The sequence below is a fragment of the Kocuria dechangensis genome, from assembly GCF_014636775.1.
Classification (GTDB): Bacteria; Actinomycetota; Actinomycetes; order Actinomycetales; family Micrococcaceae; genus Kocuria; species Kocuria dechangensis.
The window spans coordinates 1-55,076 of record NZ_BMEQ01000021.1; the positions used below are offsets into that span (position 1 = coordinate 1).

58 protein-coding genes (1 of these 58 running past the window's edge) are annotated in these 55,076 nt (G+C 73.8%); 38 read left to right on the top strand and 20 right to left on the bottom strand.

The features are described 5' to 3' along the window. A partial coding sequence (locus IEW07_RS15560) for an FAD-dependent monooxygenase (protein ID WP_188538883.1) occupies positions 1-99 on the bottom strand: 99 nt, incomplete at its 3' end. Positions 100-286: 187 nt separating this feature from the next. Between IEW07_RS15560 and IEW07_RS15565 the strand changes: the two genes are divergently transcribed. The 4 genes from IEW07_RS15565 to IEW07_RS15580 all read left to right on the top strand — a co-directional run bounded on the left by IEW07_RS15565 (position 287) and on the right by IEW07_RS15580 (position 4,185). Next, positions 287-1,066: an IclR family transcriptional regulator gene (locus IEW07_RS15565; protein WP_188538885.1), complete on the top strand. Its 780-nt coding sequence runs from the start codon at positions 287-289 to the stop codon at positions 1,064-1,066. A 225-nt stretch (positions 1,067-1,291) separates the two neighbouring features. After that, complete coding sequence (locus IEW07_RS15570; RefSeq protein ID WP_188538887.1) at positions 1,292-2,557, top strand: cytochrome P450; 1,266 nt, start codon at positions 1,292-1,294, stop codon at positions 2,555-2,557. Next, positions 2,550-3,827, top strand: a complete 1,278-nt coding sequence (locus IEW07_RS15575) for an NAD(P)/FAD-dependent oxidoreductase (protein WP_188538889.1) — start codon at positions 2,550-2,552, stop codon at positions 3,825-3,827. The genes IEW07_RS15570 and IEW07_RS15575 overlap by 8 nt, the downstream gene beginning before the upstream one ends. Before the next feature lie 31 nt (positions 3,828-3,858). Beyond that, a complete protein-coding gene (locus IEW07_RS15580) occupies positions 3,859-4,185 on the top strand; it encodes a 2Fe-2S iron-sulfur cluster-binding protein (protein WP_188538891.1) in 327 nt (108 codons plus the stop codon). A gap of 202 nt (positions 4,186-4,387) precedes the next feature. Here the strand turns inward: IEW07_RS15580 and chcC2 are convergent, their stop codons facing one another. Beyond that, the gene (gene chcC2, locus IEW07_RS15585) at positions 4,388-6,136 is read right to left on the bottom strand and encodes a 4-oxocyclohex-2-ene-1-carboxylate 5-dehydrogenase (protein ID WP_188538893.1); all 1,749 of its coding nucleotides are present in this window, start codon (positions 6,134-6,136) and stop codon (positions 4,388-4,390) included. Positions 6,137-6,358: 222 nt separating this feature from the next. On the opposite strand from chcC2, the gene IEW07_RS15590 reads away from it, so the two are divergent. The 4 genes from IEW07_RS15590 (at position 6,359) to IEW07_RS15605 (ending at position 9,854) form a co-directional block, all read left to right on the top strand. Continuing rightward, complete coding sequence (locus IEW07_RS15590; RefSeq protein ID WP_188538895.1) at positions 6,359-7,135, top strand: IclR family transcriptional regulator; 777 nt, start codon at positions 6,359-6,361, stop codon at positions 7,133-7,135. Between the two features lie 124 nt (positions 7,136-7,259). Further along, positions 7,260-8,021 (top strand): SDR family NAD(P)-dependent oxidoreductase, encoded by a 762-nt coding sequence (locus IEW07_RS15595; RefSeq protein WP_188538897.1) that lies wholly within the window; start codon positions 7,260-7,262, stop codon positions 8,019-8,021. 65 nt (positions 8,022-8,086) lie between these two features. Next, the gene (locus IEW07_RS15600) at positions 8,087-8,377 is read left to right on the top strand and encodes a Dabb family protein (protein WP_188538899.1); all 291 of its coding nucleotides are present in this window, start codon (positions 8,087-8,089) and stop codon (positions 8,375-8,377) included. A gap of 76 nt (positions 8,378-8,453) precedes the next feature. Then, the gene (locus IEW07_RS15605; protein ID WP_188538901.1) at positions 8,454-9,854 is read left to right on the top strand and encodes an MFS transporter; all 1,401 of its coding nucleotides are present in this window, start codon (positions 8,454-8,456) and stop codon (positions 9,852-9,854) included. A gap of 74 nt (positions 9,855-9,928) precedes the next feature. Here IEW07_RS15605 and IEW07_RS15610 read toward each other — a convergent pair whose 3' ends face one another. Continuing rightward, a complete protein-coding gene (locus IEW07_RS15610; protein ID WP_188538903.1) occupies positions 9,929-10,777 on the bottom strand; it encodes an alpha/beta fold hydrolase in 849 nt (282 codons plus the stop codon). Further along, positions 10,774-11,241: a pyridoxamine 5'-phosphate oxidase family protein gene (locus IEW07_RS15615; RefSeq protein ID WP_188538905.1), complete on the bottom strand. Its 468-nt coding sequence runs from the start codon at positions 11,239-11,241 to the stop codon at positions 10,774-10,776. Before IEW07_RS15615 ends, IEW07_RS15610 begins: the two co-directional genes overlap by 4 nt. A 181-nt stretch (positions 11,242-11,422) precedes the next feature. Here IEW07_RS15615 and moaC point away from each other — a divergent pair, with 181 nt between their 5' ends. The 5 genes from moaC to IEW07_RS15640 all read left to right on the top strand — a co-directional run bounded on the left by moaC (position 11,423) and on the right by IEW07_RS15640 (position 14,669). After that, positions 11,423-11,920, top strand: coding sequence for a cyclic pyranopterin monophosphate synthase MoaC (gene moaC, locus IEW07_RS15620; RefSeq protein WP_188538907.1), 498 nt, complete (start codon positions 11,423-11,425; stop codon positions 11,918-11,920). Then, positions 11,917-12,453, top strand: a complete 537-nt coding sequence (locus IEW07_RS15625) for a MogA/MoaB family molybdenum cofactor biosynthesis protein (RefSeq protein WP_188538909.1) — start codon at positions 11,917-11,919, stop codon at positions 12,451-12,453. Before moaC ends, IEW07_RS15625 begins: the two co-directional genes overlap by 4 nt. After that, positions 12,450-12,902, top strand: coding sequence for a molybdenum cofactor biosynthesis protein MoaE (locus tag IEW07_RS15630; protein ID WP_188538911.1), 453 nt, complete (start codon positions 12,450-12,452; stop codon positions 12,900-12,902). The genes IEW07_RS15625 and IEW07_RS15630 overlap by 4 nt, the downstream gene beginning before the upstream one ends. 5 nt (positions 12,903-12,907) lie before the next feature. Next, on the top strand, positions 12,908-14,092 hold the full coding sequence (gene moeB / locus IEW07_RS15635; RefSeq protein WP_188538913.1) for a molybdopterin-synthase adenylyltransferase MoeB: 1,185 nt from the start codon (positions 12,908-12,910) through the stop codon (positions 14,090-14,092). A gap of 118 nt (positions 14,093-14,210) precedes the next feature. Beyond that, on the top strand, positions 14,211-14,669 hold the full coding sequence (locus IEW07_RS15640) for an SRPBCC family protein (protein WP_188538915.1): 459 nt from the start codon (positions 14,211-14,213) through the stop codon (positions 14,667-14,669). Between the two features lie 89 nt (positions 14,670-14,758). Here the strand turns inward: IEW07_RS15640 and IEW07_RS15645 are convergent, their stop codons facing one another. Beyond that, positions 14,759-15,166 carry a VOC family protein gene (locus IEW07_RS15645; RefSeq protein WP_188538917.1) on the bottom strand — a complete coding sequence of 136 codons (408 nt, stop codon included), beginning with the start codon at positions 15,164-15,166 and terminating at the stop codon, positions 14,759-14,761. 266 nt (positions 15,167-15,432) lie between these two features. Between IEW07_RS15645 and IEW07_RS15650 the strand changes: the two genes are divergently transcribed. Beyond that, positions 15,433-16,362: an NADP-dependent oxidoreductase gene (locus tag IEW07_RS15650; protein WP_188538919.1), complete on the top strand. Its 930-nt coding sequence runs from the start codon at positions 15,433-15,435 to the stop codon at positions 16,360-16,362. Here the strand turns inward: IEW07_RS15650 and IEW07_RS15655 are convergent. Further along, positions 16,359-17,030, bottom strand: coding sequence for a hypothetical protein (locus tag IEW07_RS15655; RefSeq protein WP_188538921.1), 672 nt, complete (start codon positions 17,028-17,030; stop codon positions 16,359-16,361). The two genes, IEW07_RS15650 and IEW07_RS15655, sit on opposite strands and share 4 nt — an antisense overlap. Before the next feature lie 176 nt (positions 17,031-17,206). Here IEW07_RS15655 and IEW07_RS15660 point away from each other — a divergent pair, with 176 nt between their 5' ends. Both IEW07_RS15660 and nrdH read left to right on the top strand, forming a co-directional pair. Next, positions 17,207-18,004, top strand: coding sequence for an SDR family oxidoreductase (locus IEW07_RS15660; RefSeq protein ID WP_188538923.1), 798 nt, complete (start codon positions 17,207-17,209; stop codon positions 18,002-18,004). Beyond that, a complete protein-coding gene (nrdH, locus tag IEW07_RS15665) occupies positions 17,989-18,264 on the top strand; it encodes a glutaredoxin-like protein NrdH (protein ID WP_229741898.1) in 276 nt (91 codons plus the stop codon). Before IEW07_RS15660 ends, nrdH begins: the two co-directional genes overlap by 16 nt. A gap of 64 nt (positions 18,265-18,328) precedes the next feature. Here nrdH and IEW07_RS15670 read toward each other — a convergent pair whose 3' ends face one another. Next, complete coding sequence (locus IEW07_RS15670; RefSeq protein WP_229741899.1) at positions 18,329-18,892, bottom strand: ABC transporter substrate-binding protein; 564 nt, start codon at positions 18,890-18,892, stop codon at positions 18,329-18,331. A gap of 301 nt (positions 18,893-19,193) precedes the next feature. Between IEW07_RS15670 and IEW07_RS15675 the strand changes: the two genes are divergently transcribed. Both IEW07_RS15675 and IEW07_RS15680 read left to right on the top strand, forming a co-directional pair. Next, positions 19,194-20,453, top strand: a complete 1,260-nt coding sequence (locus IEW07_RS15675) for an MFS transporter (RefSeq protein WP_188538925.1) — start codon at positions 19,194-19,196, stop codon at positions 20,451-20,453. Beyond that, on the top strand, positions 20,428-20,790 hold the full coding sequence (locus IEW07_RS15680; RefSeq protein WP_188538927.1) for an ArsR/SmtB family transcription factor: 363 nt from the start codon (positions 20,428-20,430) through the stop codon (positions 20,788-20,790). Before IEW07_RS15675 ends, IEW07_RS15680 begins: the two co-directional genes overlap by 26 nt. 21 nt (positions 20,791-20,811) lie before the next feature. Here the strand turns inward: IEW07_RS15680 and IEW07_RS15685 are convergent, their stop codons facing one another. The 3 genes from IEW07_RS15685 to nirB form a co-directional block, all read right to left on the bottom strand. Beyond that, positions 20,812-22,296: a S8 family serine peptidase gene (locus IEW07_RS15685; protein ID WP_188538929.1), complete on the bottom strand. Its 1,485-nt coding sequence runs from the start codon at positions 22,294-22,296 to the stop codon at positions 20,812-20,814. Between the two features lie 257 nt (positions 22,297-22,553). Beyond that, entirely contained in the window at positions 22,554-23,582 is a 1,029-nt protein-coding gene (cobA, locus tag IEW07_RS15690; protein WP_188538932.1) for a uroporphyrinogen-III C-methyltransferase, read from the bottom strand. Positions 23,583-23,584: 2 nt separating this feature from the next. Beyond that, positions 23,585-26,311 (bottom strand): nitrite reductase large subunit NirB, encoded by a 2,727-nt coding sequence (gene nirB, locus IEW07_RS15695; RefSeq protein ID WP_188538933.1) that lies wholly within the window; start codon positions 26,309-26,311, stop codon positions 23,585-23,587. A gap of 306 nt (positions 26,312-26,617) precedes the next feature. On the opposite strand from nirB, the gene IEW07_RS15700 reads away from it, so the two are divergent. From IEW07_RS15700 to IEW07_RS15720, 5 genes are all read left to right on the top strand, one after another. Beyond that, entirely contained in the window at positions 26,618-26,779 is a 162-nt protein-coding gene (locus IEW07_RS15700; protein WP_188538935.1) for a hypothetical protein, read from the top strand. 189 nt (positions 26,780-26,968) lie between these two features. After that, positions 26,969-27,238, top strand: a complete 270-nt coding sequence (locus IEW07_RS15705; RefSeq protein ID WP_188538937.1) for an ACT domain-containing protein — start codon at positions 26,969-26,971, stop codon at positions 27,236-27,238. Positions 27,239-27,278: 40 nt separating this feature from the next. After that, complete coding sequence (locus IEW07_RS15710) at positions 27,279-28,637, top strand: PFL family protein (protein WP_229741900.1); 1,359 nt, start codon at positions 27,279-27,281, stop codon at positions 28,635-28,637. A gap of 124 nt (positions 28,638-28,761) precedes the next feature. After that, positions 28,762-30,066: a glycosyltransferase 87 family protein gene (locus tag IEW07_RS15715; RefSeq protein ID WP_188538939.1), complete on the top strand. Its 1,305-nt coding sequence runs from the start codon at positions 28,762-28,764 to the stop codon at positions 30,064-30,066. Beyond that, complete coding sequence (locus IEW07_RS15720) at positions 30,059-31,273, top strand: MFS transporter (RefSeq protein WP_188538941.1); 1,215 nt, start codon at positions 30,059-30,061, stop codon at positions 31,271-31,273. The genes IEW07_RS15715 and IEW07_RS15720 overlap by 8 nt, the downstream gene beginning before the upstream one ends. Positions 31,274-31,285: 12 nt before the next feature. Here IEW07_RS15720 and IEW07_RS15725 read toward each other — a convergent pair whose 3' ends face one another. The 5 genes from IEW07_RS15725 to IEW07_RS15745 all read right to left on the bottom strand — a co-directional run bounded on the left by IEW07_RS15725 (position 31,286) and on the right by IEW07_RS15745 (position 35,009). Then, positions 31,286-32,038: a PIG-L deacetylase family protein gene (locus tag IEW07_RS15725; protein ID WP_188538943.1), complete on the bottom strand. Its 753-nt coding sequence runs from the start codon at positions 32,036-32,038 to the stop codon at positions 31,286-31,288. 1 nt (position 32,039) lies between these two features. After that, positions 32,040-32,693: a signal peptidase I gene (locus IEW07_RS15730; protein WP_188538945.1), complete on the bottom strand. Its 654-nt coding sequence runs from the start codon at positions 32,691-32,693 to the stop codon at positions 32,040-32,042. Beyond that, on the bottom strand, positions 32,672-33,673 hold the full coding sequence (locus IEW07_RS15735; protein WP_188538947.1) for a hypothetical protein: 1,002 nt from the start codon (positions 33,671-33,673) through the stop codon (positions 32,672-32,674). The genes IEW07_RS15730 and IEW07_RS15735 overlap by 22 nt, the downstream gene beginning before the upstream one ends. 17 nt (positions 33,674-33,690) lie before the next feature. After that, positions 33,691-34,281: a hypothetical protein gene (locus tag IEW07_RS15740; protein ID WP_188538949.1), complete on the bottom strand. Its 591-nt coding sequence runs from the start codon at positions 34,279-34,281 to the stop codon at positions 33,691-33,693. Between the two features lie 116 nt (positions 34,282-34,397). Next, entirely contained in the window at positions 34,398-35,009 is a 612-nt protein-coding gene (locus IEW07_RS15745; RefSeq protein WP_188538950.1) for an alternate-type signal peptide domain-containing protein, read from the bottom strand. Positions 35,010-35,435: 426 nt separating this feature from the next. On the opposite strand from IEW07_RS15745, the gene fdhD reads away from it, so the two are divergent. The 4 genes from fdhD (at position 35,436) to IEW07_RS15765 (ending at position 39,870) form a co-directional block, all read left to right on the top strand. Then, the gene (gene fdhD / locus IEW07_RS15750) at positions 35,436-36,299 is read left to right on the top strand and encodes a formate dehydrogenase accessory sulfurtransferase FdhD (RefSeq protein WP_188538952.1); all 864 of its coding nucleotides are present in this window, start codon (positions 35,436-35,438) and stop codon (positions 36,297-36,299) included. Between the two features lie 244 nt (positions 36,300-36,543). Further along, positions 36,544-37,278 (top strand): glutamine amidotransferase, encoded by a 735-nt coding sequence (locus tag IEW07_RS15755; RefSeq protein WP_188538954.1) that lies wholly within the window; start codon positions 36,544-36,546, stop codon positions 37,276-37,278. 57 nt (positions 37,279-37,335) lie between these two features. Continuing rightward, positions 37,336-38,532 (top strand): CPBP family intramembrane glutamic endopeptidase, encoded by a 1,197-nt coding sequence (locus IEW07_RS15760; RefSeq protein WP_188538956.1) that lies wholly within the window; start codon positions 37,336-37,338, stop codon positions 38,530-38,532. A 9-nt stretch (positions 38,533-38,541) separates the two neighbouring features. Further along, the gene (locus IEW07_RS15765) at positions 38,542-39,870 is read left to right on the top strand and encodes a M18 family aminopeptidase (RefSeq protein ID WP_188538958.1); all 1,329 of its coding nucleotides are present in this window, start codon (positions 38,542-38,544) and stop codon (positions 39,868-39,870) included. 119 nt (positions 39,871-39,989) lie between these two features. On the opposite strand, the gene IEW07_RS15770 is transcribed toward IEW07_RS15765, so the two are convergent. Beyond that, positions 39,990-41,441 carry a glyceraldehyde-3-phosphate dehydrogenase gene (locus tag IEW07_RS15770; protein WP_188538960.1) on the bottom strand — a complete coding sequence of 484 codons (1,452 nt, stop codon included), beginning with the start codon at positions 41,439-41,441 and terminating at the stop codon, positions 39,990-39,992. Between the two features lie 210 nt (positions 41,442-41,651). Between IEW07_RS15770 and IEW07_RS15775 the strand changes: the two genes are divergently transcribed. The 5 genes from IEW07_RS15775 to IEW07_RS15795 all read left to right on the top strand — a co-directional run bounded on the left by IEW07_RS15775 (position 41,652) and on the right by IEW07_RS15795 (position 46,064). After that, positions 41,652-42,581, top strand: coding sequence for a carbohydrate kinase family protein (locus IEW07_RS15775; RefSeq protein WP_188538962.1), 930 nt, complete (start codon positions 41,652-41,654; stop codon positions 42,579-42,581). Positions 42,582-42,628: 47 nt separating this feature from the next. Then, positions 42,629-43,147, top strand: coding sequence for a YbhB/YbcL family Raf kinase inhibitor-like protein (locus tag IEW07_RS15780; RefSeq protein WP_188538963.1), 519 nt, complete (start codon positions 42,629-42,631; stop codon positions 43,145-43,147). A 10-nt stretch (positions 43,148-43,157) separates the two neighbouring features. Continuing rightward, on the top strand, positions 43,158-43,997 hold the full coding sequence (locus IEW07_RS15785) for an HAD family hydrolase (protein ID WP_229741901.1): 840 nt from the start codon (positions 43,158-43,160) through the stop codon (positions 43,995-43,997). Between the two features lie 62 nt (positions 43,998-44,059). After that, positions 44,060-44,971, top strand: coding sequence for a glycerophosphodiester phosphodiesterase family protein (locus IEW07_RS15790; RefSeq protein ID WP_229741902.1), 912 nt, complete (start codon positions 44,060-44,062; stop codon positions 44,969-44,971). Between the two features lie 40 nt (positions 44,972-45,011). Next, positions 45,012-46,064 (top strand): enoyl-CoA hydratase/isomerase family protein, encoded by a 1,053-nt coding sequence (locus tag IEW07_RS15795; protein WP_188538965.1) that lies wholly within the window; start codon positions 45,012-45,014, stop codon positions 46,062-46,064. On the opposite strand, the gene IEW07_RS15800 is transcribed toward IEW07_RS15795, so the two are convergent. Continuing rightward, a complete protein-coding gene (locus IEW07_RS15800) occupies positions 45,975-46,583 on the bottom strand; it encodes a hypothetical protein (protein WP_188538967.1) in 609 nt (202 codons plus the stop codon). The genes IEW07_RS15795 and IEW07_RS15800 overlap by 90 nt on opposite strands. A 287-nt stretch (positions 46,584-46,870) precedes the next feature. Here IEW07_RS15800 and IEW07_RS15805 point away from each other — a divergent pair, with 287 nt between their 5' ends. The 3 genes from IEW07_RS15805 to IEW07_RS15815 all read left to right on the top strand — a co-directional run bounded on the left by IEW07_RS15805 (position 46,871) and on the right by IEW07_RS15815 (position 50,078). Beyond that, positions 46,871-48,229 carry a phosphoribosyltransferase gene (locus IEW07_RS15805; RefSeq protein WP_188538969.1) on the top strand — a complete coding sequence of 453 codons (1,359 nt, stop codon included), beginning with the start codon at positions 46,871-46,873 and terminating at the stop codon, positions 48,227-48,229. Further along, positions 48,226-49,551, top strand: coding sequence for an erythromycin esterase family protein (locus IEW07_RS15810; RefSeq protein WP_188538971.1), 1,326 nt, complete (start codon positions 48,226-48,228; stop codon positions 49,549-49,551). Before IEW07_RS15805 ends, IEW07_RS15810 begins: the two co-directional genes overlap by 4 nt. A gap of 83 nt (positions 49,552-49,634) precedes the next feature. Next, positions 49,635-50,078: a universal stress protein gene (locus tag IEW07_RS15815; protein ID WP_188538973.1), complete on the top strand. Its 444-nt coding sequence runs from the start codon at positions 49,635-49,637 to the stop codon at positions 50,076-50,078. Between the two features lie 63 nt (positions 50,079-50,141). On the opposite strand, the gene IEW07_RS15820 is transcribed toward IEW07_RS15815, so the two are convergent. Continuing rightward, entirely contained in the window at positions 50,142-50,696 is a 555-nt protein-coding gene (locus IEW07_RS15820; protein WP_188538975.1) for a hypothetical protein, read from the bottom strand. A 278-nt stretch (positions 50,697-50,974) separates the two neighbouring features. Between IEW07_RS15820 and IEW07_RS15825 the strand changes: the two genes are divergently transcribed. The 3 genes from IEW07_RS15825 to IEW07_RS15835 all read left to right on the top strand — a co-directional run bounded on the left by IEW07_RS15825 (position 50,975) and on the right by IEW07_RS15835 (position 52,581). Next, complete coding sequence (locus tag IEW07_RS15825) at positions 50,975-51,391, top strand: Hsp20/alpha crystallin family protein (protein ID WP_229741903.1); 417 nt, start codon at positions 50,975-50,977, stop codon at positions 51,389-51,391. A 199-nt stretch (positions 51,392-51,590) separates the two neighbouring features. Continuing rightward, positions 51,591-52,034 (top strand): universal stress protein, encoded by a 444-nt coding sequence (locus tag IEW07_RS15830; RefSeq protein ID WP_188538977.1) that lies wholly within the window; start codon positions 51,591-51,593, stop codon positions 52,032-52,034. Between the two features lie 121 nt (positions 52,035-52,155). Next, positions 52,156-52,581 carry a universal stress protein gene (locus IEW07_RS15835; protein ID WP_188538979.1) on the top strand — a complete coding sequence of 142 codons (426 nt, stop codon included), beginning with the start codon at positions 52,156-52,158 and terminating at the stop codon, positions 52,579-52,581. A gap of 66 nt (positions 52,582-52,647) precedes the next feature. Here IEW07_RS15835 and IEW07_RS15840 read toward each other — a convergent pair whose 3' ends face one another. Next, positions 52,648-54,540, bottom strand: a complete 1,893-nt coding sequence (locus IEW07_RS15840) for a heavy metal translocating P-type ATPase (RefSeq protein ID WP_188538980.1) — start codon at positions 54,538-54,540, stop codon at positions 52,648-52,650. Next, positions 54,537-55,076 carry the 3' end of a phosphoenolpyruvate synthase gene (gene ppsA / locus IEW07_RS15845; protein WP_188538982.1) on the bottom strand. Its footprint extends 1,914 nt past the window's final position, so 540 of the gene's 2,454 nt are visible here — the last part of the coding sequence; its start codon lies beyond the right edge, outside the window — the gene reads right to left on this strand; it ends in the stop codon at positions 54,537-54,539. The genes IEW07_RS15840 and ppsA overlap by 4 nt, the downstream gene beginning before the upstream one ends.

Consider the following 55,076-nt stretch of genomic DNA (forward strand, 5'->3'; position numbering starts at 1 on the left):
GATGCCGGCCCGGTGCAGCAGGTGGGACAGCATCAGCCCGGCGGGACCACCTCCGACGATGCCGACCGGGGTGGTGAGAACGGTGCGCTCTGCGCTCATGAGTACTCCTGATGGTGGGGACGGGGTCGTGTCCAGTGTCGGGACACATCTGTGACCCCTGCCACGCATCTACCGTTCAATGGGTATAGTCGCGGGTGTTCCCTGCTCCCGGTGCGCCGGTGCGACCCCTGTCGCGGGCGGCCGGGCAGCCGAAGCCGAACCGGTCCGACGGGGAAGGAGGAGTGGCGTGGCGAACTCCCGCAGCGGGGACTCCGTGATCAGCCGGGTGATCCGTGTCCTGGAGGCCTTCGACCGCGACCGGCCCACCATGACGCTGTCGCGCCTGGCCGCGCGGGCGGAGCTGCCCCTGTCCACGACGCACCGCCTGGTCGAGGAGCTGATGGGCTACGGCCTGATCCAGCGCACGGACTCCGGTGAGCTGCGGATCGGGCTGCGCATGTGGGAGATCTCCGCCCGCTCCCTGGCGGCCATGGGCGTGCGGGAGGCCGCGCTGCCGTTCATGGACGACGTCCTGGCGGTCGTCCACCAGCACACCACCCTCGCCGTGCTGGACGAGAACGCCGCCCTCTACGTGGAGCGGATGTCGGCCCCGGACTCCGTGCTGGACGCCGCACGGATCACCGACCGCATGCCGCTCAACGCGTGCTCCTCCGGCCTGGTGCTGCTGGCCCACTCCTCCCCGGAGTTCCAGGACTCCTTCCTGTCGGGACGCCTCACCAAGGTCACGGACGAGACCCCCACCGATCCGGGACTGATCCGCCGGCACCTGGCCGAGATCAGGCAGCGAGGGTTCGTCGCCCTGCCGGGCATCGGCGTCTCGGAGTGGCTGGGCGTCGCCGTCCCCGTCTTCGGGGCCGAGCGCACGGTCGTCGCGGCGCTCAACGCCATCGTGCCCAGGGACCAGGCCGAGGTGAGGCTGATCGTGCCCGCCCTGCTCACGGCGGCCCACGGGATCTCCCGGACCCTCGCCCCCAGGCCGCGGCGCCTGCCCGTCGAACCCGGCTGACCGCGCCCAGATCTTTCATTGAATGAAAGCCTCGCCCCTTCCCGTCGTGACGACGATCACAGTAGGGAGCGAGGCACGGATCGGCACGGCCGAGCGGGGGCACGCTCCTCCGTCTCCGTCCGTTGTCCAGGTCGTGCACGGTCCCTGCCTCTTCTGTTCCCGGGCTCTCCCACTCTCCCGCGGCCCGCCGACGGGTGAGAGCCCCCAGACGACGAGAGGACCACGATGTCCGCAGCAACGACGCTCGAGACGCCACTCCCGCGCAGCGAGGAGGGCTCACTTCCCTACTCCCACGAGCTGGAGTGGCCCGAGGGGCTGGAGCCCTTCAAGGTCGTCGACGACGGCTCCCAGGAGGACCCCTACGCGCACTACACCTGGATGCGCGCGAACGCCCCGGTCCTGCGGTGCTGGTCGCCGGTCTCCGACGTCTACTTCATCTCCCGCTACGAGGACGTCCGCAAGGCCTTCCGCGCCCCGAAGATCTTCTCCTCGGAGGTGGTCTCGCCGCCGCCGATGACGTTCCTGACCCTGTTCGACGCACCGAACCACACCCGCCTGCGCAAGATCGTGGCCACCGCGTTCACCCCCAAGGCGATCAGACTGTTCGAGGAGCGGGTGCGGGAGACCGCCGACAAGCTCCTCGACGACCTCATCGCCCAGGGCGGGGGCGAGGTCGTGGAGGGCTATGCCATCCAGCTGAGCATGACGACGATCTCCGCCCTCCTGGACGTCCCGGCCGAGGACTACGAGAAGATGAAGTTCTGGTCCGACGAGACCTTCTCCTACTTCGGCCGCCTGGCGCGCAACGCCCCGGGCACGGGCACCGACGAGGACAGCGCGCGCGAGTTCTGGGCCTACCTCAAGGACACCATGGAGCGTCTCTACGCCGAGCAGAGCCCGTCCATGGGCGGGCACATCGCCCGGATGTGGAAGGACGAAGGCCTGCTCACCGAGCAGGAGGCGAAGGAGCTGTGCTCGTTCGTCTTCATCGCCGGGCACGACACGACCTCGATCCTGCTGGCCAACTCCTTCCGCATCTTCGCGGAGCAGCCAGAGCTGCTCCAGCGCCTCCGTGAGCACCCGGAGGACGCGGGGAAGTTCGCCGACGAGGTCGCCCGCCACCGCGGCGCCGTCCACCGCGCCAGCCGGATCACCACCGAGGAGGTCGAGGTGGCGGGGTCCACGCTGCCGAAGGGCAGCATCGTGCGCCTGCTCAACGCCTCCGCCAGCCGGGACCTCTTCGAGGACGGCGACACCTTCGACATCGACCACGACAACAGCAGGTCGCTGGGCTTCGGCCACGGCGTGCACAGCTGCCTGGGCCAGCCTCTGGCCCGGCTGGAGACCACGGTCACCGCCGAGGTCCTCGCCCGGCGCCTGGCCTCGATCACCCTGGACCCGGCGCACGAGATCGAGTACGTCCGCGGCAACAACCTCACCAACGCCGGTCCCCACCGCCTGCACGTCGTCCTGGAGGAGCGCCATGACTGAGCACACCACGCACCCCGTCGTCGTCGTCGGCTCCGGGCACGCCGGCGTCGCCGTCGCCGCAGGCCTGCGGACCCGCGGCTGGGCCGGACGGGTCGTCCTCGTCGACGCCCAGCACGACGTGCCCTACGAGCGGCCGCCCCTGTCCAAGGACCTCCTGGCGTCCGGTGCCGGGGACCGGGCCGCGCCGCTGCGCAAGGAGGACTGGTACGAGGCCAAGGGCATCGAGCGCGTGACCGGGCAGGCCGTCGACTCGATCGACCGGGACGCCCGCGCCGTCATCCTCTCGGACGGCAGCCGGCTCCCGTACCACCGGCTGGTGCTGGCCACCGGCTCACGGGCCCGCGAGCTGCCCGTGCCGGGGGCGGACCTCGACGGCGTGCTCGCGCTGCGCACCCACCAGGACGGGCTGGCCATCAAGCAGTCCCTGGTCCCGGGCGCGAGGGTGGTGGTCATCGGCGCCGGCTTCATCGGGATGGAGGTGGCCGCCGCGGCGGTCAAGAACGGCTGCGCCGTCACGGTGCTGGAGTTCCAGGACCGGGTCATGAAACGGGTGACCTCCCCGCCGGTGTCCGCGTTCTTCGAACGCCTCCACCGCTCCCAGGGCTTGCGCCTGGAGTTCGGGGCCGCAGTGACCGAGCTGCAGGGCGACGGCCGCGTGGAGCGGGTCCTCACCTCGGACGGACGGACCTTCGAGGCCGACGTCGTCGTGGCCGGCATCGGGGTGCTGCCCAACCAGGAGCTGGCCGAGGCCGCCGGGCTCGCCTGCCAGGACGGCATCCTGGTGAACGAGCAGTGCCGCACGACCGACCCGTGCATCTACGCCGCCGGGGACGTCACACGGTTCACCAGCCCGTTCAGCGGCGCGAGTCAGCGCCTGGAGTCCATCCAGAACGCCACCGCCCAGGCCGAGGCCGTGGTCGACGACGTCCTCGACCACGAGGTCAAGCCGTCGGAGGTGCCGTGGTTCTGGACCGTCCAGCACGGCGTGCGCCTCCAGACCGCCGGTGTCATGCACCCGGACGACGAGGTCGTCGTGCGCGGTGACCCCGAGAGGGGGAAGTTCTCCGTGGTCTACCTGCGCGAGGGCCGGCTGGCCGCCGTCGACACCATCGGCGGGCTGGCGGACTTCCGTCCGGCCAAGAAGCTGATCTCCACCGGCCTGCTGCTGGATCCTGCCCGGGTCGCGGACCCGGGCGTGAAGCTCGAGGACGCCGTGATCGGCACGGGTCCTCGGCCGGGCGCCTACGAGACCGCCGCAGCACTGGTCTAGTCCACCAACGTCTTCGAGAAGAGAGTTCCTGATGAGCAACAACACCCTGAACGTGATCGACCGTGACGGCCGGCAGCACGCCGTCGAGTGGGAGCCGGAGCAGAGCCTGATGGAGGCGCTGCGGGACAACGACCTGCCCGTGCTGGCGTCCTGCGGGGGCACGGCCTCCTGCGCCACCTGCCACGTCTTCCTCGACGGGGACGTCGTCGAGAGCCTGGGCGAGCGGTCCGAGGACGAGGCCGAGCTGCTCGTCGACGCGGAGGGCTTCCGGGAGGACTGCTCGCGCCTGTCCTGCCAGGTGGAGTTCGAGGATCGCCTCGACGGCATCACGGTCACCCTCGCCCCCGAAGAGGAGTAACCCCTTCACACCCCGTATGACAGTGCCCCGTCGCCGAGAAGGCGGCGGGGCACTGTCATGGGCTTCGTCCTGTGCTCCCCGGTCCTGTCGTTCCGCGATGGGCTCGGCGCACCGCTGCCGCGGCAGTCGTCCCAGCACAGCAGCTGTCCGGGGCGGCCGAAGGCCGCCCCGGACAGGCTCGTGACAGCAGGGAGGCTCCGGGTCAGGCGGAGACGGCGTCCTCCGGGACCGCCTCGGCCGTCTCTGGGGCGTGGCGGTGCGCGCCGAAGGCGGCGATGTCGCGGCCGGCGCGGTAGCCGAAGACGATGGCCGGGCCGATGTGGGAGCCGTAGCCGGGGTAGCCGCCACCGAAGACGGAGGCGGCCGCTGCCCCGACCGCCAGCAGGCCGGGGATGGGGTTCCCCTGCTCGTCGAGGACACGGGAGTCGTCGTCCACGTCCAGGCCGGCGAAGGAGCCGAGGTCGCCCATGCGCATCTTGGCGGCGTAGTACGGGGCCTTGTCCAGCGGGGCGAGGTTGGGGTTGGGCTTGTGGTCCTTGTCGCCGCGGAAGTGGTTGTACTCGGTCGAGCCGCGCCCGAACCTGGTGTCCTCGCCCCGGAGGGCGTCGGCGTTGAACTCCTCGAGGGTGGCGCGGAGGTTCTCGGCGGGGACGCCGATCTTCCCGGCGAGGTCCTCGAGGGTCCGTCCCCTGACGAGGTAGTCGATCCAGTAGTTGTAGGAGCGCGGGACGGGCCAGGGCTTGGCGTAGCCGATGCCGTACTTGTGCATGGTCTTCGCGTCGCCGATCAGCCAGGCGAAGGTGTCCTTCTCCCCGCGGTTGTGCTCGAGCATCTGGCGGCCGAAGTCGTGGTAGGACAGGGCCTCGTTGCCGAAGCGCCTCCCGTGCCGGTCCACGGCGATCAGCCCGGGCAGGCCGATGGCGCGCAGGTGCGGGAAGAGCCGCTGCCGGCCGTTGCGCAGGAACTTGAAGACCGTGATCGGGGCCCAGGAGCCGGGGCTGTGCGGGGAGTCGTCGATGTGCCCGCCGAGGCCCTTGGCCAGCTCCCACGCGGAGCCGTCGTGGCCGATGGTGGGGGTGACGTGGTTGGTGCCGTCGGGGTCGTGCGGGAAGTGCTTCTTCCGCAGCTCGGTGTGCCCGGTGAACCCGCCGGAGGCGAGGATGACCCCGGCCTTCGCGCGCACCGTCACGGGGTGCCTGCCCCCGAGGACCGCCCCGTCGACGGCACCCTCGGCGTCGCGGGTCAGGGCCTCGACCGGGGCCTCGGTCCACAGCCGCACCCCGAGGTCCTTGGCGGAGGCCACCATCAGGGTCATCAGGGCGTTGCCGTTGGTGCGCAGCACCCCGCGGCGGTAGAGGAGCGTGTCGATCCAGGTGCGCGCGACCTTGCCCGTGAGGTAGGCGAAGGACTTCAGCGACTGGTTGGCGTGCGTGACGTGGTACATGTCCGGCCCGACCTGCGGCATGTAGCCGTAGACGGTGTAGGAGGACATGTAGGGCTGCATTCGCAGCCGGTCCCCGCCGAGGATCCGCGCGTCGGTGTCCTTGGGGATGATCGCCCGGCCCGACAGCCTCGCCCCGGGCAGGTCCATCTGGTAGTCCGGGGCGGCCGGCGGGTAGGTGAACTCCACCGCGGTGTCGTTCTCCAGGAAGGAGAGGGCCTCGGGCACGGTGTCGAGAAAGGTCTTCACCCGGGTGGGCTTGTAGGTCTCCGGGGCGATCGCCCTCAGGTAGGTCTCCACTTCCTGGCGGGTGTCGCCCTCCGCCACCCCCTGCTTGTTGCCGGGCACCCACGCCCAGCCGGCGGAGATCGCCGCCGTCCCTCCGAGGTGCTCGGCCTTCTCCGCGACGACGACGCTCAGACCCTGACTGGCTGCCTTCAGCGCCGCGGTCATGCCCGCGGCACCGGATCCCACGACGAGGACGTCGCACTCCACCGGTTCGGTGCTCATGTGTGCTCCTTTCGGGCGAAGCGGTAGCGCTCCGCGGTGACTGGATTACTGGATTCCTCCGACAGTGAATCGGGTCACACCGGACAGCGATAGGAGATTTGCTGTTCAACGGGAATAGGATCGGCCGGGGACCATGCCCGAGCGGCACAGGGGCCCTGCGGTCGGGCGGCCTCGTCCGATCCGCCCCGGCACCGCGGGGCGACCGACGGACAGGAGACGATGGTGGCCAACTCACCCAGCGGGGAGTCGATCCTCGAGCGTGTCATCCGCATCCTGGAGGCCTTCGACGACAGCGCGCCGTTCCTGACCGTCTCCGAGCTCTCCCGCCGTGCGGAGCTGCCCACGACCACGGCCTACCGGCTGGTGGACGAGATGGTCGCCGCGGGCCTGCTCGAGCGCTACGGCCGCGAGGTGGGGGTCGGCATGCGGCTGTGGGAGCTCACCGAGCGCAGCTCCCGGGCGCTGACGATGCGGGAGGCGGCCCGCCCGTTCATGGACGACATCCGCTCCCTGCTGCAGCACCACGCGGTGCTGGGCGTGCTGGACGGGCACGAGGTCCTCTACGTCGAGCGGCTGCCCACCAAGTCCTCGACGGTGAACATCACGAAGATCGCCGCCCGTCTGCCCGCGCACGCCTGCTCGGCCGGCATGGCCCTGCTCGCCCACTCCGCGCCGGAGGTCCAGGAGCGCTTCCTCGCCTCCCGGCTCACGCCCTACACCCCCAACACCGTGACCGACCCCGCGGAGCTGCGCCGGCTGCTCGCCCAGGTCCGCAAGCAGGGCTACGCCTCGATGGTCGGGGTGATCGTCGAGCAGTCCTCCGGTGTCGCCGTCCCCGTCATGGGCCCGGACGGGGACGTGCTCGCCGCCCTGGGGATCGTGGTGCCCATCGGGCAGGAGAACGTCCAGGGCTGCGTGCCGCTGCTCCGGGGCGCCGCCCTGGGCCTGGAGCGCGCGCTGCGCGACATCTGGCCGCGACGCGAGGGCCTCCCGGCCTGAACCGGGGCGACGCCGACGTCCTCTTCCAGGAACTTTTCCCGATCATCGGGTTTTGCACTTCGGGCCGCGCTGCTCGACTGCCACTGTGATGCGAACCACACCGTCGTCCATCACAGGAGTTCCCATGAGTGCAACCACAGGCCGTGTCCAGGGCAAGGTCGTCGTCGTCACCGGTGCCCGCGGCGATCTGGGCAGCGCGTGCGTGCGCCTGCTGGCGCAGGAGGGCGCCCAGGTCGCGAGCCTGGACCGTCCGGGCGTCCCCGGTGTCGTCGAGCACCGGTCCGTCGTCGAGTACGACGCCGACATCACCGACGCCGAGGACGTCGCGGCGACCGTCGCCCGGGTGGCCGAGGAGCTCGGCGCCCCGGACGTGCTGGTCAACGCCGCCGGCATCATCGGCCGCCCGGCCCCCTCCCACGAGTCCACCGCGGACGAGTTCGACGCCATCTTCGACGTCAACGTCAAGGGCACCTGGCTGATGACCAAGCACGTGGTGCCGCACATGATCGAGAAGCAGGCCGGCAGCATCATCAACTTCTCCTCGATCCACGGCATCACCGGCGGGCGCAACGTCCCGCTCTACCACGCCACCAAGGGCGCCGTCCGGCTGCTCACCAAGTCCGACGCCGCCGCCTACGGCGAGCACGGGGTCCGGGTGAACTCCATCCACCCCGGGTCCATGGACACCCGGATGAGCCGGCGCTCCGCCGAGAACTCGCCCGTGGGGCCCGAGGCCTACTACGAGCAGCTCGTGGGCGGGAACCCGCTGCCCCGCCAGGGCAAGCCGGTCGAGATCGCCTACGGCGTGCTCTACCTCGCCTCGGACGAGTCGGGCTTCTCCACCGGCTCGGAGCTGGTCATCGACGGCGGCTACACCGCCCAGTGACCGGCCCCGCCCCGCTCCGACCCGCACCGCTGTCCCGCACCGACCACTCCCGCCAGGAGGCACCCATGATCCGCCACGTCGTCCTCTTCGACTTCAAGCCCAGCTTCACGGACGAGATCCGCGCCGCCTGGACCGAGGGCCTCGACCGGCTCGAGGGCAACGTCCCCGGGCTCGTGCGCCTGAGCCACGGCCCGGACGTCCTCGGCCTGGAACGCTCCTTCGACCACGCGATCGTCGCGGACTTCGAGACCGTCGAGGACATCGCGGTCTACGACACCCACCCCCTGCACGAGGCCATCAAGCCCTACTCCCTGCCCAACGCGGAGCGCGTCGTCTCCGTCGACTTCGTCCTCTGAGCCCTCGCCCGATCTCTCGCCCGATCCCCTCTGCCCGTTCCACCGCACCCACCGGGTCCGTTCCCAGGAGCACGCCATGACCTCCACCACCAAGCCCGAGCGCCTCGATCCGCCGCAGTCTCCCGCCGTTCCGCCGGCGGTTCCCGCGGACGGGGCCCTCAAGCACCGCAAGACCCCCGGCAAGGCCGCGCTCGCGTCCTTCCTGGGCTCCACCCTGGAGTACTACGACTTCTTCATCTTCGGCACCGCCGCTGCCCTGGTCTTCAACCGCCTGTTCTTCTCCCCGGAGAACCCCACCGCCGCCGCCGTCGGCTCGATGGCCGCCTTCGGCGTGGCCTACGTTGCCCGTCCGCTCGGCGGGCTGGTGATGGGCCACTTCGGGGACAGGCTCGGGCGCAAGAAGATCCTGCTGATCACCCTGGGCATCATGGGCCTGGCCTCCCTGGGGATCGGGTTCCTGCCCACCTACGAGCAGATCGGGGTCTGGGCGCCCATCCTGCTGGTCGCGCTGCGTCTGGCCCAGGGCTTCTCCGCCGGCGCCGAGTCCGCGGGGGCGTCCTCGCTCACAGTGGAGCACTCCCCGGAAGGACGACGAGGGTTCTTCACCAGCTTCGTGATGACCGGCTACGCCGCCGGCATGGTCCTGGCCACCGTCGTGTTCATCCCCATCTACCGCCTGGAGCAGGACGCCCTGATGTCCTGGGGCTGGCGGATCCCGTTCTGGCTGTCCATCGTGGTGCTGGCCATCGCCTACTGGGTGCGGACCCACCTGGACGAGACACCGGTGTTCGAGGAGGTCAAGGAGCACGACGAGCTCCACGAGCTGCCGCTCAAGGACGTGCTGCGCTACCAGCCGCTGGATGTGCTGCGCGTCCTGGCCATGTCGATCTTCTCGGTGGTGCAGACCGTCTTCACCGTCTTCGGCCTCGCCTACGCCACCGGCACCGCGGGCATCGACTCCACCACCATCCTCACCGTCAACGCCGTGTCCATCGGCCTGTCGATGGTCACCCTGCCGCTGGCCGCCCGCATCTCCGACCGGGTCGGGCGCAAGCCGGTGCTCCTGACGGCCGCGACCGGCTGCGCGGTGGGCGTGTTCGCCTACTTCTGGGCCCTGTCCACGGGCAACGTCGTGCTCATCGCCCTGGTCGCATTCGTGCTGATGACCTGCTTCTACTCGGGGTTCAACGGGATCTGGCCGGTGTACTTCGCCGAGCAGTTCGCCACCCCCATCCGCTACACGGGCATGGCGGCCGGCAACCAGCTGGGCCTGGTCGTGGCCGGTTTCGGCCCGATGATCGCGGGCATGATCATCGGCGACGGGATCAACGGCTGGATCCCGGTGGCCCTGTTCACGGTCGGGTGCATCGTCGTCGCCGGTGTCGCCGTCATCTCCGCGCGGGAGACGGCCTTCACCCGGATCGAGGAGCTCGGCGAGCCCTACTGGCGCAAGCGGGCCCTGACCGGCACGAAGTGACGCGACAGCTCCGCCCCGCCCGTCCCCGGGGTCCTGCACGAGGACCTCGGGGACGGGCGGGGCGCAGCCGTCCTTCAGCGCCCCCGGGCGCCGCCGGCGATCCGGTCGAGGACCAGGCGGGAGAGCTCCGCGGGCCTCGTCTCCGGCAGCCAGTGCCCCGCGGCCAGCTCCTCGAACCGGTAGGGCCCGGTCACGTGCCCGGCGGTGAGCTCGGCGGCCCGCCGGCCCAGGGCGCCGTCCTCCCGTCCCCACGCGTAGGTCGTCGGGACGCCCACCGGCCCGGAGCGCAGGCGGGACAGGGGCAGGGCCCGGTACCAGTTCAGGGCCCCGGTGAGCGCCCCGGGCTCCCGCATCCGCGCGGCGCAGCGGGCGGCGTCCGCGGCGGGCATGCCGGAGCGCAGGAGGAGGGCCTCGAGCCGGGGGCCGAGCAGCGCCTCGGGCAGCCGCGGCAGCTGGAAGAACCCCACGTACGCCGACCGCAGCGCCTGCGGGGAGCCGATCAGCGAGCGGGCCAGGGCGCGCGGGTGCGGGGTGGAGGCGACCGTCAGGGTGGCGATGCGCTCCAGGTGCGCCGAGGCGAGGGCCCAGCCCACGATCCCGCCCCAGTCGTGGCCCACCACGTGCGCCCGGGGCAGCCCCGCGGCGTCGAGCAGCGCCACGACGTCCCCGACGAGCAGCTCGAGCCGGTAGGCGGCGCGCCCGCGCGGCCGGGCGCCGGCGGCGTAGCCGCGCTGGTCGGGGACGAGGGTGCGCAGGCCCGCCGCGTGCAGCACCGGCAGCACACGGTCCCAGCTCGTGCGGTCCTGCGGGAAGCCGTGCAGCAGCACCACGGGCTCCCCGCCGGCGGGACCGGTGTCCCGCACGTCGAGCAGGCCGCCGCGAGGACCGGCGAGGGGCCCGTCGAGGCGGCCCTGCCGCGTCACTCCGACGGCGCGCGCCTGACGCCGGAGAACGGCGTCCGCCACACCTCGGGGTCCGCGATCGGGAAGCGGCGGCCCGTCACGAGCTCGGGCACGATCCGCACCAAGATGCCCTTCCGGCCCGCCTGCCAGGGCAGCAGCGGCAGGTCCATGGTGTCCATGAGCTCCTGGGGCCGCTGGATCTGCTCGGCACGGCCCCGGACCACGACGCTCCACGCCTTGGCGGCGCCCTCGTCGTAGCCGTCGATCTCCAGGGCCACCGGCGTCTCGGACAGGGCGGCGGCCAGCTTGGTGCCCTCCGCCGTCCGGAACACGAGGGTCCCGTGGTCGACGATGTGGTTCACGGGGAAGATGTCCGGGTGGTCGTCCACCCACACGGCGAGGCGGCCGACCCTGGCCGTGCGCAGCAGCTCCCAGCAGGCGCTGCTCGACAGTTCCTCGACATGGCCGGCGGGCTCGTCCGTCATCCTGTGCTCCTTCGGGTGGGCCGGCGGCGCCGGGGGCGCCGCGCAGGGTGTGCCGCCAAGCTAGCACCGGCCCGGGACCGGGGCCAGGGGAGCGCGCGGCGCGGCCGGCGGACGCTCCCACCGCGTCCGGCCGGTGGGCCAGAATGGTGGGAGACCACCGGCCGGAAGGAAACGGGACCACATGACCGAGCAGCAGCAGGGCCTCACCCACGTCCGGGCGGACGGCTCCGCCCACATGGTGGACGTCTCGGAGAAGGCCGTCACCACCCGCGAGGCCACGGCGACGGCGACGCTGAGCACCCGCCCCGACGTCGTCGAGCAGGTCTTCGCCGCCGGCCTCCCCAAGGGGGACGCCCTCCCGGTGGCCCGGGTGGCCGGGATCATGGCCGCGAAGAAGACCCCCGAGCTGATCCCCCTGTGCCACCCCCTGCCGATCAGCAAGGTCGTGGTGGACTTCGAGCGGCTGGCCGACGGCGTGCGGATCACCGCGACCGTGAAGACCCGTGGCGTCACCGGCGTGGAGATGGAGGCGCTGACCGCGGCGTCGGTGGCGGCGCTGACGCTCTACGACATGATCAAGGCCGTGGACAAGCTCGCCGTGATCGGCCAGATCAAGGTGCTCGAGAAGTCGGGCGGGAAGTCGGGCGACTGGAGCCGGGTCGAGGGGGGCGCGTCGTGAGGACGGCCGCGGTCATCGTCGCCTCCACGCGGGCGGCCGCCGGGGTCTACCAGGACAGGAGCGGGCGGATCGCCGCCGACTGGTTCGGCTCCCACGGCTTCGAGGTCGAGGGGCCGTTCGTGGTGGCCGACGGCGAGGACGTCCGCGCCCAGCTCGAACGCCTGCTCGTGGAGCGCCCGCCGGAGGACCGCCCGAGCGTCGTCGTGACCAGCGGCGGCACCGGTCTCGCCCCCGACGACCTCACCCCCGAGGTCACCCGGCCCTTCCTGGACCGGGAGCTGCCGGGCATCATGGAGGCGCTGTGGGCCGAGGGCCGCCGGACCACGCCGCTGGCCGTGCTCAGCCGCGGGCACGCCGGGGTCAGCGGGCACACCTTCGTCGTCAACCTCCCCGGCTCCACCGGCGGGGTCTGGGACGGGCTGAAGGTGCTGGAGCCGCTGCTGGACCACGTGTGCGACCAGCTCGAGGGCCACCGCGACCGCGGCCACGCCGGGCCCGACCACGACCCCCGTCCCGGAAGGACAGCACCATGAGCAGCCCCGGACCGATCCAGGCGCGGACCGCCGTGGTCGGCGCGTTCGTCACCGCCGAGCCCCTGGACCACGCGCGGGCCGTCGCGGCCGTCCAGGACGAGCGCACCGGCGCCGTGGTCTCCTTCAGCGGCGTCATCCGCGACCACGACGGCGGGCGCTCCGTCACCAGCCTCGACTACACCTGCCACCCCGGTGCGGACGGGGTGATCAAGGACGTCGCCCGCCAGGTCGCCGAGGACTTCCCGGGCGTGCGGATCTGGGCCGCCCACCGGGTCGGGCACCTCGAGGTCGGCGACTCCGCCCTGGAGGCCGTCGTGGGCGCCGCCCACCGCAAGCTCGCCTTCGCCGCGTGCGACGCCCTCGTGGACCGGATCAAGACCGAGGTGCCCATCTGGAAGGAGCAGCTCTTCACGGACGGCTCCACCGAGTGGGTCGGGCTGGACGCCTGAGCGCCGTGGACCTGCCCCCGCTCGTCGAGCCGGCCCCGGAGCTCACCGACGCCGAGCTGCGCCGCTACGCCCGCCACCTCACCGTCCCCCAGATCGGCGAGGAGGGCCAGCGGCGGCTCAAGAACGCGCGCGTGCTGTGCGTGGGCGCGGGCGGCCTCGGCTCCCCCGCGCTGCTCTACCTCGCCGCCGCGGGCGTCGGGACCCTCGGCGTCGTGGACGACGACGTCGTGGACGCCTCCAACCTGCAGCGCCAGGTGATCCACGGGCAGACCACCCTGGGCGTGGCCAAGACGGCGTCGGCGGCCCGGCGGATCGGAGACCTCAACCCGCTGGTGCGCGTCGTCGAGCACCGTCAGCGGCTCACCGCGGGCAATGCGGAGGGGATCCTCGCCGGCTACGACCTCGTGCTGGACGGCACGGACAACTTCGGGACCCGCTACCTGGTCTCCGACGCGTGCGAGCTGGCCGGCGTCCCGCACGTGTGGGGCTCGATCCTGCGCTTCGACGGGCAGTACTCGGTGTTCTGGGCCGCGCACGGGCCCACCTACCGGGACCTCTACCCCGTCCCGCCGGCGCCCGGATCGGTGCCCGACTGCGCCGAGGCCGGGGTGCTCGGCGTCCTGCCGGGGCTGCTGGGCACCGCCATGGCGGTCGAGGCCGTCAAGCTGGTCACGGGCATCGGCACCACGATGCTCGGGCGGGTCGCCACCTACGACGCCCTCTCGGCCCGCTGGTGGGAGATCCCCCTCGCCCCCACCCCGGGCCGTCCGGCCGTGACGGGCCTGGCGGGGCCGGGGCCCGACGACGGTGGTGCTGCCGCCTGCGCGGCCCCGGCGGCCGCCGTGGAGGAGGGCGTGCCCACGGTGACGGCCCCGCAGCTCGCGGAGCTGCTCGCCGCCCGGGACCGCGGGGAGACGGACTTCGAGCTCGTCGACGTCCGCGAGGCCTACGAGGCCCGGCTCGCGGCCATCCCCGGGGCCCGGCTGGTGCCGCTGGGGGAATTCGAGTCCGGGGAGGCGTTCGCCCGGCTCGACCCTGCCCGGCGCACGGTGCTGCACTGCAAGGCCGGGGCCCGCTCCGAGCGGGCCCTGCGGCTGCTCCGCGCCCGGGGGCACCCGGACGTCGTCCACCTCGAGGGCGGGATCCTCGCCTGGATCGAGCAGGTGGACCCCGCCCAGCGCCCGTACTGACCCCCGCACCGGCCGTCCCCAGCAGGGCCCGGGACTACGCGGAGAGCGGACGGCCCTGGCCTGTCGGCCCCGGTCCGTGCCTACGGTGGGGGCGACCGTTCCGACGAAAGGACCACGCATGTCCGAGCACAGCATCTCCGCCAGCCGCGTCATCGACGCGCCCGCCGACGCGATCTTCGACGTCCTCACCCTGCCCTCCCGCCACAAGGAGATCGACGGCTCCGGCACGGTCGTCTCCGGCGACGACCAGCGCATCATGCAGGTCGGCCAGGTGTTCGTGATGAACATGAACGGTGAGCACATGGGCGGGGACTACGTCATGGAGAACACCGTCTCCGGCTACGACGAGAACAAGCTCCTCGCCTGGAAGCCCAAGCCGCAGGGCGCCGAGCTCGAGGGCTGGGAGTGGATCTGGGAGCTCGAGCCGCAGGGCCCGGAGGCCACGCTGGTCACCGAGACCTACTCGTGGGAGCACGCGTCCCCCGCGTCGAAGAAGGCCGTGTCCTTCCCGCTCTTCGAGGAGCACGCGCTGGAGCAGTCCCTCGAGCGGCTCGCGTCGGCGGTCTCCTACGACTGAGGGCCCGGCCCCTGCCCGACGGCGCCCCGGTCACCCCAGGTGACCGGGGCGCCGTCGTCGTTCCCGTCCCCCGGGCGCCGGCTCCGAGGTCAGCTCTCGGGCTTCTCCGCCTCCGGGTCCATCCAGAGGACCTCCCACAGGTGGCCGTCGGGGTCGCTGAAGCAGCGCGAGCGCAGGAAGCCGTAGTCCTGGGTCTCGCCCTCGGTCGCTCCGGCGCGCAGGGCCCGTTCGACGACCGTGTCGACCTGCTCGGGCGAGTCGACGCTGATGGCGTTGACGACGGACGAGTCGGCCGAGGTCCCTGCGGCCGACCCGCCGAGGGGGCACCGGTGCCGGTCCGGGCTCAGGACCATGACGTGCTCCGTGCCGCCGATCAGGACGGCGCCGGCGTGCTCGCCGCTGAGCACGGGGTGCAGCTCCCAGCCCAGGTCGGTGTAGAAGCGCTTCGACCTCGCCAGGTCGGAGACGGGGAGTTCGAGGAAAACCGTGGTTGACATGACAGGTCCTTCGCCGTTCGGTCGGCACGAGTGTTTCCGCCCGGGGGTCCCGCTCAGGGGCGGTGCGCGGTCTCCCCCTGTCGGCGTTCTCGGTCCGGCGAGGTCGGGCTCCGTGATCCCCCCGGACCGCCCCGACCCCCCCGCTGCGTGCCGTCATGCTAACCCCGTGCCGGGCGCGCCGGAAGGAGACCCGGTCACACCCGGCATTGTTGCGTCCCGGCCGGGACCGGGCGGAATGGGGGAGCGGGGCGCCGGGTTGTGAGGGCATGAGAGTCATCGGAGTCGAGCAGTTCGGAGGGCCGGAGGCCCTCGCCGTCCACGAGGTCCCGGACCCGCACCCGGGACCGGGGGAGGTGCGGATCCGGGTGAAGGCGGCCGCGGTGAGCCCCACCGACACCCTGCTGCGCGCGGGCCGGCAGCCGATGGGTGAGCGCCGCCCGCCGCACGTGCCCGGGATGGACGCCGCGGGCATCGTCGACGAGGTGGGGGAGGGCAGCGCCTGGCGCCCCGGGACCGCGGTCATGGGCATCGCCCTGCCCCGCGGCGAGCACGGCGGCGCGTACGCCGAGTACCTGATCGCCCCGGACGACTCGATCGCCCGCGTTCCCGCCGACGCGGACTTCGCGGCGTCGGCCACGCTGCCCATGAACGGGCTGACCGCCCTGCAGATCCTGGAGTCGCTGGACCTGCAGCCCGAGCAGGTCCTCGCCGTGACCGGGGCCGCGGGCGTCCTGGGCAACTACGTGGTGGAGCTGGCCAAGCACGAGGGGCTGACCGTCGTGGCCGACGCGTCGGAGCAGGACCTGGAGCTCGTCGACAGCCTCGGCGCCGACCACGTGGTGGCGCGCGGGGACGACGTCGCCGAGCGGATCCGGGAGTTCTTCCCCGACGGCGTGGACGCCCTCGTGGACGCCGCCGTGCTCAACGAGAAGGCCGCCCCGGCGGTGCGGGACGGCGGCGGCTTCGCGACCGTCCGGCACTGGGAGGGGGACCCCGGCCGCGGCATCACGGTGCACCGGATCAGCGTGCCCCGGGAGTACCACTCCGGGGACAAGCTGGACCTGCTGCGCCGGTACGTCGAGGACGGGGTGCTGACCCTGCGCGTGGCCGGCGTGTACCCCGCCGAGGACGCCGCCGAGGCCCACCGCCGGCTCGAGGCCGGGGGCGTGCGCGGCCGGCTGGTGCTGGAGCTCTAGCCGGTCAGCCCGGCCTGGTGGTCGATCCCGATCTGGTCGACCTTCCGGTGGAAGCGCATCCCGGCGAGTCCGCCGAGCACCGCGGCGAGCAGGGGGATCAGGACGGCGACGACCAGGGCGATGATCCCGCCCGTCGTGAGGGCGCCCTCGCCGATCGGGATGCGCGGGAAGCTGTTCAGCTCGCCCAGGACGTTGAACTGCTCACCCGCCACGGCGCCGAGGACCGCCAGGACGACGGCGATGACGATCGCCCAGACCCACACGGCCACGCCCTGTTTCGCGCCGTCGAAGCGGGCCATGCGCCCGGCCACGTAGCCACCGGCGAAGTAGGCGACGAACAGGATCACGGCGAGGGCGATCCCGCTGAGGATCCCCACCGTCGCCGCGTCCTGGGCGATCTGCTCGGCGATCCGGCCGGGGTCGCTGGTGGTCGTCACGCCCACGCCCGTGCCGATCGCGGCGAGCAGGCCCGTGAGCAGCACGGCGATGCCGGTGGCGGTCATCCAGCCGAAGAACGCGCAGCCGAGCTTCACCCCTCCGAACTCCCGTCTCTCCGCGGCGACGACCTCGTGGCGCCGCCCGCGGGGAGTGGTCGCCCCGGACCTCCCGGGGGCGGCCGCCTCCGATCCCCCAGGGGTGGTCGCGCCTGACGGTTCCTGCTGTGCCATGACGTTCTCCTCGTCGGCGTCCGCATGCTCCGGGCAACGGTGCATCCACAAGGTTCCTCTCCCCCGTGGTTCTCCGCAACAGGCGGCTCCCTGTGCGGCGGGCACGACCGGACGTAGGCTGATGGATCCGGCCCCTGCCCGACGGCGGGCCGGCGACCAGACGGAAGGACACGACCATGGACTTCACCCCCCGAACGGCCATCGTGACCGGTTCGGACTCCGGCATCGGCCGCGCCACGGCGGTCGCCCTCGCAGCGGCGGGCATGGACGTCGGCATCACCTGGCACCGGGACGAGGCCGGCGCCGAGCGGACCGCCGAGGAGGTGCGCAGCTACGACCGGAAGGCCGTGGTGGCGCAGCTGGACGCCACGGACCTGGAGGGCTGCGGGGCGGTCGTGGACTCCCTCGTCGAGCGGCTCGGCGGGGTCGACGTGTTCGTCAACAACTCCGGCACCGGCGCGAACGTCCCGTTCCTCGAGACGTCGCTGGGCACCTGGCGCAAGGTGGTGGCCACGGACCTGGACGGCGCGTTCGTGTGCCTGCAGGCGGCGGCCCGGCACATGGTGGGGGCGGGGCGCGGCGGACGGCTGATCGCGGTCACGAGCGTCCACGAGCACCTGCCCCGGGTCGGCTCCAGCGCCTACGACGCCGCCAAGCACGGGCTGGGCGGGCTCGTGAAGACCATCGCCCTGGAGCTGGGCGAGCACGGGATCACCGCGAACTCGGTGGCGCCGGGCGAGATCGCCACACCCATGACGGGCCAGGAGGACGAGAACCCGCGGCGCACCCACCGTCCCGGCGTGCCGCTGGGCCGGCCCGGCGACGCCCGCGAGGTCGCGTCGGTCATCGCGTTCCTGGCCTCCCCGGCCTCGGCCTACGTGACCGGAGCGTCCTGGGTGGTCGACGGCGGCATGGAGCAGATGGGCCCGCAGGCGGGCTCGCACCTCACGAGCGACGAGTGGCGGAGGGGCTGAGCAGCGCCCCGCCCGGCGGGGCGGCCGCCGTGACGGTCTACACCAAGCCCTCGTGCGTGCAGTGCGAGGCGACCGTCCGGGCCCTGGGGCGGAAGGGCATCGCCTTCCGGCTGGTGGACGTCACGGTCGACGACGACGCCCTCGCCCACGTGCGGGAGCTCGGCCACCAGCAGGTCCCGGTGGTGGAGACGGCCACGGAGCACTGGTCCGGCTACCGGCCCGACCGGATCCTGGCCCTCGCGCGCCGGCGGACCGGCTAGGGACAGCCGGGGCGGGCGGCCCGACGGCCGCCCGCCCCGGCGTCATCTCCCTCCGTCCGCTGCCCTAGCGGCCCAGCAGGCCGTTGATCCGGTCGAGCAGGGCGGTCAGGCCGGTGAGCGGGCCGCCGCCGTCGAGCAGACCGGTGACGGCGCACAGCAGGTTGCCCAGCAGGTTGCCCGGGCCCTGCTCGGCGACGACGTCGAGAACCACTTCGTCGAGGTCGACGACCAGGCCCAGGAGATCCAGGTGGAGAGGGCCGAGGTCGAGGTCGAGGACGCCGCACGAACTTCCGGACCCGGCGGCCGTGACGGTCGTGCCGACGGCCTCCGCCGGCACTGCGGTGACCGCGCCGGTGTCGCTGTCGGTGAACTGCCCTGCCACCACACCGTTGGCGACGAGCTGTCCGTTCTCCACCACGAAGTCGGTGACGGTGAAGGTGCCTTCGAAGATCCCCGCCCCCTCGGTGCCGGTGGCCGGCGCCGTGATGTCGAGCGGCTCGACCGTCACCGGCTGGGCGGCGCCGACCGCCGGCGGAGGGGCGGCGTAGGAGGCGGGGACCGAGAGCCCTGCCGCCATCGTGGTGGCGAGGGCGAGGGCGGTGAGCGGAACCGTGAATTTCGTGCGCATGGTAGATCTCCCCTTCGGGGCAGGCGAGGCCTGCTGGGTCGAGCCGGGACTTCCGGTGGATGCCGCCCTGCAGCGGGGGTCAGGGCGAACGGACGAGGCGCCAATTCAATGCAATTCAATGCAAGTAATCGTGCACAGTACTCGTCGCGGGCCAGGTGCTCAAGCAAACAGCTGGGGGTGCCGGGGGGCGTCCCGCTGAGGATCCGCGTGCCGCCCCGATGGGGCGGAGGTTGGCAGGCGGAGCGGCGCGCACTACCTTTGATGTGCACACCTACGCACATATGCACTGAAGGGTGGGGTCATGCTCACGGTCCTGCGGAACCGGACCTACCGGCACCTGTTCACCGCCCAGATGGTCGCCCTGCTGGGCACGGGGGTGCTCACCGTGGCCCTGGGGCTGTTGGCGTTCGACCTGGCCGGAGCCGGTGCCGGGGCGGTGCTGGGCACGGCACTGACGATCAAGATGATCGCCTACGTCGGGGTGGCCCCGGTGATCAACGCCCTGGTGGCGCGACTGCCGACCAGGCCGGTGCTGATCGGAGCCGACGCGGTGCGGGCGGGAATGGCCCTGTGCCTGCCCTTCATCACCGAGGTCTGGCAGGTCTACGCGGTGGTCTTCCTCCTCCAGACGGCCTCGGCCACGTTCACCCCGGCCTTCCAGGCGGTGATCCCGGCGGTGCTGCCGGCCGAACGGGACTACACCAGCGCGCTCTCCCTCTCCCGCCTGGCCTACGACCTGGAGGCCCTGGTGAGTCCTGCTGCCGCGGCCGTGGCGCTGAGCGTGCTGAGCTACCACGACCTGTTCCTGGGCACCGCGGCCGGCTTCGTGGCCTCGGCGCTGATGGTGGCCACCACCGCCCTGCCGGCCTCCCGCACCCCGGCCGGGGGCCAGGGCTCGGTGTGGCACCGCACCACTCTGGGGGCCCGGATCTTCTGGCGGACTCCTCGCCTGCGGTCGCTGCTGGCCCTGGACCTGGTCGTGGCCGCACCCACCGCCCTGGTGCTGGTGAACTCGGTGGTCTACGTCCGCGACGTGCTGGGCCGGCCCGGGGCGGATCTGGCCATCGCGCTGGCGGCCTACGGCGTCGGGTCCATGCTCGTGGCCCTGGCCGCCCCGAAGCTGCTCGAGCGGTCCGGCACCCGGGCGCTCATGCTCACCGGTGCCGCTCTGATCCCGCCGGTGATGGCCGCCACCACCGTGCTGTCCTACCGGGACGGTGCCGGGTGGGGGGTGCTGCTGGGGCTGTGGCTGGCGCTGGGGGCGGGGACCTCCGCCGTCCTCACCCCGTCGGCCCGGGTGCTGCGCGACGCCTCCGACGAGCACACGCGCCCCTATGTGTTCACCGCCCAGTTCTCCCTCTCCCACGCCTGCTTCATCCTCACCTACCCCGTCGCCGGGTGGATGGGGGCCCGGGCCGGGCTCGGACCGGCTGCGCTGGTCCTGACCGCCGTCGCCGCCCTGGGAGCGGTCGCGGCGGTGGTCTCCTGGCCCCGCCCCGTCGCCCCGCCGCAGACCGCAGGGGCGGTGGGGGAGGATGGTTCCCGTGAACCCGACGCCTGAGAACCCCTCCCTGGTGCACCCGGTCGCCCCGGGAGCGGAGCTGCTGGAGAGCGCCGCGGCCACGCTGCGGATGCTGGCCGAGCCCACCCGGCTGCACCTCCTGTGGCAGCTCGCCCAGGGCCCGCGCACCGTCACCGAACTGGTGGAGGCCACCGGTGCCGCCCGCACGGTCGTGAGCCAGCACCTGGCCAAGCTGCGGCTGTCCGGGCTGGTGGAGGCCCGCAAGGAGGGCCGGCACGTGATCTACTCCGTGCCCGACGGCCACCTCGTGCGCCTGGTGCGGGAGGTCGTCAACCACACCGATCACCGGCTCACCGGCGAACTCACCCACGGCTGACCACTGCGCTCGGGCCGGGGGTCAGCGCAGCACGGTGACCGTGTTGGACCGCGCCGACTCGGGGCTGCTGCCCAGCGCGTTCGTCCCGACCACCGAGAACGAGTACGAGACGCCCGCGGTCAGCCCGGTGATCCGCACGCTCGTGGCGGAGGGGGAGAGCGTCCCGCTGAAGATCCGGGTGCCGCCCCGGTGGACGTGCACGGTCTGGCCCGTCAGCGGCGAGCCGCCGTCGGCGCCCTGGGTCCATGCGACGCCGGCGGAGCGGCTGCCGGCCGTGGCCCGCACGTTCGTCGGAGCCGCGGGCACGGTGGCCACCGGCGCCGTGGCGGCGCCCGGCTCCACGTAGAGCAGGCGGTTCGGCGTGCCCGCGGTCGCTCCCGTGACGACGCCCGTCGTCGCGCTCCCGTTGACGGCGGAGGCCACCTGGGCGGGGGTGTAGCCGGGGTTCCCGGTGAGCACCAGGGCGGCCGCGCCGGCGACGTGCGGGGCCGCCATGGAGGTGCCGGACAGCGTCGTGGTCCCCGTCGTGGAGGTGTGCGCGGCCGAGGTGATGCCCACCCCGGGAGCGTAGAGGTCCACGCAGCTTCCCGTGTTGGAGAAGGACGCCTGCCGGTCGTACCGGTCTGCGGCGGCGGTGGTCAGCGCGGCCGGCGCCCGGGCGGGCGAGGCCGTGCACGCGTCGACGCTCTCGTTCCCGGCCGCGACCACGGCCGTCACCCCGTCGTCGACGACGCCCTGGACGGCGGCGTCGACCGTGGAGCTGGCGCCGCCGCCGAGGCTCAGGTTCGCCACGGCGGGGGCGCCCGCCGCGTGGTGAGCGGCCACCCAGTCCAGCCCGGCGACGACGTCGGACATGTAGCCCCCGCCCGCGCAGTCGAGGACCCGGACGGGGACGACGGTGGCGGCCTTGGCCACCCCGGAGGTGCTCCCGGCGACGGTGCCCGCCACGTGGGTGCCGTGCCCGTTGCAGTCGCCGGTGCCGTTCCCGTCGGCCACGGCGCTCCAGCCCTGGGCCACGCGCCCGCCGAAGTCGGCGTGCGAGGCCAGCACGCCGGTGTCCACCACGTAGGCGTCCACCCCGGCGCCGCCGGCCGGGGCGGTGTAGGTGCCGGACAGGGGCAGGGAGCGCTGGTCGACGCGGTCCAGGCCCCAGGGGGCGGACTGCTGGGTGTCGTAGGCCCGGACGGGGAGGTCGGGCTCGACCGCCTCGACCCGGGGCGCCCGGGCGAGGGCCTCCGCCCGTGCGGGGGTCGTGGTCACGACGAGCGCGCGCACCGCGGTGGAGAACGTGCGGCCGACGGCCCTGCCCTCGGCGCGCAGGGCGCGGGCCTGCTCCGCGACGTCGGTGCCGGGCGCGTAGCGGACCAGGTACCGGGACTGCTCCTGGCCCGTCCGGTCCCCGGGGGCGGCCGGCACGGCGGGAGCGGCGGAGGCGACGGGCGGCAGGGCGGACAGGGCCAGCGCGGACAGCGCGGTGACGGCGAGGAGGCGGGCTCGAGGACGCAAGGCGGGTCCTTCCGGGAGGGGTCGGCCGGGCCGTCGGCTTCGGCGCGGGACGCTGGAGCTCCCGGTGGGGGCCGGGCCGGCCGACCGATCACGAGGAGGGGAGGGGCGCCGGAGCGGCGCTCCCCGACGATAGGTCCCCGCGTTCGCGGAAGGGAAGGGACCTTCGTCCAGTCCGCCCGCCGAGGCCGGACCGCCGGGACGGCCGCGCACGGGCCCCGCCGCGGGACGGCGGCGGGGCCCGTGCGCGGGGCGGCCGGTCAGGAGGCGCCCAGGGCGGAGTCCAGCTCCGCCAGCCGCGCGACCTCCCCCTGCAGCTCCAGGCCGGTGCGCACGACCTCGCCGACGACGAGCACCGCGGGGGACTCGCACCCCGCGGCCGCGGCGTCGGCCACGATCGTCGACAGGCTCCCGACGGTGGTCCGCTGGGAGGCGCTGTAGCCCCGCTCCACGACCGCCACCGGCATGTCCGCGCGCATCCCGGCCCAGTGCAGGCCGGCGGTGAGCTGCGGCAGGGTGCCGACCCCCATGAGCACCACGACGGTCCCGCCGAGCCCCGCCAGGTGCCGGTGCTCCTCCTCCGTGAGCGGGGCGTGGCCGGAGACGACCGTGAACATGCGGCTCACGCCGCGGTGGGTGACGGGGATGCCCGCGGCGGCCGGGACCGAGACGGCGGAGGTGACACCGGAGACGACGCGGCACGGCACGCCCGCCGCGGCGCACGCGGCGATCTCCTCGCCGCCGCGGCCGAACACGAACGGGTCCCCGCCCTTGAGCCGCACCACGTGCTTGCCGGCCAGGGCGTGGACGACCATCAGCTCCTCGATGCCGCGCTGGCCCACGGGGTGGTGGCCCGGCCGCTTGCCGACGTCGATCAGCTCCGCCACCGGCGCGAGCCGGGGGAGCGTCTCGTGCGGGCCGAGCCGGTCGTAGAGGACCGTGTCCGCCTCCCGCAGCGCCTCGACGGCGTCCAGGGTGAGCAGGCCGACGGCGCCGGGCCCGCCGCCCACCAGGGTGACGGTGCCGCGGTGGCGCGCCGGCTCCTCCCGGGCGAAGAGCACGCCGTGCGCACGGCAGGCCCGCTCCAGGGCCGCCCAGCCGGGCCGGCCGTCGTCGACGGCGGCGACGAGGTGGACGCCCTGCAGCAGGGCCGCGGGATCCTCGCACGGCGATCCGAGGGCGCGGACGGTGGCCCCGGCGGCGCGGTAGCGGCGCACGGCGCGGTCGGCGACCGCCGCGCGGCCCGCGACCAGGACGGTCCGCCCTTTGAGGTCGATGCTCAGCTCCACGGTCAGACCTCCACGGTGTCCGCGGGTTGCGCCGCATCCGGGCGGACGGGGATCGAGGCGCCCAGCAGCACCGGGCCGGCCCCGGAGCCGGCCAGCTCGAGCTCCTCCGCGGTCGCGGGGCGGCGCTGGCCGCGCTCCTCGACCAGGACGATCGACTCGTCGGCCTCGTGCGGGGCGTTGACGAAGGAGCGGAAGCGGCGCAGCCGCTCGGGGTCCTCGAGGGTGGCGGCCCACTCGTCCTCGTAGCGGTCGACGTGGCGGGCCATGGCATCCTCCAGCTCCGCGCCGATGCCCAGGGAGTCCTCGACGACGACGGCGCGCACGTGGTCGATCCCGCCGTCGAGCTCCTCCTGCCAGCGGGCGGTGCGCTGGAGGCGGTCGGCGGTGCGGATGTAGTACATGAGGTAGCGGTCGATGTAGCGGACCAGGGTCTCGTCGTCCAGGTCCTGGGCCAGCAGCTGGGCGTGGGCCGGCTGGAAGCCGCCGTTGCCGCCCACGTACAGGTTCCAGCCCTGGTCCGTGGCGATGACGCCGACGTCCTTGCCGCGGGCCTCGGCGCACTCGCGGGCGCAGCCCGAGACGCCCATCTTGAACTTGTGCGGGGAGCGCAGGCCGCGGTAGCGCAGCTCCAGGGCGATGGCCATGCCCACCGAGTCCTGCACGCCGAAGCGGCACCACGTGGAGCCCACGCAGGACTTCACGTTGCGCAGGGCCTTGCCGTAGGCGTGGCCGGACTCGAAGCCGGCCTCCACGAGCTCGCGCCAGATCTCGGGCAGCTGCTCCAGGCGGGCCCCGAACATGTCGATGCGCAGCGCCCCCGTCAGCTTCACGTAGAGGCCGAAGTCCTCGGCGACCTTCGCGATGACGGCCAGCTTCTGCGGGGTGATCTCCCCGCCGGGGATGCGCGGGACCACGGAGTACGTGCCGTTGCGCTGCATGTTCGCCAGGGCGCGGTCGTTGGTGTCCTGCAGGCCGCCGCGGCCGGCGTCGAGCACGTACTCGTCGCGCTGGGAGGCGAGGATCGAGCCGATGGCGGGCTTGCAGATGTCGCAGCCGTGGCCCTGCCTGGCCTCGTCCGTGCCGAACCGGGCGAGGACCTCGGAGAAGGACCCGAGGTCCAGCGCCCGGACCGCCTCGAACAGCTCGGGCCGGGACAGGGGGAAGTGCTCGCAGAGGCCCTTGTCCACGGTCAGGCCCGCCTTCACGAGCTCTCCGTCGAGCAGCTTCTTGAGCATCGGGACGCAGGACCCGCACTGCGTGCCCGCCCGGGTGCAGCCCTTGAGCGTGGCGATGTCCAGCGCGGGGTCGACGGCCCCGCCGTCGGGCCCGGTGCCGTGCACCGCGGAGCGGCACGTGCCGGCGGTGACGTTGTTGCAGGAGCACAGGACGGCGTCGTCGGGCAGCTCGGTCTCCGGCGCGCTCCCGGCGCCGGCGGCGGAGAGGAACGCGCCCGGCTCGGCGGGCAGCTCCCGGCCGAGCAGGGGGCGCAGGGCCGAGTACGGGGACGCGTCGCCCACGAAGATGCCCCCGAGCAGGGTCCTGGCGTCGTCGGAGACGACCACCTTCTGGTAGACGCCGCGGGCGGGGTCGGCGTACACGACCTCCAGCGCGCCGTCGGCCTTGGCGAAGGCGTCGCCGAAGGACGCGACGTCCACGCCGGAGAGCTTGAGCTTGGTGGCCGTGTCGAAGCCCCCGAAGCGGGCGTCGCCGCCGTGCAGCCGGTCGGCGACGATCTCGGCCATGGTGTTGGCGGGGGCCACGAGGCCCAGGCACATGCCGTCGAAGGCGGCGACCTCGCCGATGGCCCAGACGTGCTCCACGTCGGTGGCGCAGCCGTCGTCGATCACGATCCCGCCGCGCGGGCCCAGCCGGAACACCGGCTCGCCGTCCGGGCCCGCGGTGTCGTTCACGGCCCGGGCGAGCTCGTCGCGCGGCCGGACGCCGATGGCGACCACCACGAGGTCCGCCTCGATGCGCCGGCCGTCGGCCATGAGGACGCCGGTCACCACCGGCTCGCCGTCGGGCCCGGTCCCGGTCAGGACCTCCTGGGGGAAGACGCCGCCGTGCACGGTCAGGCCCTTGTCCGCCACGAGCCGGCCCATGGCCTGCCCGGCCCCCTCGTCCAGCTGGGTGCTCATCAGCCAGGGGGCGCCGTCGATCACGAGCGGCTCGGCGCCGAGCTGCTGCAGGCCGGCCGCCGCCTCCAGGCCGAGCAGGCCGCCGCCGATGGTGACGGCGTCGACCGTGCGGCCCAGCTTCTCGGTCAGCGCCGCGACCTCGCGGTGGAGGAACCACACGTCCTCGAGCGTGCGGTAGACGTAGGTGTGCTCGTTGCCGGGGATCGGCAGCCGGGCGGCGTTGGAGCCGGTGGCCAGCACGAGCTCGTCGTAGGGGTGGCGGTCCCCGGTCGCGGTGACGACCTCGCGGGCCGCGAGGTCGAGGTCCACGGCGCGGGCGCCGGTGACGAGGGTGACCGCGTCGTGGTCCCACAGCGAGCGCTCGCCGAGGGTGAGGTCCACCTCCGGCTCGGTCAGCGCCCGGCTCAGCGCCACGCGGTCGTAGGGCAGGTGCGCCTCCTCGGTCAGGACGGTGATCGAGGTGCCCGCCGTCTCGCGGGAGCACATCGACTCGACGAACCGGTGCGCGGCCGGGCCGCCGCCGACCACGACGATCCGGCGCGGGCCGTCCGCGCCGCTCCGGGCGCTGCTGGTGGGGTGAACAGTGGTCATGGCGCTGCCTTTCCTGCCGGGGAAGGGGTCCCGAAGAAGTCCGTGACTCCACGCTATGAAGCGGTCGTTTCGCGGTCGCGTCCCCCTCGTGACGGGGGTGCAACCTCGGGATCACCCGCGGCCCGGGCCCCTGTCAGGCCTTCTTCACATCCCCGCAACATCCGGGGCCGTGCGGGTCCGCCGCCGCTCTCCGGGCGCCCCCGATCGGCATCGGGGGGACTGCCTGTGGCCGCTCTCCCGGGACGGGCGTAGAGTCGGAGACGACCTGACGACAGTCGGTCGGGACGGCGACACAAGGAGTTCACCGTGGACCTGAACAGTTTCCTCCGGAAGGCCACCGGGACGTCCCGCGGGGGGACCCGCCGCGGAACCGGGGGCACGGGAGCACGCGGGGCCGGGAGGGCCGGACGGCCCACCACAGGGGGCTTCGGCGGCAAGCTGCGCAGCTTCCTCAACAAGCGGCGGTAGCCGCGTCCGCGGCGCCGGAGGCGCAGTCCTCCCCGCGCCGCGCGGATCCTTCTCGGGGGCCGCGGGGGACGCCACGGTCGGCGTCCCCCGGGGCCCCCGCCGTCCGCACGGGGGCCGCGGGACCGGCATGGAGCGGGACCGGCATAGAGTATGACGAGCAACCCGCACCGCCTGCCAGGGAGCCCCGCCATGCGCGCCATCATGACCGTCACCAGTCTCGACCACGTCGGGATCTTCGCCGCCGTGACCACGAAGCTCGCCGAGCTGGGCGTCAACATCCTCGACGTCTCCCAGACGCTCATGGACGAGTACTTCACCGCGATCTTCCTCGTCGACCTCGGCGGCTCGGAGCGCAGCATCCAGGAGGTCCGCGAGGCGGTGCGGGAGGTCGAGCAGCGGGAGCGGCTGAGCATCCAGCTGCAGTCGGAGGAGATCTTCAAGGCCATGCACACCATCTGACCGGGCCGGCAGCACCCCGTCCCCCGACCCGAAAGACCCCGTGGACCGCACCGACAGCATTCTCGAGACCCTCCGGATGATCGAGGAGGAGAAGCTCGACATCCGCACCGTCACCATGGGCATCTCCCTGCTCGACTGCGCCGACCAGGACGGCGAGCGGGCCCGGCGGAAGATCTACGACAAGATCGTCCGCCACGCCGCCCGGCTCGTGGAGGTCGCCGACGGGATCCAGGCGGAGCTCGGCATCCCCATCGTCAACAAGCGCCTGTCGGTCACCCCGATCGCCCTCGTGGCGGGGGCCAGCGGCGACGCCGACCACGTGGCGTTCGCCCGCACGCTCGACGCCGCGGCCGCCGCCGTGGGCGTGAACTTCATCGGCGGCTTCTCCGCGCTGGTCTCCAAGGGCGCGACGCCGGGGGAGCGGACCCTCATCGACTCGATCCCGGAGGCCCTGGCGACCACGGAGACCGTCTGCGCGTCCGTGGACGTCGGCTCCACCCGGGCCGGGATCAACATGGACGCGGTCGCCCGGATGGGCGAGGTGGTCCGGGAGACCGCCGACCTCACGGCGGACCGGCACGGCTTCGGCTGCGCCAAGCTCGTGGTCTTCGCCAACGCGGTCTCCGACAACCCCTTCATGGCCGGCGCGTTCCACGGGGTGGAGGAGCCCGACGTCGAGGTGCACGTGGGGATCTCCGGGCCGGGCGTGGTCAAGCGCGCCCTCGAGGGCGTGCGCAGCGCCCCCCTGGACGTGGTCGCCGAGACCGTGAAGAAGGCGGCGTTCAAGATCACCCGAGCCGGCCAGCTCGTCGGCCGGCTCGCCGCGCAGCGCCTCGGGGTGCCGTTCGGCATCGTGGACCTCTCCCTCGCGCCCACCGCCGAGGTGGGGGACTCGGTGGCCAGGATCCTCGAGGAGATGGGCGTGGAGCGGATCGGCGGGCACGGGACGACGGCGGCGCTCGCGGTGCTCAACGACGCCGTGAAGAAGGGCGGCCTCATGGCGTGCAGCCACGTCGGCGGGCTGTCGGGCTCCTTCATCCCGGTCTCCGAGGACATCGGGATGATCGAGGCCGTCCAGCTGGGCGCGATCTCGCTCGACAAGCTCGAGGCCATGACCGCGATCTGCTCCGTGGGCCTCGACATGGTCGCGGTCCCCGGGGACACCCCGGCCCCGATCCTGGCCGCGATGATCGCGGACGAGGCCGCGATCGGCGTGATGAACTCCAAGACCACCGCGGTCCGGGTCATCCCGGCCGTGGGCCTCGGGGTGGGGGAGACCCTCGAGTTCGGCGGGCTGCTCGGCCGGGCCCCGGTGCTGCCGGTCAACCGGTTCGGCGGCACCGCGTTCGTCTCCCGCGGCGGCCGCGTCCCCGCCCCCGTCCACTCCTTCAAGAACTGAGCCGCTCCTTCGAGAACCGACCCGCCCGTGAACCGACCCGCCCGAGAACCGATCCGCCCGAGAACCGATCCGCCGCGCGCCGCCCGGCCCCCATCCCGCGAACTCCCCCAGAACTGAGGCCCCGGTGACCGTCCCGTCCACCTCTTCCGTCCCCTCCGCCTCGTCCGCGGCCGCCCCCGGCGGCCGGCGGCGCTCGGCGCCCCTGACCGTCCTCGTCTGGCTGCTGCTCGCCGGGGCGCTGGTGCGCTGCGTGTGGCTGGCGCTCGACGGCAGCATCGACCTGGACGTCTACCGCCTGGGCGGGATGGCCGTGGTGGACCGCCACGGCTTCACCGACGAGCTCTACGGCCCCGGGCTGAGCCTCCACGACGACGGCGGCCTGCCGTTCACCTATCCGCCCTTCGCGGCACTGCTGTTCGTGCCGCTGGCCTACGTGCCGGAGTGGTTCTCGGAGCTCGCGCTCCTGCTCGCGACGATCGGCACCGCCGTCCTGCTCTCCCACGTCCTGCCCCGCTACGCGGCCGACCGGGGGCGGCCGCTGCCGCTGCTGTCCCGGCTGGACCCCGTGACCGCGGTGGCCGCCGGAACCGCGATCCTGCTGTGGTCGGGGCCGTGGATGCGCAACGTGGGGCTGGGACAGATCAACGCGTTCATCCTGGTGCTCGTGCTCTACGACCTCCTGCGCCGCCGCGACGACAGCCTGCTGGGGCGGGTCCCGCGCGGGTTCTGGATCGGTCTGGCCGCCGGGATCAAGCTGACCCCGCTCGCGTTCGGGCTCGTGTTCCTGATGCGCGGGCAGCTGAGGCCCATCCTCACCATGGGCCTCACCTTCGCCGCGACCGTGCTGATCGGCTTCATGGTGATGCCCCGGGACGCGCTCGTGTTCTGGACCGACGCCGTGGTCAGCGACGAGCGCGTGGGCAACACCGCGTACGTGGACAACACCTCGCTGCAGGGGGTGCTCCTGCACCTCGGAGTGCCCGCGGACGTCGAGCCCCTGCTGCGCTGGGCGCTGATCCTCGCCATGGTCGTGGGCACGGCCCTCCTGATCCGGGTCCTGGCCGCCCGCGCGATGACCCTCTCGGTCGTGGCCGTCAGCGCCCTGGTCATGCTGTTCATGTCCCCGGTGACGTGGTCCCACCACCACCTGTGGTGGCCCGTCGTGCTCACGGCCCTGTGGGTGGAGGCGGGGCCGGCGTTCCTGCGGGGGGCCGCGCGCACGCCCGCCCTCGTGCTGGGCGCCGTCGCCCTCGTGGGCCTGTACGTCGGGCCGATCCGCTGGGACGCCTGGCTGGGCGGGGCCGGGGTGCCGGGGCCGGTGGTCGACGTCGTGGCGGCCCTGCCCTACCTGGCCCTGTTCCTGCTCCTGGGGCTGTGGACGGTCGCCGGCCTGCGCGCCCGGGAGGCGGACGGCGCCCGCCGTGGCTGAGCGCGACTGGTCCGGGTACGGCCGCGGCAGCAGCGGCTACCGCCGCGTCCTGCTGGCCCTGCTGTGCGCCGGGGTGGCCACCTTCGCCCAGCTCTACTCCGTCCAGGGTGTCCTACCCCTGCTCGCCGAGGACATGGGGATCGACGCCGCACAGGCCTCCCTGGGCGTGTCCGCGGCGACCCTGGGGCTGGCCGTGGCGGTGCTGCCGTGGTCGGTGGTCTCCGACCGCTGGGGCCGGCTGCGGACCATGGTCGTGGCGGTCGTCGCGGCCACGGTCCTGGGCCTGGTCATGCCGCTGGCCCCGAGCTTCGAGGCCGTCGTGGTGCTGCGCTTCGTGGAGGGCGCGGCCCTGGGCGGGATCCCCGCCGTGGCCATGGCCTACCTCGCGGAGGAGGTCGACCGGAAGCACGCCGCCGTCGCCGCCGGCACCTACGTGGCGGGCACGAGCCTCGGTGGCCTGGCCGGGCGCATCGTGGCGGCGCCCGTGGGCGACGCCTTCGGCTGGCGCACGGGGACGATCACGGTCAGCGTGCTCGCCGCGCTCGCGGCCGTCGCGTTCGTGCTCATCGCTCCCCGGCAGCGCGGGTTCGTGGCCCAGACGGTGCGGCTCGCCGGCCCCGGCGGCCTGGCCGGCCGGCTGCGCGCGAACCTCGCCGACCCCGGCCTCGTCGTGCTCTACCTGCAGGGCTTCCTGCTCATGGGCGGGTTCGTGGCGATCTACAACTACCTGGGCTTCCACCTGGGCGGCGAGCGGTTCGGCGTGTCCCAGACCGTGGTGAGCCTGCTCTTCCTGGCGTACCTGTCCGGGACGTGGTCCTCGGGCACCGCGGGGCGGGTCGCCGTCGCGCGCGGCCGCCGCACGGTGCTCGCCGCCAGCGGGCTGCTCATGCTCGCGGGCCTGCTCGTCACCCTGGTCCCGTCCCTGCCCGTCGTCGTGGGCGGGCTGCTCCTGTTCACGGCCGGGTTCTTCGCCGCGCACGCGGTGGCCTCCGGGTGGGTGCCGGTGCGCTCGCGCACGGGCAAGGCGCAGGCGTCCTCCCTCTACACCCTCTTCTACTACGGGGGCTCGTCGGTGCTCGGCTGGGCGGGCGGGGTCTTCTACACGGGGACCGGCTGGACGGGGACGGTCGGCTTCGTGGCGGGCCTCGTCGTCGTCGCCGTCCTGCTCGTCCTCCTCGTCCTGCGCGACCCCGCGCCGGCGCGCTGAGGTCCGGGCCGCTCAGTCCTCGGTGCCGCCCCAGCGCAGGGGCAGGACCTCGAACGCGGACGCGAGCGGGACGCCGGCCCGCTCGCCGGTGGCCAGGGCGCTGTCCCGCAGGAAGGCGTCGGGGTCGAAGTCCGCCCAGCCCAGCCCCTCCAGGTAGGCGTGGTGGGCGCGCAGGGACGCCACGCCGGCGTCGAACGTGTCCGTCACGTCCACCGCGTGCCGGGAGTCCGGTGAGGCGGCCGCCCACACGGCGACGACGTCGGGCCACGGCGCCAGCCCGGCCTCGACCTGCTCGGGGAAGATCCACCGGTTGCCGGCGTCCCGGGCGGCGTCCAGGGTCGCGCGGCCCACGGCGATGTGGTCCGCCTGGTTCAGGTTCGTCGCGTTGTCCCAGGTGTCGCGGAAGTTGTTGGTGATCACCACGTCCGGCCGGTGCCGGCGGACCACCTCGGCGATCCGCCGCCGCAGCGCGATCCCGTACTCGAGGACGCCGTCCGGCAGGCGGAGGAACTCGACCTGGTCCACGCCCACGATCCGGCACGACTCCCGCTGCTCGTCCTCCCGCAGCGGCCCGCTGCGCTGGGGCTCCATCCCGTCGATGCCGGCCTCCCCGCTCGTCACGAGGCAGTAGACGACCTCCTTGCCCTGGCCCGTCCAGCGGGCCACGGCCGCGGCGGCGCCGAACTCCATGTCGTCGGGGTGGGCGACGACGACCAGGGCGCGCTGCCAGGTCTCGTCGAGGGGAAGGAGCGGGGTCTCGGCCATGTCACCCATCATGGTCGGCGACGGCCTCCACGGGCAACGGTCCGGTCCGCGCCCCGCCCGGCGGCTCGCTCCGCGGGCCGGGCACCGGGCCGGCCTCCGCCCCGGTCCCGCGGCGCCGGTCGCGGAGCCCGCCCAGCACCTGCCACAGGGCGTAGCCGGTCAGGGCCCCGGCGGCCAGCACGATCCCGCCGCGCTTCTGCCCGGCGTCCAGGAGGTTCGCGGCGTAGCCGGCCCACGGGACGTGGTACCGCACGACGCCCCGCAGCTGGGTGGCGGTGAGGACCTCCTCGTCCGGGGCCGCGTTGGCGTCGCCCCGCGTGGTGAAGCTCAGCCTCCCCTCCCCGTCGTGGGCGACCTGCACGATCCGGTGCGTCACCAGGGTGGCGTCGTCGGGGCGGGGCATGAAGGTCACCACGTCCCCCACGCCCAGCCGGGCGGCGTCCTCCTCGCCCTCGAGGGGCTCGACGACGACCTGGCTGCCGGTCGGGACGGCCGGCTCCATCGAGCCGGAGAGCACCGTCAGCGGGACCCAGCCCAGTACGAGGGGGACGATCACGACGGCCAGCAGCACGGCCGAGACCACGGCCAGCAGGGCGACGAGCAGGCCGTGGCCGGCGCGGCGGGCCGCGGCCGTCACGGCCGCACCGCCTGGCACTCCAGCTTCTTGCTGTTGCCGGGGGACACGAGGGTCCACACCGGCAGCCCGGGCCCGGGCGCCGTGGTCTCCTGCGCCGTGCCCTCCTGCGCCTGGTGCGGGCGCACGGTGAACTCGTAGGGCACGTTCTTCGAGGGCCCGCCGTCGGTCTCCGGCACGTCGAGGTGGGTCAGCCGCGCCTCGGGCGCCGCCCCGACCTCGACAAGGCGCAGGGACGTCCACTCCCCGCCCGTCCCGGGCCGGCGCAGCACCTCCCAGCGGGTCGCGGCCGGATCCGTGCCGCCGGCCCAGGACCAGCTCAGCACGGCGTCCTTCCCGTCCGCGGTGCACCGACCCGCCGGGGCGGGCGCCGTCGTCGGCTCCTCGGCGGGCTGCTCCTCCGCGGGGGGTGCGTCCACGACGTAGCGCGCCGTCCACGAGCTGTCCGTCCGGGACCAGGAGCCCCCGCCGGCGGGAACCGCCTCCAGGGTGGTCACGACGTCGAACTGCCGCCCGTGCAGGGCCCGCAGGGCCTCGTCCTGCCCGGCGGCCGGGGCCACGGCGAGGCAGAGGGTCTCGGCGGCGCCCTCCGGCAGCGGTTCGCGGGAGTCGCCGGCCGGGTCGACCGGGCCGCCGGCCGTGGCGGTCCACCGGCCGGCGGCGCCGGAGCACTCCGTGGCACCCGGGTGGTAGGAGAAGGCCGGGCCGGTGGCGAGGAGGGCCGCCAGGTGCTCGGCGGTGGTCCCGGTGCCGGCGGGCCGGACCTCTGCCAGGGCCGGCCGGTACGCGAGGCCGAAGCCCGACGAGTTCGTGAGGGTGGCGACGTCGTCCCCGCCCGTCACGCCGAAGCGGATCTCGGCCATGGTCAGGCCGGGCACGTCCACGCGGTCCTGGGACACCCACGCCGCCCTCGTGGCCCCGGCGGGGGTCGCGAGGACGATCAGGACGAGCACGGCGAGGACGACGAGCACGAAGATCGTGGGGGTGCGGTACTGGCGCATGGGGGCTCCTCGTGGCATCAGTTCTGGGCGAGCGTGACGGTCAGCGGGACGGGATCGACCGACGTGCCCTCGGCGAGGGCCCCGGCGGGGACGTGGTAGGTGACCGTGACGTCGTAGGAGGCGCCGTGGTGGGCCGCCGTGACCGTCCGGGTGTTCTCGGCACCGGTCCCGCCGAGGGGCGGCGCGCCGTCGACCGGGTCGATGCGGACGTGGGGGACGAGCGGGGAGCCGTCGGGCAGGCCCGGGTCCACGGTGAGCGTCGCGGTGAGGTTCGTGCCCCGGGCCTCGATCGCCATCCGGGTCGTGACGGCGAGGGTGTCCCCCTCCAGCACGCCGGGGACCGTCGCCGACCCCGTGACGTCCTCCGGGGCCGTGGCCCCCGCGTCCGTGCCCGCGTCCGTTCCCGGGGCGGTGTGCCGGAGCGCGGCCGTCGCCGGTCCCAGACGCACGCCGAGGGCGCCGGTGCTGATCGCCGGGGCCCCGAGCGCGGCCTCGTCGGACCAGCGGGCCGCGGTGCCGAGCCCGCTGCCGAGCAGGGCCACGGCCACGAGGGAGGCCGCGGAGGCGCGCAGCAGGGCTGCGGGCCGCGAGGGGGAGGGGGCAGTCATGGGGAGCCTCTGGGGGTGGGGCGGAGGAACGAGGGGTGGGGCCCCGGTGCGACGACGGCGGCGTCGCGGCACCGGGGCCCCGGGCGGCCGGACCCGGGGCCCGGGGCCCGGCACGGTCACACGTTCTGCGCGAGGGTGAGCTTGATCGCGCCGAGGTCCACGGAGTCGTTCTGGCCCGCCCGGCCGTCGGCGGGCACGTCGGCCGGCCAGTCGATGGTGACCGTGACCGTGACGGGCGCCCCGTTGTCGTTGCGGTTCCCGCCCGCCTCGCCGACGACGGTCCAGCCCCCGGCCGCGCTGGTGTCCTGGAGGCCGTCGACGTCCACGGCGTAGACGAGGTCGTCGGCCAGCCCGGGGTCCACGGTCGCGAGGCTGATCCCGGAGGGGTCCAGCGCCAGCTGGGCGGTCAGGCTGTCGCCGACGGCGTTGACCCGGGTCTGCGAGACGAAGGTGACGGTGTCGCCGGGGACCATCCTGAACGCGTCCACGTCGATCGGCTGCCCGTCCACGAACCACCCGGACGAGAGGTGGTCGAGGGACAGCTCGCCGCTGCTCAGGACGTCGCCGGAGGCGACGGTCTGCTCGTCGTACCACTTCGAGAAGGTGCCGCCACCGGCGGCGAGGAGGCCCACGGCGACGACGCCGGCGAGGGCGGCCTTGCCGGCGCGGCGGTGCCGGCCGCCCCGCGGGGCGGAGGTGGGCAGGGGGTGCTGGGGTGCGGTGTGCATGGTGCTGCCTTTGCGGGAGAGGGCGTGCGGGAGAGAGGGAGGCTGCGCAGGGTCGGTGCGCGCGTCGTGCCGGGGCGTTCGGGGCGGTGCACGCGTGAGCGCCGGGGCCGTTCCTCCTCCGGATCCGATGCGGATCAGAGCCGGATCCGGAGGAGGAACGGTCGGCGCGAGCTCCGCACCGGGGTGCGCGGGCCCGCGTGCCAGCGGGTGATCGCCGGCAGGGCCTCGACCGGAGGTCCTGCCGGCGTGATCCCTTGACATGTCAACCCTAGACAAAAGTCCATGCATCCGAATAGGAAGATCCTGTCCCCACTTTGCCTGACGTTACTTACCAGTAACGTCCCCCGTTCGGCCCCGTGCCGCGGCGGAGCCTAGGCTTTCCGGGGAGGGACTCCGCCCGCGGGAGGCCCGGACCGGAGGACGACCATGACCCGAGCATCCCAGCGCCGCCGCGTGCACCGGTACACGGCCGAGGGCCCTGCGACGGGCCGCGCCGACACCCTGGCAGGGGAGGAGCCCCTCGAGATCCGGCTCGACGGCCGCCCGTTCACCGTCACCATGCGCACCCCCGGCAACGACTTCGACCTCGTGGCCGGCTTCCTCGTCTCCGAGGGCGTGGTGCGCTCCATGGCGGAGATCGTGCAGATGGACTACCGCAGCGGCATCGGCCCCGACGGGCAGCGGACCTACAACGTGGTCGAGGTCCGGCTCGCGCCGGGGGTCGCCCTGCCGGACACCTCCATGGAGCGGCACGTGTACACGTCGTCGTCGTGCGGGGTGTGCGGCACGGCGTCCATCGAGGCGGTCACCAAGGTCTCCGCCCACGACCCCGCCGAGGACCCCGTCGCCCTGCCCGTCCCGGCGCTCCTCGCGCTGCCGGACCAGCTGCGCACGGGGCAGAAGCTGTTCTCCACCACCGGCGGGGTCCACGCCGCCGGGCTCTTCCGGTTCCCCGCCGCCCCGTCGCACGACGACGACGCCCCTGCCGCGCCCGAGCTGCTGTGCGTGCGCGAGGACGTCGGCCGGCACAACGCCGTGGACAAGGTGGTGGGCTGGGCCCTGCGCGAGGGCCTGCTGCCCCTGCGCTCCACCGTGCTGCAGGTCTCCGGCCGGGCCTCCTTCGAGCTCGTGCAGAAGGCGTACATGGCGGGCGTGCCGGCCCTCGCGGCGGTCTCGGCGCCCTCGGCGCTGGCCGTGGACCTCGCCGACCGGGCGGGCGTCACCCTGCTCGGCTTCAGCCGCGGCAGCTCGTTCAACGCGTACGCGCACCAGGAGCGCATCACCCCCTGATCCCGCCCCGCCGCCCCGCCGCTCCGCCCCTGCGCCGAGTCCCCACCTCCGCGGCTCCGTCGCTGCGCCGAGTCCCCTCCTCCGCCGCCGAGTCCCCAGAGTGTGCGCATTTCCCCAGGCAGGCACGTGGGGAAATGCGCACACTCTGGGGACTCGGCGGGGTTGGGGGTGGTGGTGTGGGGGCTCGGCGGGGCAGGGGCCGGGCGGCCGGGGGGAGCAGCCGGCGCTGAATAGGATGGACGCCATGAAGCCCTTCCTCCTGCTGGCCACCCGCGCCGAGAACGACGTGGCGGACGAGGAGTACGAGACCATCTGCCGCTTCAGCGGGCTGGAGGAGAGCAGGCTCCACAGGGTCCGGCTGGAGCTCGCCCCGATGCCCCCGATCGACCTCGAGCGCTACTCCGGGGTGATCATCGGGGGGTCCCCGTTCAACTCCTCCGATCCCCCGGAGCTGAAGACCGAGGTGCAGCGGCGGGCGGAGACCGAGATGCGGGACCTGCTCGACGAGGTCGTGGCCCGGGACTTCCCCTTCCTCGGGGCGTGCTACGGGGTGGGGACGCTGGGCACCCACCAGGGCGGCGTCGTCGACCGCACGTTCGGGGAGGACATCGGGGTGATCGAGGTCGCCCTCACGGAGGAGGGCCGCCGCGACCCCCTGCTGCGGGAGCTGCCGGCGACGTTCCACGGCTTCGTGGGCCACAAGGAGGGCACCCGCCGGCTCGCGCCCACGGCGGTGCTGCTCGCGAGCGGCGCCGCCTGCCCCGTGCAGATGTTCCGGGTCAAACAGAACCTCTACGCGACCCAGTTCCACCCCGAACTGGACGGCCCGGCGCTGCTCAACAGGATCGAGGCGTACAAGTCCCACGGGTACTTCCCGCCGGGGGACGCCGAGCGCGTCAAGGACCGGATCCGCACCGGCCCGCGCGTGACCGAGCCGGAGAAGATCCTCGCCGCGTTCGTGGACCGCTACGCCCGCTGAGCCGCGCGCCGCGGGTGCTTCCCGCCTCCCGTCCCACCGGGCGGATAGCGTTGGGGCATGACCACGCGTGCCGCTCCCTGGGGCTCGGTCCCCGCCGCCGACGACGCCCGCCGCGACGGCGGCGTCCGTCTCCTGCCCTACCACCGGCTGGGGCACGCCGACCCCGAGCACCGCTGGTGGAAGCCGCTCGTGGAGCTCGTGATTCTCGTCGCCTCCTACCTGGTGCTGACCGTGCTCTTCGCCGTGCTGTGGGCCCTGGGGCTCATGGTCCAGCGCGGGCCGGACGCCGTGGACGAGGCATTCCTCGACCCCGCCACCCTGGACGTCATGGACCCGGCGATCTTCTTCATGCTGTTCTTCTCGGTCGTCCTGATGATCCCCGCGATGGTCCTCGCCCGGGTGGTCATGGGTCCCCGACCCGTGGGACTCCTGCTGTCCGTGACCGGGCGGCTGCGCTGGGGCTTCCTGGGCCGCTCCCTGGCGGTGGGCCTGGCCATCTACGCGATCGGCTACGGCGCGGTCAGCCTCTTCGAGCTCACCGTGCTCGGCTCGATCAGCACCCCTCGGCCGATCGACGGGTTCTGGCTCATCCTCGCGATGGTCGTGCTCGTGGTCCCGCTGCAGTGCGCGGCGGAGGAGCTCGTGTTCCGCGGCTACCTGCTGCAGACCGTGGGGCGGTGGGTGCGCCGGCCCGTCTTCGCGATCCTGCTCCCCGTGCCCCTGTTCACCCTGGCCCACCTGTACGACGTCTGGGGGCTGCTCTCCGTCGCCGTCATGGCGGTCGTCGCGGGGTACCTGTGCTGGCGCACCGGCGGGCTCGAGGCGGCCATCGGCCTGCACGTGGCCAACAACGTCATGGTCACGCTGCTCGCCGCCATCGGCTGGGCCGACCCCAACGCCACCGAGTCCTCGTGGGTCGCCGTGGCGCTCACCGTCCTGTTCGACGGCGTGTACGCGCTGATCATGGTCCGCCTCGCCAAGAAGCACGGCCTCGAGGTGACCCGCACGGTCCGCCCCCCGCGGCAGCCGGTGCCGTGGCCCGGCGGTCACCACGGCCCGGGCGGCCACGGCGGCTACGCACCGGTTCCCGGGGGCCACGGCTACGGCGGCTACGGCACGGGCCCCGGGGGCTACGGCTACGGCACGGGCCCCGGGGGCTACGGCCCGGCCGGCTACGGGCCCGCCGGCCAGGGCCGCGGAGCTCCCAGCGCCCGGCGGCCGGCCCCCGGGCCCGCCCCGGAGCGCCTTCCGTAGACTGGCGCCATGGACTCCCGCCCCAGCGACCCCGCCGCCGACCCCCTGTCCGCCGTGGAGGACCTCGGCCGGTTCGTCACGGCCTCGCCCAGCTCGTACCACGCCGCGCACGCCGCCGCCGCGCGGCTCGAGGAGGCGGGCTTCGTCCGCCTGGACGAGCTGGCGGCGTGGGGGGAGCAGGACGTCCGCGGCCGGCGCTTCGTGGTCCGGGACGGGGCGCTCATCGCCTGGACCACCCCGGCGGGGACCCCGCGGGCGGCCGGCTTCCGGATCCTGGGGGCCCACACAGACTCGCCCGGCTTCAAGCTCAAGCCCCGCCCCACCACCACCGTGCGGACCTGGCACCAGGCCGGGGTGGAGGTCTACGGCGGGCCCCTGCTCAACTCCTGGCTCGACCGGGAGCTGCGGATGGCTGGGCGGCTCGTGCTGCGCGGCGACGACGGAGCGCCCGTCGAGCGGCTGACCGCCACCGGGCCCGTGGCCCGCATCCCCCAGCTCGCGATCCACCTGGACCGCGACGCCAACAAGGGCCAGGCCCTGGACCGGCAGCAGCACGTGCAGCCGGTGTGGGGCGTCGGCCGGGCGGAGGACGCGGACGTCCTCGCGCTGCTGGCCGAGCACGCGGAGGGCGGGCCGGTGGACCCGGCGCGGATCGTCGGCTACGACGTCGTGCTCGCCGACACCCAGCCGCCCGCCGTGTTCGGCCGGGACGGGAAGCTGTTCGCCTCCGGCCGGCTGGACAACCTCTCCTCCGTGCACACGGGGCTGGCCGCGCTGGTCCGCGAGGCCGCTGCGGTCGAGGAGGGCGGGCACGTCGCCGTGCTCGCCGCGTTCGACCATGAGGAGATCGGCTCCCGCACCCGGTCGGGCGCGGCCGGGCCGTTCCTCGAGGACGTGCTCGTGCGGATCGACGAGGCGCTGGGCCGCACGGGGGCGGAGCACCGCCGGGCCCTGGCGGACTCGGTCTGCCTGTCCGCCGACGCCGGGCACCTGGTCCACCCCAACTACCAGGGCCACCACGACCCCGTGAACACGCCGGTGCCGGGAGCGGGGCCGCTGCTGAAGATCAATGCCGACCAGCACTACGCCACGGACGCCGTGGGCGCGGGGCTCTGGGCCGCGGCCTGCGAGCGCGCCGGGGTCGGCTACCAGGAGTTCGTCTCCAACAACCGGATCCCCTGCGGGTCCACGATCGGGCCGATCACCGCCGCCCGGCTGGGCATCCGCACGGTCGACGTCGGGATCGGGCTGCTGTCGATGCACTCGGCCCGGGAGCTGTGCCACGTGGACGACGTCGCCGCGCTGGGCGCCGTCGCCGGGGCGTTCTTCACGGGCTGACCGCGCCGCGCGCCGGAACGCCGCCGGAGACACCGAAGGGGCGCCCCCGGGCGGAACGCGGCGTTGCGTTCCGCCCGGAGGCGCCCCCTGGTGTCAGGAGCCGCAGGAGCGGCCGGGGCTCAGTTCGCGGCGACGCCGGCGGCGACCCGCTCGGCCGGGAACTGCGGCATGGCGATGTCGGCCATGCGGGCGAGCACCCGCACCACCTGGCAGGAGTAGCCGAACTCGTTGTCGTACCAGACGTAGAGCACCAGCGAGCTGCCGTTGACGATGGTCGCGAGACCATCCACGACGCCCGCGCGGCGGGAGCCCACGAAGTCGGTGGAGACCACCTCGGGGGAGTCGGTGTAGTCGATCTGCTTGCGCAGGGACGAGTTCAGCGAGACGTCGCGCAGGTACTGGTTGACGGCGTCCTTGGACTCCGGGGCCTCGTCGAGCTGGAGGTTGAGGATGGCCATGGACACGTCCGGGGTGGGGACGCGGATGGCGTTGCCGGTGAGCTTCCCGGCCATCTCGGGCAGGGCCTTGGCCACGGCCTTGGCGGCGCCGGTCTCGGTGATGACCATGTTCAGGGCGGCGGAGCGGCCGCGGCGGTCGCCCTTGTGCCAGTTGTCGATGAGGTTCTGGTCGTTGGTGTAGGAGTGCACCGTCTCGACGTGGCCCTGCCGGATGCCGTACTTGTCGTTGAGCACCTTCACGACCGGGGTGATCGCGTTGGTGGTGCAGGACGCGGCGGAGAGGATGGTGTCCTCCGGGACGATGGAGTCGTCGTTGACGCCGCACACGATGTTCTTCATGTCGCCCTTGCCCGGCGCCGTGAGCAGGACCTTCGCCACGCCCTTGGCCTGCAGGTGCTTGGACAGGCCCGCCTCGTCGCGCCACACGCCGGTGTTGTCCACGACGATGGCGTTGTCGATCCCGTAGGCGGTGTAGTCGATCTCGGAGGGGTCGTTCGCGTAGATGAACTTGATGGCCACACCGTTGGCGGTGATGACGTTGTTCTCCTCGTCGACGTGGATCGTGCCGTCGAACTTGCCGTGCACGGAGTCGCGGCGCAGCAGGGAGGCGCGCTTGACCAGGTCGTTGCCCGGCTTCTTGCGCACGACGACGGCGCGCAGGTTCAGGCCGGTGCCGTCGTTGCGGTTGACGAGGATGCGCGCCAGCAGGCGGCCGATGCGCCCGAAGCCGTAGAGGACGACGTCCTGGGCCTCGGCGAAGTTCTGCTCCTTGCGGTCCACGACCGGGGCGAGCTCCTCGCGCAGGAACGCGTCGAGGTCCTCGGAGGACTCCTGGGCGAGCTTGTTGAGCTTGGCGAGGTCGACCGCGCAGGTGCCGAGGTTCAGCCTCGTCAGCGCCTCCAGGAGGCGGGTGGTGTCCTCCAGGGGCAGCTCGACGCCGTCGATGCGGCGGGCGAAGCGGTGCGCCTTGATGATCTGCGTGACGGACTTGTGCACCAGGGACCGGCCGTAGACGGTGGGGACGACCTTGTTCTCGCGGTGCAGGCGGCCGACCAGGGGAACCATGGCCTCGGCGAGGGCCTCACGGGAGGCCCAGCTTTCAGGAGTGCTCAAGGAATGACTCTCTTCCTCGGCCGGGGGAACGTCATCGTGTCCGGCCGTGACGTGCCGCGCCTCGTCGCGCGGATTCGGAACGCGCGCGCCACTGTTGTGGCCCACGCGGGGTGCCGTCGACCATTCTAGGCGTACGGGCGGTCCCGGCGCGGGTCCTGTGACGCGCCGGGAACACGGGGCCCGGCCGGGGCCGGGTGCTACCGTGAGGGCATGCTGACGGTGATCGGTGAGGCCCTCGTCGACGTGGTCTCCAAACAGGGCCAGGAGCCCCGGGCGCACGCCGGGGGGAGCCCCATGAACGTGGCCGTGGGCCTTGCCCGTCTCGGGCACCAGGTGCAGTTCCTCGGCCGCTACGGGGAGGACGAGCACGGCGCCCGCGTCGAGGCGCACCTGCGGGACAACGGCGTCCTCCTGCCCTTCGACGCCGACACCCGCCCCACCTCGGTGGCCGAGGCCGTGATCGGCGCGGACGGCGCCGCGACCTACGACTTCCAGCTCGACTGGTCCCTCGACCTCACGGACGACCAGCTCGCCCAGCTCCTGGCCGGGACCGAGCTGCTGCACGTGGGCTCGATCGGCGCGATGCTCGAGCCCGGCGCCTCGAAGGTGCTGCAGGCGGTCGAGCAGGCCCACCGCACCGCCCTGATCTCCTACGACCCCAACTGCCGGCCGTCGATCATCCCGGACTCCTCCGCGGCCCGTGCCCGGGCCGAGCGGATCGTGGGCATGGCGGACGTCGTCAAGGCCTCCGACGAGGACCTCCTGTGGCTCTACCCGAACCGGAGCATCGAGGAGAGCGCCGCGGCGTGGCTCAAGGCCGGAGCGGGCATCGTCGTCGTCACCCGCGGGGCCCTGGGCCCCTGGGCGCGCACCCGGGCGACCGGCCCGCGCGGCGTCGAGGTCCCGGCCGCCCGCACCACGGTGGTCGACACCGTGGGCGCCGGCGACTCCTTCATGGCCGCGATGCTCGGCTGGTTCGTCGACCACGGCTACACCGGTGCGAGCGCCCGGGAGCGCGTGGACAACCTCGACGGGACCCAGGTGGGGGACCTGCTGCGCTACGCCGCCGGCGCCGCCGGGGTCACCGTGTCCCGCGCCGGCGCCGACCTGCCCCGCAAGGACGAGCTGCCCGCGGGCTGAGCCCGCGTCCCACGGAAGTCCCGCAACCCCCACGGAAGGAGAGCCCCGTGCTCGACCGCGAACCCTACGCAGACCTCCCCGACCTGCCCACCTTCGAGCTCACCTCGGAGGACATCACCGAGGGCGAGCCGCTGGGCAGGGACCAGTGCTCCGGCATCATGGGCGCCGGCGGCCTGGACGTCTCCCCGCAGCTGAGCTGGTCCGGGGCGCCCGAGGGGACCAAGAGCTACGTGGTCACGATGTTCGACCCGGACGCGCCCACCCCCAGCGGCTTCTGGCACTGGTGCCTGTCCAACATCCCCGCCGACGTCACGTCCCTCGAGCGCGGCGCCGCGTCGAACCCGCCGGCGGGGGCCGTCAAACACCGCAACGACGGCGGCACCGACGAGTTCATCGGGGCCGCCCCGCCCCCCGGCCACGGCGCGCACCGCTACATCGTGTGCGTGACCGCGGTGGGCGAGGAGACGGTCGACGTCGACGAGAGCGCGAGCCCCGCGGCCGTGAACTTCCAGCTCTTCAGCCACGGGATCGCCCGCGCCTGCCTGACCGCCACCTACGAGAGGTGATCTCCCCTCCGTGAGCACGACCCTGGGGCTCCCCGGCGACGGGGAGCCCGTCAAGCTGATCGCCAGCGACCTGGACGGCACCGTCCTGGGGCACGACTTCCGGTTCCGCCCGCGCACCGTCGACGCGATCCGCGCCGCCCAGGACCGGGGCATCCACGTGGTCTTCGTGACGGGCCGGCCCATGCGCTGGCTCGACCCGCTGCGGGACCAGCTGGGCCACGAGGGCGTGGTGATCTGCTCCAACGGGGCGGTGGTCTACGACCTCGCCGCGGACGTGGTCGTGGAGTCGAGCCTGTTCCCGGCCCGGGACGCGTTCGCGATCATGGACGAGGTGGCGGCCCGGCACCCCGGCACCCTGTTCGCCGCGGAGACCCTCGAGGGCGTCTTCGTGGACCGCGGGTGGTCGCGGACCGACCGGATGGAGGTCGGCGCCCCGCGGGTGGGGCCCCTGCGGGAGCGCCTGCCGGGACAGTCGGGGCTGGTGAAGTTCCTCGCCAAGCTCGACGCCGCCGACCCCCACGACTACTTCCGCTCCCTCACCGCCCTCGTGGCCGGGCGGCTGTCCGTCACGCACTCCGTGGCGGCCGCCCCGCTCGTGGAGATGGGCCAGAGGGGGCTCACCAAGGCCCGCACGCTCGAGCAGTACGCCGCCGAGCGCGGGATCGGCCCGCACCAGGTGTTGGCGTTCGGGGACATGCCCAACGACCTCGAGATGCTCACGTGGGCCGCGCACGGCTTCGCCATGGCGGACGGGCACCCCGCGGTGGTCGAGGCGGTCGGCCGCACGGCCCCGCCGTTCGAGGAGGACGGGGTGGCCCAGGTGATCGAGGCGCTCCTGCGCCGCGGCTGACCTGGAGCGTCACGCGGCCAGGGGATCTACCCCTGAGTAACCCGGCGGGGCACAATGAAGGCGTGACCGCCTCCGAGAACCGACCCGAGACCCCGCCCGAGCCCGAGAAGCCGGCCGAGCCCGAGCCCGAGACCGTGCCCGAGACCGTGCCCGAGACCGTGGCCGAGACCGTGGCCGAGACGCCCGTGGCCCTCGCCCACCGCGGCTTCTGCCGCGACGGCGCGGAGAACACCCTCGACGCCTTCCGCGCCGCGCGCGACCTCGGCTACGAGTGGATCGAGACGGACGTGAACACCACGCGCGACGGCGTGGTCCTCTCCTTCCACGACGGGACGCTCGACCGCGTCACCGACGCCTCGGGGTCGGTCTCCGAGCTGACCTGGTCGGAGATCTGCCACGAGCGGGTCGCCGGGGCGGGCGGGATCCCGCGGCTGGCCGACCTGCTCACGGAGTTCCCGGAGCTGAAGTTCAACATCGACGTCAAGGACGAGGCCTCCGTGGCGGCCCTCCCGGACCTGCTGCACGAGCACGCGGCCGCGCACCGGGTCCGGGTGACGTCCTTCTCCGAGAGCCGCCGCCGACGCACCCTGCGTCGGCTGCGCGAGCTCACCGGGGCGCCGGTGCCCACCTCCTGCGGGAAGGAGGGCATGCGGCTGCTGCTGGTCTGCTCGTGGCTGGGCGGGCCCAGCTGGCGGCTCGTGCGGCGGGTCGCCGGCCGGTGGATCGAGCCGTTCGACACCGTGCAGATCCCCCGGCGCTACCGCGTGCGGGGCGGTCTGGAGGTCGAGCTCGTGACCCGGCGCTTCCTCGACTTCGCGCACCGCCACGGCATCGCCGTGCACGTGTGGACCGTCAACGAGACGGAGGAGATGGCGGAGCTGCTGGAGCTAGGGGTGGACGGCATCGTCACCGACCGCGCCGACCGCCTCGCCGAGCTGCTGGCCCGCCGGGGGCAGTGGCCGCCGGGCGTGTGAGCCATGACACGGCGGCCGTCCCCGTGGCAGGGTGGGTGCCATGACGGACATCGCCACCCACCCTGCCGACACCGACCAGTACGTCCTCACCCAGGTCAGGAACGGCACCGGGCACATCGTGCTCAACCGGCCCCGGCAGCTCAACGCCCTGACCGCGCAGATGTACCACGACCTGAAGGCCGCGCTGGACGCGTGGAAGGACGACGACGCCGTCGAGCACGTCCTGGTCACGTCCGCCTCGCCCAAGGCGTGGTGCGCCGGCGGCGACATCCGTGAGGTGCGCGACGCCGTGCTCGGCGGGCGCGTGGAGGCGGCCGGCCGGGTGTTCGCGGTCGAGTACGCCCTGGACTACCTGATCTCCGCCTACCCCAAGCCCTACGTGGCCCTGATGAACGGGATCTGCATGGGCGGCGGCATGGGCATCTCCGTGCACGGCTCCCACCGGGTGGTCGGGCACTCCACGGTCATGGCGATGCCCGAGACCAGGATCGGGTTCTTCACGGACATCGGTGCCTCCTGGTTCCTGCCGCGCGTCTCCCGCCCGGACCGCCGCGGGGAGCCGAGCCTCGCCGTGGGCCGGTACCTGGCGCTGGGCGGTCAGCGCTTCAGCGGAGCCGACGCCGTGGCGCTCGGCCTGGCCGACCGGTTCGTGGCGGACGAGGACTTCGGGGCGCTCGCGGCCGCCGTGGTCGAGGAGGGACCCGAGGCCGCCCTGGCCCGCTACGCGCGCGAGCCCGAACCGTCACCGCTGGTGTCCCGGTGGGACGAGATCGAGGAGCGCTACGGGGCGTCGTCCCTGGAGGAGATCGTTGCCGCCGCGCCCGAGGACCTCGCGGGGATGAGCCCGTCCTCGCTCGTGCGCACCTTCGAGCTGCTCGAGCGCGGCGCCGCCGACGATTCCGTGCGCTCCTGCCTGGAGCGCGAGCTGCGGCTGGCCGTGGACATGATCGCCCGTCCCGACTTCGCCGAGGGCGTGCGCGCCGTGGTCGTGGACAAGGACAACTCACCGGTCTGGGAGCACGCCTCCGTCGCGGACGTCGACGTCGCCGCCGTCCGGGCCGTCCTCGACGAGAAGCTGCCGCTGCCCCTCTGAGCGGCCGGGGTGGCCGGGCCCCTGCCCGGGCCCTTCCCCGGGCCGCAGCACGAACCGGCGCCAGCCCAGGGCCAGGACCAGGAACAGCGCCACGGTGACCACCGAGAAGGTCGCCACCGTCTCCTGGGAGATCAGGCTGCGCACGATGCTGTAGAGCAGGGTGAACAGCCCGCCGAGCAGCACCCCGCCCGCGAGCACCCGGCTGCGCCGCTCCACCGCCAGGCTCGCGCCGAGCAGCAGGACGGAGCCGACGAGCGCGACCAGGCCGACGTCCCCGCTGTAGTCCTGCTGGTCGTCCTCCCACCGGTCCCACTCCCGCTGGTAGGCGTCCATCTCCTGCTTCTCGGACGGGGTGAGCGCCCGGTTCTCCTGCGCCATGGCGACACCGGGCGGCATCTGCGGCTCGGGCGGGGCCGGATGGACCGTGTCGATGCCCAGGCCCACGAACAGCGCCAGCAGCACCCCGAGGAAGAACATGTAGACGGTCCTCATGACCCTGGTCTCGACCGACTGGTGCATGCTCCGGGGCTCCGTTCCTCGTGGGTGCGCCGGGCTGGTGCGCCGCCGCCGCGCCCCGCGACCGCGCGGCCAGGAGGCTCCCGCCATTGTCGGCCCCCGCGCCGGCGGAGTCCACACGCGTCACGTCCCCGCGGGCTCTTCCGCCGTCCCCGCGCCCTGCCTACGCTGGAGGGGTCCGCCGGACGTCGGCGCGCCCGAGCCGGTGCACGGACGCGCGGGACCGCGGCGGGCGACGCACCGGATGGAGCGGCGGCTCCCCACGGGCTGCCGGAGAGGTGGTGGGGGCAATGACGGTCTTCGAGGACAGGGTCGACGCCGGACGGCAGCTCGCGCGGCGGCTGCTGTCGCTCCGCGGCCAGGACGTGGTGGTGCTGGGGCTGCCACGGGGCGGTGTGCCGGTGGCCCGCGAGGTCGCCGAGGCCCTCGACGCGCCCCTGGACGTCATCGTGGTCCGCAAGCTGGGCGTTCCGTCGCAGCCGGAGCTGGCCATGGGCGCCATCGGCGAGGAGGGCGCCCGGGTGCTCGACCAGCGCACCCTGCAGTACTTCGGGATCACGGACGAGCAGCTGGAGCGGATCGAGGAGCGCGAGCGCGCGGTGCTCGAGGCCCGCACGGCCCGCTTCCGCGAGGGACGGGAGCGGATCGACCTCACCGGCCGGATCGCCCTCATCGTCGACGACGGGATCGCGACCGGCGCCACGGCCCGGGTCGCGTGCCGCATCGCCCGCCAGCTCGGCGCCGCGCGCGTGATCCTGGCGGTGCCCGTGGCGCCTGAGGAGGCCGTGTCCCGGGTGACCGAGGCCGACGAGGTGATCTGCCTCGCGACCCCGCACTACTTCACCGCGGTCGGCTACCACTACCGGGACTTCTCCCCGACGGAGGACGACGAGGTGGTCGCCCTGCTCGAAGCCTCCCGGCGCTGGCACCAGCAGCAGCTGCCCCCTCCCGCCCATCCCCAGGACCCGCCGGCCGGGACGTTCCCGGTGGACGAGGACGTGAAGATCCCCGTCGACGGGATCCAGCTGGAGGCGCACCTGTACCTGCCGGGCCCGGACGCCGCCGTGGTGGTCTTCGCCCACGGCAGCGGCAGCAGCCGGCACAGCACGCGCAACCGCTACGTGGCCTCCGTGCTCCAGGAGGCCGGCCTGGGGACCCTGCTCCTGGACCTGCTGTCCCCGTGGGAGGAGGCGGACCGCGCCAACGTCTTCGACATCGGGCTGCTGGCCGAGCGGCTGACCGCGGCGACGGCGTGGCTCCATGGGAGGCCCGGGTCCACGGCCTCGCCGATCGGGTACTTCGGGGCCAGCACCGGGGCGGGCGCCGCGCTGTGGGCGGCGGCCGAGCCCGGGGCGCGGGTCGCGGCCGTCGTCTCCCGCGGCGGTCGCCCCGACCTGGCGGGGCACCGGCTGGGCGCCGTGCAGGCGCCGACGCTGCTGATCGTCGGCGGCGAGGACCTCGAGGTCCTGGCCCTCAACCGCCGGGCCCAGGACATGCTGCGCTGCCCGAACCGGCTCGCGGTGGTCCCGGGCGCCACGCACCTGTTCGAGGAGCGCGGCACCCTGGAGCAGGCCGCGGAGCTCGCCCGGGACTGGTTCACCCAGCACCTCTCGGCCTCCCGCGAGCGGGCGGGCGGGGCCTCGCGATGAGTCCGCTCGGCCGCCCGGCGTCCCGGCAGGCGGACGTCCTGGCGCAGATCCGCTCCCTCGCGGAGCCCCTGGACAGCGCGGCGGACCTGGACCGGCTCGTGGAGCGCAGTGCCGGCGCCCGGTTCGTGTGCGTGGGGGAAGCCTCCCACGGAACGCACGAGTACTACCACTGGCGGGCGCTGCTGAGCCGCCGCCTGATCGAGGAGCACGGCTTCACCTGGATCGGCGTCGAGGGGGACTGGCCGGACTGCTGGCGGCTCAACCGCTGGGTCCGCGGCCAGGGCGACCAGGACCTCGACGCGCACGGCGTGCTCGCCGGCTTCGAGCGGTGGCCCACCTGGATGTGGGCCAACGAGGACGTCGCGGAGTTCCTCGACTGGCTGCGCGAGGAGAACGAGGGCCGCCCCGAGCACGAGCAGGTGGGCTTCTACGGCCTGGACGTGTACTCGCTGTGGGACTCGCTGCGGGAGATCATCACGTGGCTGGAGGCAAACGCCCCGGAGGCCCTGCCCGCGGCCCTGCGGGCGTGGCAGTGCTTCGTCCCCTTCCACGAGGACCCGCACGAGTACGCGTGGAGCACCCGGATCGTCCCGCAGAACTGCGAGGCCGACGTCGTCGCCCTCCTCGCCGAGGTCCGCCGCCGCACCCTGGACCGCGGGGAGGGGGACCCGGCCGCATTCGACGCCGCCCTCAACGCCATGGTGGCGGCCGACGCCGAGCGGTACTACCGCACGATGATCCGCGGCGACCGGCAGTCCTGGAACGTGCGGGACGAGCACATGGCGGACACCGCGGAGCTGCTCTCCCGCCACCACGGCCCCGGGGCCAAGGGCCTCGTCTGGGAGCACAACTCCCACGTGGGCGACGCCCGGGCCACCGACATGTTCGACGCCGGGCTGGTCAACGTGGGCCAGCTGCTGCGCGAGCGGCACGCCCCGGAGGAGGTCGTGCTCGTCGGTTTCGCCTCCTGGACGGGCACGGTGATCGCCGCGGAGGCCTGGGGCGACCCGGAGGAGGCCATGGCCGTCCCAGAGGCCCGTCCCGGCACCCACGAGGACCTGCTGCACCAGGCCCTCGGCGGGCCGGCGGCCATGGTCTTCGAGCGCGACCGCTCGGGCCCGTGGCTCGCCGGGCGCTTCGGGCACCGCGCGATCGGGGTGGTCTACCACCCGTGGCGCGAGGCCGGCAACTACGTCCCCACCCGCATGGGCGAGCGCTACGACGCGCTCCTGTGGTTCGAGCGGACGTCCGCGCTGCGGCCCCTGCACCACGAGGAGCCGCCGGAGGAGCCGGAGTTCGAGACGGAGCCGAGCGGCTTCTAAGGCGGGTGCCGCGCGCACCGCGGCCGAGGAGGAGGGCCGCCCGGGTGCCCGGGCGGCCCGCACGAGCACAGGAGGATCCCACCATGAGCACAGCCGAGCAGGCCGTCCTCGTCGGCGTCGACGGTTCCGCGTGGTCCGCCAAGGCCCTGCGCACGGGCGCGCGGATCGCGGCGGCGGTGGGGGCGCCGCTGGAGGCGATCACCTGCTGGGACGTCGCCCCGGTGTACGCGGGGTACGGAACGTACGACGCCGAGTACTTCCACACCAGGGCACGGCAGACGCTCGACGACGCGGTGGCCGAGGCCTTCGGCGACGACCCGCCGGCCGGGCTGACGCGCAGACTGGTCCGCGGCCACCCGGCCGAGGAACTGGTGGAGGCGAGCCGGGGCGCGCAGCTGCTCGTCGTCGGCCGCCGGGGCACCGGGGGGTTCGGGGCCCTGCTGCTGGGCTCGGTGAGCTCGGCGTGCGTGGTGCACGCGCACTGCCCCGTGCTGGTCGTGCGGGAGGACGTCCCGGTGCGGATCTGAGCAGCGGACCAGAGCCGCGGGTCTGAGCCGCGGCTCTGGGGGCGGAGCCGTGCCGCGGGCCCCTCAGACCCCGGTCGTCTCGCGCGGTGCGGCGTCGGCCGGCGGACCGTGCGGGGGCTCCTCCCGGTCCTGGAAGAACCGCCGCCAGCCGATGAACAGCACCACGAGCAGTCCCACGGCGACCGCGGCGAACGTCATGCGCGTCTCCTGGGAGGCGAAGCTGCGCCCGATCGCGTAGATCAGGGTGAACAGCCCGCCCAGCATGATGCCGTTGGTCAGCACCTTGTTGCGCCTCTCCAGCGCCAGGCTCGCCGCGAGCAGCAGCACGGCGGCCGCGAGGGAGACGATGGCCACGTTCCGGTTGTAGATGTTCTGCTCGTCCCGCCACTGCTCCGACCGCTCGGCGTACTCCCGCTCCAGCTGCTGCTGCTCGGCGGTGAGCTCGTCCTGCCCGGGCTTGTACTGGAGCTCGGCCGGGTACTCGGGCATCTCCGGGCCGGGGTAGAACGTGTCGATCCCCAGGCCCACGAACAGGGCCAGCAGGGCGCCCAGGAAGAACGTGTAGACGATCTTCATGACCTGGTTGTCGTCAGCCCTCGCGAGCCTCTTCTCGGCCACGACAGCACCCCGTTCCGCGTCGTCCCGGCACGGCCCCCGCGCCGTTGCGGGGCCGTGATGATGCCCTGATTATCGCCCCGTGACGGGTGCAAAGCCAGGGCGCGCGGCGTGTTCCCGTCATGTGCCCGCGAGGTGGGCGGGGACCCTTACGCGGGCGCGCTGCGGTGCCTACCCTGGCCGTGTCGGAGCAGGAAACCTGGCTCCCCCCGGCCCGCGGACCCAGGGCCGGGGACCGGACGCGCCGGTCGGGGGACCGGCGACATGCAGAGGAGACGATCATGGCCGGACTGATGCGCCGGGACGTGTTCGAGATGCCGGAGCCCTTCCGCCGGCTGCTGGAGGGGGACGCCGAGACCTCGTGGCCGCGGGTGGAGGAGTACCGCGACGGCGACACGCTGGTGGTCCGGGCGGAGCTGCCCGGGATCGACCCCGACAAGGACGTCGAGCTCACGGTGGCGAACGACATGCTGCACCTGCGGGCCGAGCGGCGCGAGAAGACCGAGCACAAGGACAAGAGCGGCTACCGCTCGGAGTTCCGCTACGGCTCCTTCTCCCGCACCGTCCCGCTGCCGAAGGGGTGCAAGGACGAGGACATCGCCGCGGCGTACCGGGACGGGGTGCTGGAGGTCCGCGTGCCGGTCGGGGAGCCGCCCGACCAGTCCGCCAGCAGGAAGATCCCCGTGTCCCGCGGCTGAGCCGGGCGGGACGGACGCACGGGCGGGTGCGGCGGCGGAGGGACGGGGCCCCGGACCGCCGGCGCCGCCCCCGTGCGTCGTCGTACCGTGTGTTGCGGCGGGACCGTTGTGGGGGCCGGGACCGGACCCTATCGTGGAGGCAGGCGTGGTGCAGGCAGGCGGGCCGGTCCACGGTCCGCCCGGAGCGAGGGGGACCAGCATGAGCGAGGCATCGGGCGAGGACCGGACCGGGGACCGGATCATCGTGGGGATCGACGGGTCGGACGCCTCGAAGGTGGCGCTGCGGACCGCGGCCCGGCTGGCGGAGGCCCTCGGCGCGCCCCTCGAGGCGATCATGTGCTGGGACGACCCGCTCCTGTACGAGAGCGCCCGCGTGGTCGACCCCGACGAGTTCCGCGTCGCCAGCGAGCAGGAGTTCGAGCGCACGCTCACGGACGTCTTCGGGGACCGGCGTCCGTCCTGGCTGACCACCCGCCACCTGCGCGGGCAGCCGTCCGAGCGGCTCATCGAGGAGAGCGAGGGCGCGCAGATGCTCGTGGTCGGCCGCCGCGGCACGGGCGGGATGCTGGGCATGATCCTGGGCTCCGTCAGCTCCGCCGTCGTGTCCCACGCGAAGTGCTCGGTGCTCGTCGTGCGCCAGTGATCCGGCCGTCCCGCCGGGGCACGACGCGGACGGGCGCGGCCCTATGGCCGGCGGGGCCCCGGGGCTACCCTGGCAGGAGGGGCGTGCCCGCCGCGGAACGCCGGAACGAGGGGGTTCGGTCATGAGTGCACCGTCGGATCAGCGGATTCTCGTGGGGGTGGACGGCTCCGAGGCCTCGCAGGAGGCGCTGCGGCTGGGCGCCCGGCTCGCGCAGGCCCTGGGCGCCCCCCTGGAGGCGATGGCGTGCGCGGGGGATCCCACCGTGCTGGACTCCGACCTGCTCATCGACGACGAGGCGCTGCGGGCCGGCTACCGGCGGATGCTCACCGGGACGGTCGAGGCGGTCTTCGGCGACCACGTCCCGGAGAACCTGACCCTCACGGTGACGAACGGCCGCCCGGCGGGCCGGCTCATCACCGAGAGCGAGACCGCCCAGCTGCTCGTCCTCGGGCGGCGCGGCCGCTCGGGGCTGCTCGGCTCCCTGGGCTCCGTCAGCAACGCGTGCGTGGCCTACGCCCACTGCCCGGTGATCGTCGTCCGGGGCTGAGCACCGGGGTCGAGAAACGGGGCCGAGAAACGGACCTGAGGCCGGGCCCGGCGAGTCGCGGGCGGCTCAGTCCTGCTCGTGCCGGGAGCCGCGCAGGGCCCGCAGCGCGTTGAGGATGGCCAGCAGGTCTACCGCCTCCTGGCTCAGGGCCCCGAAGATCGCGGGGATCACCCCGGTCGCGGCGACCAGCATGAGCGCCACGGACAGGGCGATGCCCAGCCAGATGCTCTGCAGCGCCACCTGCACGGTGCGCCGGCCGATCCGCACGGCGGTGGCGGTGCGGGCGAGGTCCTCGGTGAGGATCACGACGTCGGCGGACTCGCTGGCGGCCGTGGCCCCGCGCGCGCCCATGGCCACCCCGACGTCGGCGGCGGCGAGCACCGGCGCGTCGTTGACGCCGTCGCCCACCATCAGCACGGGCCGGGCGGGTGCGTCGCGCACCGTGCGGACCTTGTCCTCGGGCAGGCACTCGGCCCGCACGTGCGGGATGCCCACCGCGGCGGCGACGTGCGCCACGGTCGCCCGGACGTCGCCGCTGAGGATCATCCGCTCGCGCACGCCCAGGGCCTCGAGCTGGGCCATGGTGGCCGCGGCGTCGGCGCGCACCTGGTCGCTCATCACGAGCGTGCCGGCGAAGCGCCCGTCCACGGCCACGTAGACGGCCAGCTCGCCGGGGCCCAGCGGCTGCTCGGCCACGCCCGTGGAGCACGCGGCCACGTGGGCGCGCTTGCCCACGACGACCTCGTGGCCGCCGACCCGCGCGGTCACCCCGTGGGTGGCCTCCTCGTGGGCGGCCGCGGCGGGGATCAGCTCGAGCCCCCGGGCGACGGCGGCCTCCCGCACGGAGGTCGCGAGCACGTGGGAGGAGTACTCCTCGGCGGAGGCGGCCAGGCGCAGCAGCTCGTCCCCGGTCCAGGGGGCGCGGGGGTGGACGGCCAGCAGCTCGGGCCGGCCGTAGGTGATGGTCCCGGTCTTGTCGAACGCGGCGGTGCGCACGGCGGCGAGCCGCTCGAGGGTGCCGGCGTTCTTGATGATGATGCCGTTGCGCGCCGCCCGGCTCATCCCGCCCAGGAACGCGACCGGTGCGGCGAGCAGCAGGGGGCACGGGGTGGCGACCACGAGCACCTCGGCGAAGACCACCACGTCCCCGTGGTACCACCAGGCCAGGCCGGCCACGAGGAACGCGAACACGGTGAACGGGACGGCGTAGCGGTCGGCCAGGCGCACCACCGGGGCCCGGGACTCGGCGGCCTCGCGCACCATCGCCACGATCTTGGAGTACTGGCTGTCCGCGACGGTCGCCGTGGCCCGCAGCACCACGGCCTGCTGCTCGTTGAGGGCGCCGGAGAGCACCGGATCGCCCGCGCGGCGGGTCACGGGCAGGCTCTCCCCGGTGATCGAGGACTCGTCGAAGTCGGCCTCCGCGTCCACGAGGTCCCCGTCCACGGGCACGACCTCCGCGGGGCGGACCATCAGCTGGTCGCCGGGGCGGACCTCCTCCACCGGGACGTCCTCGACCGAGCCGTCCGGGCGCAGGCGGTGGGCGAGGACGGGGGCGCGCTCGAGCAGCGCGTTGAGCTCCTTGCGCGCCCGGTTCGCGGCGTAGTCCTCCAGCGCCTGTCCCCCCGTGAGCATGAGCACGACGACGAGGGAGGCGAGGTACTCGCCCACCACCACGGTGGCCGTGACGGCGGTGACGGCCAGCAGGTCGACGCCCCAGTGCCCGGCGAGGACGTCCTGGACCATGCCCCAGGCGACCTTCGCGGCGACCGCCAGGGCCCATCCGGAGCCGAGCCACTGCGCGGCCACGGGCTGCCCCGTGAGCAGCAGCCCCACGACCCCCAGGCCCACGGCCAGGGTCACGGCGACCAGCGGGTAGCGCCGCGGGAACTCCAGCAGCCGGACGGCGCGGCGCGGGGCGAGGTGCGTGTCCGGCCGTGCGCCGAGGGAGAGGGTCATGACTCCATTGTGGTCCTGTCCGTGGTCCTGTCCGTGGTCCTGTCCGGGGTGCTGCCGGTCTCCCCGAGCCGTTGCTCCGTCTCGGCGATCCGCCGGGCCGTGCGCAGGAAGCTGTCCGGGTTCAGGGAGATGGAGTCGATCCCCTCGCGCACGAGGAACTCCGCGAAGTCGGGGTGGTCGCTGGGGCCCTGGCCGCAGATGCCGATGGGGATCCCGGCGGCGTGCGCCTTGCGGATGGCCTCGCTGATCATCCGCGTGACGGCCTCGTCCCGCTCGTCGAAGAGGGCGCGCAGGGCCTCGGCGTCCCGGTCCACGCCCAGCACGAGCTGCGTGAGGTCGTTGGAGCCGATCGAGAAGCCGTCGAACCGGGTCGCGAACTGCTCGGCGAGGACCACGTTGGAGGGGATCTCGCACATCATGTAGACCTGCAGGCCCCGGCGGCCGCGCTCGAGCCCGTGGGAGGCCATCTCCGCGAGCACCCGGTCCGCCTCCGCGGGGGTCCGGCAGAAGGGCACCATGACCACCACGTTGTCGAA

Bases quoted from the DNA above. Each gene is read 5' to 3' on its own strand.
- IEW07_RS15570 (WP_188538887.1), top strand. From the start codon at position 1,292: ATGTCCGCAGCAACGACGCTCGAGACGCCACTCCCGCGCAGCGAGGAG.
- IEW07_RS15575 (WP_188538889.1), top strand. From the start codon at position 2,550: ATGACTGAGCACACCACGCACCCCGTCGTCGTCGTCGGCTCCGGGCAC.
- IEW07_RS15580 (WP_188538891.1), top strand. From the start codon at position 3,859: ATGAGCAACAACACCCTGAACGTGATCGACCGTGACGGCCGGCAGCAC.
- chcC2 (WP_188538893.1), bottom strand. From the start codon at position 6,136: ATGAGCACCGAACCGGTGGAGTGCGACGTCCTCGTCGTGGGATCCGGT.
- IEW07_RS15595 (WP_188538897.1), top strand. From the start codon at position 7,260: ATGAGTGCAACCACAGGCCGTGTCCAGGGCAAGGTCGTCGTCGTCACC.
- IEW07_RS15600 (WP_188538899.1), top strand. From the start codon at position 8,087: ATGATCCGCCACGTCGTCCTCTTCGACTTCAAGCCCAGCTTCACGGAC.
- IEW07_RS15605 (WP_188538901.1), top strand. From the start codon at position 8,454: ATGACCTCCACCACCAAGCCCGAGCGCCTCGATCCGCCGCAGTCTCCC.
- IEW07_RS15615 (WP_188538905.1), bottom strand. From the start codon at position 11,241: ATGACGGACGAGCCCGCCGGCCATGTCGAGGAACTGTCGAGCAGCGCC.
- moaC (WP_188538907.1), top strand. From the start codon at position 11,423: ATGACCGAGCAGCAGCAGGGCCTCACCCACGTCCGGGCGGACGGCTCC.
- IEW07_RS15630 (WP_188538911.1), top strand. From the start codon at position 12,450: ATGAGCAGCCCCGGACCGATCCAGGCGCGGACCGCCGTGGTCGGCGCG.
- IEW07_RS15640 (WP_188538915.1), top strand. From the start codon at position 14,211: ATGTCCGAGCACAGCATCTCCGCCAGCCGCGTCATCGACGCGCCCGCC.
- IEW07_RS15645 (WP_188538917.1), bottom strand. From the start codon at position 15,166: ATGTCAACCACGGTTTTCCTCGAACTCCCCGTCTCCGACCTGGCGAGG.
- IEW07_RS15650 (WP_188538919.1), top strand. From the start codon at position 15,433: ATGAGAGTCATCGGAGTCGAGCAGTTCGGAGGGCCGGAGGCCCTCGCC.
- IEW07_RS15655 (WP_188538921.1), bottom strand. From the start codon at position 17,030: ATGGCACAGCAGGAACCGTCAGGCGCGACCACCCCTGGGGGATCGGAG.
- IEW07_RS15660 (WP_188538923.1), top strand. From the start codon at position 17,207: ATGGACTTCACCCCCCGAACGGCCATCGTGACCGGTTCGGACTCCGGC.
- IEW07_RS15670 (WP_229741899.1), bottom strand. From the start codon at position 18,892: ATGCGCACGAAATTCACGGTTCCGCTCACCGCCCTCGCCCTCGCCACC.
- IEW07_RS15675 (WP_188538925.1), top strand. From the start codon at position 19,194: ATGCTCACGGTCCTGCGGAACCGGACCTACCGGCACCTGTTCACCGCC.
- IEW07_RS15680 (WP_188538927.1), top strand. From the start codon at position 20,428: ATGGTTCCCGTGAACCCGACGCCTGAGAACCCCTCCCTGGTGCACCCG.
- nirB (WP_188538933.1), bottom strand. From the start codon at position 26,311: ATGACCACTGTTCACCCCACCAGCAGCGCCCGGAGCGGCGCGGACGGC.
- IEW07_RS15705 (WP_188538937.1), top strand. From the start codon at position 26,969: ATGCGCGCCATCATGACCGTCACCAGTCTCGACCACGTCGGGATCTTC.
- IEW07_RS15725 (WP_188538943.1), bottom strand. From the start codon at position 32,038: ATGGCCGAGACCCCGCTCCTTCCCCTCGACGAGACCTGGCAGCGCGCC.
- IEW07_RS15735 (WP_188538947.1), bottom strand. From the start codon at position 33,673: ATGCGCCAGTACCGCACCCCCACGATCTTCGTGCTCGTCGTCCTCGCC.
- IEW07_RS15740 (WP_188538949.1), bottom strand. From the start codon at position 34,281: ATGACTGCCCCCTCCCCCTCGCGGCCCGCAGCCCTGCTGCGCGCCTCC.
- IEW07_RS15745 (WP_188538950.1), bottom strand. From the start codon at position 35,009: ATGCACACCGCACCCCAGCACCCCCTGCCCACCTCCGCCCCGCGGGGC.
- fdhD (WP_188538952.1), top strand. From the start codon at position 35,436: ATGACCCGAGCATCCCAGCGCCGCCGCGTGCACCGGTACACGGCCGAG.
- IEW07_RS15755 (WP_188538954.1), top strand. From the start codon at position 36,544: ATGAAGCCCTTCCTCCTGCTGGCCACCCGCGCCGAGAACGACGTGGCG.
- IEW07_RS15760 (WP_188538956.1), top strand. From the start codon at position 37,336: ATGACCACGCGTGCCGCTCCCTGGGGCTCGGTCCCCGCCGCCGACGAC.
- IEW07_RS15765 (WP_188538958.1), top strand. From the start codon at position 38,542: ATGGACTCCCGCCCCAGCGACCCCGCCGCCGACCCCCTGTCCGCCGTG.
- IEW07_RS15775 (WP_188538962.1), top strand. From the start codon at position 41,652: ATGCTGACGGTGATCGGTGAGGCCCTCGTCGACGTGGTCTCCAAACAG.
- IEW07_RS15795 (WP_188538965.1), top strand. From the start codon at position 45,012: ATGACGGACATCGCCACCCACCCTGCCGACACCGACCAGTACGTCCTC.
- IEW07_RS15800 (WP_188538967.1), bottom strand. From the start codon at position 46,583: ATGCACCAGTCGGTCGAGACCAGGGTCATGAGGACCGTCTACATGTTC.
- IEW07_RS15805 (WP_188538969.1), top strand. From the start codon at position 46,871: ATGACGGTCTTCGAGGACAGGGTCGACGCCGGACGGCAGCTCGCGCGG.
- IEW07_RS15810 (WP_188538971.1), top strand. From the start codon at position 48,226: ATGAGTCCGCTCGGCCGCCCGGCGTCCCGGCAGGCGGACGTCCTGGCG.
- IEW07_RS15815 (WP_188538973.1), top strand. From the start codon at position 49,635: ATGAGCACAGCCGAGCAGGCCGTCCTCGTCGGCGTCGACGGTTCCGCG.
- IEW07_RS15825 (WP_229741903.1), top strand. From the start codon at position 50,975: ATGGCCGGACTGATGCGCCGGGACGTGTTCGAGATGCCGGAGCCCTTC.
- IEW07_RS15830 (WP_188538977.1), top strand. From the start codon at position 51,591: ATGAGCGAGGCATCGGGCGAGGACCGGACCGGGGACCGGATCATCGTG.
- IEW07_RS15835 (WP_188538979.1), top strand. From the start codon at position 52,156: ATGAGTGCACCGTCGGATCAGCGGATTCTCGTGGGGGTGGACGGCTCC.
- IEW07_RS15840 (WP_188538980.1), bottom strand. From the start codon at position 54,540: ATGACCCTCTCCCTCGGCGCACGGCCGGACACGCACCTCGCCCCGCGC.